The following is a 57671-nucleotide window of genomic DNA, read 5'->3' as shown; positions in this document are numbered from 1 at the left end:
ATCATCAATAAAAGTTTGAACCAGTTGTCTACTTTTCGAATGGATGTAACGATGAATTTTTTGTTCCTCGATATCAAGCAGCATATGTTCCGTATCGGTCAAAACAAATGATTCATTATTTTCAGTCAACCTTTTTAACATTTCCTCCTCAAACAGTTCACGACTCATAATATAGAACAAATCATTTAATCGTTTGGCTGTTAAATTATTATTTTCATCCCACTCCCAAGTGTCATATTGACGTACTAATTCGATAAATTCTTCAAGTGCTTTATTTCGTTCCATCATTTTGTGTTCAATTAGGTAATCATAAAATAAAGAAGTTGCACAAGTCTTTTTTCCCGTCTCATACTCAGGAATTACGCTCCCCCATTTGTATTGATTAAAATGCAAAGCAGTCACATGATGATCGATCATTTGAACTGGTTTTCCCTTTTGGAACCGCTCCTCGAGTTTTTTCTCTACCTGCTCATTTACAGCCAAATCAGTAATGTAGATTTCCACATTATTATTCTCAGGGTTTTTAATAACTGCTTCCACTCTTTGATTTAAATTTCGATAAGAACAGTAAAATATATTGGCCTTGTCTGCAAATGCCAGTTTCGCAATAAGTCCACAACCAAGACCATCAAGATCAATATCCGTAAAAATAATCATCCTATCTACCACCATCCATTTTTCGCTTCATAACGTATCGTTTGGTTTCAGCAAATTTTTTATGCAGGTTAACCTAGTTATGATTTAACATTAATCTTTATTTTATCATATAGAAAATAATACCACCTACCATTATGACCTGGTGATAGTAATCACAGACATATTAAAAATGACATGGTATGATGCATGGGAAGTTTCTATTACAAACAATGAAACGGGGTTATAATTTGAACTTTCCACAACTTAAAATAGGCCATATGAGACCTCAGGTTCCAATCATGCAAGGTGGAATGGGTGTCGGTATTTCTCTAAGCAAATTGGCTTCAGCTGTCGCAAATGCAGGCGGGATTGGGATTATATCTGGAACAGGGATTTCAACTGACGAAATGAGAACACATATAAGAAAAGCTAAAAGTCTGATCAAAGATGCAGGATACATTGGTGTAAATGTTCTATTCGCGATGAATGACTTTGCAGAAAAAATGAAAGCAGCTCTAGAAGAAAAAGTTGACTTTATTATTTCTGGAGCTGGAATCTCACGAGATATGTACGCATGGGGAAGAGAAGCAGGAATTCCTGTTATCTCTATAGTCTCGTCTGCTAAATTAGCCAGGATTTCCGAACGACTGGGAGCAGTAGCAGTTGTCGTTGAAGGCTTTGAAGCAGGGGGACATCTTGGAACAGACCGCCCAATGTTTGATATCCTCCCAGAAATCGTTGAAGCGGTTTCCATCCCCGTTATTGCGGCAGGAGGAATCATGACTGGCGGCGATATTGCAAAAGCTCTTGCAATGGGTGCGTCTGGTGTACAAATGGGTACACGCTTTGTAGCCAGCGAGGAATGTGATGCCCCATTAACTTTTAAACAAAAATATGTTGATGCAGGTAAAGAAGATTTGGTTTTGGTAAAAACAACCGTTGGTCTTCACGGAAGAGCCATTAATAATAATTTTGCAAAATTAATTAGTGGTACAGATAAGCTAAAAATCGCTAAATGCATTGATTGCTTAAAGAATTGTTCTTACCGCTTTTGCACCATGGATTCTCTTTTGGTATCCATGAATGGTGATGCGGAAAATGGCCTTGTTTTTGCAGGGGCTAGAGTTGGAGAAATCAAAGATATTCTTCCCGTTCAAACAATCATTGATAATCTTACATTAGAATACAATCAGGCTATCTAGCATATTTAAAAGAGCCAACCGTACAGTTGGCTCTTTCCTGTTCCTGTTATGGTAAATTTCTGAATTTGTTCTGAATCGGTGTACGTGGTTTTGGCTCTGGGATTACATCAGGATAGCCTACTCCCAGAACGCCAATAATATCATAGCCATCCGGAACACCAAGAATCCCCCTGTTTTTGGGCGTAATGCCAATCGATGACCAAAAGGTCCCAACCCCTTCTGTCCATGCAGCTAAATTAAAATTTTGGATAAAGCACGCAGTTGCCAGCGCATTCTCCACTGTTTCTACGGATGTCGCCCCGTGCTTGGATAAAATCATCAGTACTATTGGTGCGTTTCCAAAATTAGTTTTATGGTTTAGCTTTTCTCTTGTTTCTGCTCCAATAAAGTAAATCTCCCATGGTTCTGTCATGCGGTGATTGGGTGCCATGGCAGCAGCCTCTAGCCATGCGTGAAGTGAATTTTTGTCAATTTCATCAGGTTTGAATTTTTTTATGTTGCGCCGAGTTTTAATTAAATCAATAATATTCAATCAATAACTCCCCTTTTATATTCATATCGAAACCCATCGTAATATCTTATGTCTCTCCCAATATTTTGTACGTAAAAGTTTTAATTCCCCAGTTTATAATATCCACGTTTTAAGCCGTAATAGCAGAACCATAGTGATTGGACAAAGAAGAAAATCCCCCAAATAGGAGCTGGAATAAAACCTGTGATCCGCGCAAGATTGGCTGCATCCCCTGCTGATTGGGGCTGATATATACTAATGAATAATATTTCATAAGCACTTTGTACTGAATCAACCAATAAAATTGAAGCAATTAAAAGTAATAAGTTATCTCTAAAGTTTTGACTCCCTTTAATGAGTAATAAAAGAAAGACAACGGCAAATGAGCATAGCCAAAACAACCCGTAAGGATTCCTTACCCAAAAAATAAGATTCAAACCGATAAAACCTAGCAATATATCAATCAACACAATCTGCTTTTTCTTTCCAATTAGTAAAAATGAGACAAATGCCATAAAGGAGGCAAAGGTATACCCACCAAGGCTGGTAAGGAAGCTTCCCAAATAAGAAGACTGATTACTATATGTAGCCCCTTCGGAATTCATAAATAAAGATATTCTTTCTACATTACCCCCAAAAAGAGCAATCAAAGCATGACCTGATTCATGTATAAGTGTATTAATGACTTTGACATAGTTTCCTAGCAATGGCACATGGATCAACAGAAAAGCAAACACGAGGAAAAGGAAAAACTTCGCACTGAATTTGTCTCGAACAAAGCTCAAAATAGATTCTCCTCTTTTTTAAAAATTTAATTACTAACACCATTTTAACATTTTATGTTATTACTATTGCAAATTTCAGCTCTTTCTTAAAAATCGGCTTGATTAGACAAACCAACAACTTTTATGTTACCATTAAGTTGTTGCATTGACGCAAGACAACTTAATTATTGGGGGGAATGGAATTGATAGAATTTAAAAACATTGTTAAGAAGTATCGGACAAAAACAATTATTAATCCTTTTTCATTAGATATTGAGGCTGGACAGTTAGTTGTTTTTATCGGACCGAGTGGCTGTGGGAAAACCACTTTACTGAAAATGATTAATAAATTGATTCAGCCAACTTCTGGAAAAATTTATGTAAATGGGACGGATATCTCAACCATAAATCCAATTGAGCTCCGCAGAAACATTGGCTATGTCATTCAAAATACTGGTTTATTTCCACATATGTCCATTAAAGAAAATTTAGAATTGATTCCAAAGCTAAAGGGTGAAGATCCCGCTTCGATTACCCAAAAAACAGGTGAATTGCTAGAGTTGGTCGGCTTAGATCCTAAGGAGTTCTTACATCGTTTTCCGAAGGAATTGAGCGGGGGACAACAGCAAAGAATTGGCGTGGCAAGAGCCTTCTCAACCAACTCCGATATCATTTTAATGGATGAACCATTTAGCGCCTTAGATCCAGTCACAAGAAGCTCCCTTCAAGATGAACTCTTCCAAATGCAAAAGGAATTAAACAAGACGATTATTTTCGTCACCCACGATATGGACGAAGCTATTAAAATAGCAGATAAGATTTGCATTCTAAAAGACGGTGATATTCTCCAATATGATACGCCTGAAAACATTCTTAAAAATCCTGCTAATGACTTTGTTGAAGAATTTATTGGAAAAAGAAGAGTTTGGAATAATCCTGAATTATTAATGGCCGAGGATATTATGATACCTAATCCAGTAAAAATTACCGCAAGGCGGACCGTACTTCAGGCCATTGAGATTATGAAGGACCATAAGGTAGACAGCCTAATAGTTACTGACAAACATAATGTCCTTAAGGGTTTAGTGACATTAAAAAGCATCCAGTTGTTAAATCGAACGACGTCGATTGAAATGATTATGGAACAAAATGTTCTTTCCGTTTCACAGGGTGCCAATTTAATTTCTGTGTTAGCTACAATGAATGAACATAAAATCGGTTATGTACCTGTTGTGAATAGTCATAACCAATTAATTGGTCTCATTACAAGAAGTAGTATTCTATCTGCATTAAGCAGCCAACTAATTGATTTGGAGGTGGCCTTTTAATGAGTGGATTTTGGAACTATTTAACCACAAACTATGAGCAGATTTTAAGTTTACTTGGGCAGCATCTTTACTTAAGTGTGATTTCTGTATTAGTAGCGATTATAATTGGGATTCCGCTCGGTATATTAATTTCAAGAGAACCAAAGCTCTCAAAACCTATTATTGGAACTACGAATGTGATTCAAGCTGTACCGAGTTTGGCATTACTTGGATTTCTCATCCCATTCGTTGGAATCGGCAGTACCCCAGCGATTATCATGGTCGTTCTATATTCGCTGCTTCCCATCGTTAAAAACACTTACACTGGTTTAACGAATATTGATGGAGACATTCTGGAAGCCGCCAGAGGTATCGGTCTGACCAAGAGTCAAACGATGAGAAAGGTTCAGTTACCACTAGCCTTCCCGATGATTATGGCGGGTATCAGAATTTCAGCGGTTACCGCTGTTGGATTAATGACCATTGCAGCCTTCATCGGTGCAGGCGGACTTGGGTATCTCGTATTTTCTGGTGTGCAAACAGTTGACAATTATATGATTTTGGCCGGAGCTATTCCAGCCTGTATTCTTGCACTTCTCATTGATTATATTGTCGGAAAACTCGAATCCTCACTTTCTTATACAAGCAAGCAAAGATCAGCAAAAAAGACTGGTAAAACCACTAAAAAAATAATGATTAGTATGGCCTGTATTTTGTTAATCATTGCCGGGACTATTACTGCTTATTCAAAGGCAAACGCAAAGGATAAAATTGTAATTGGTTCAAAAAATTTCAGCGAACAAATGATATTAGGTAATATGCTCGCTGATTTAATAGAAAATAAGACTGATATTCAAGTAGAAAGAAAACTAAATCTTGGTGGTAGTCAGGTTGCCTTCAGTGCCCTTAAAAATGGGGACATTGACATGTATGTTGAATATACGGGGACAGGATTAATTAATATCTTAAAGAAGAAGCCACAGAGTGATCCGGACATCGTCTACGATATTGTCCAGAAGGAATTCAAGCAAAAATATGGTTTTGAATTGTTAAAACCGCTTGGATTTAATAACACCTATGCCTTAGCAATTCGTCAAGACACCGCAAAAGAATATGGTTTAAAGACGATCTCTGATTTAGCAAAGATAAGCTCGGAATTAACCATGGGTCCGACGATCGAATTTCCAAATCGCGAGGACGGATTACGCGGACTTTCCAAAAAGTATAATTTGAAATTTAAAGACGTAAAAGCCATTGACGGCGGGTTACGCTATACTGCATTAAACAACCATAAAAGTGATGTCATCGATGCCTTTTCGACGGACGGGTTACTTGAAGAGTTTAAATTGAAGGTATTAGAGGATGATAAAAACTTCTTCCCTCCCTATTATGCCGTACCGATGATAAAAGAAGAAACATTAAAAGAACATCCAGAACTAAAAAAGATTATTAATTCCTTATCTGGTAAGCTAACTGATGAAAAAATGCGCGAACTCAACTATAAGGTCGACAGCCTCAAACAGTCACCTGCCAAAGTCGCAAAAGAATTTTTGGAAACAGAAGGATTATTAGAATAATAGTGGAAAAGGAAAAAGCCGGACCTCAACATCCGGCTTTTTCTCATATATTCCAACCCGTTTTTACTCTTCCATAAAGTGAATCACCCGGTCATGAGTTTCTTCAGCACCTATGATAAGCAGGACATCCCCTTCAAGAATTACCGCATAAGGTCCCGGTGAGATAATTAATTCACCTTTCCGTTTCATGCCGATCACGGTTCCCCCGGTATTTTGCCAAAACTTCAATTCCGAAATAGTTTGTCCTATATGAATACAGCCTGGAAAAACTTCTACCTCGATTGGCGCCAATGGGTTCGTGTGACGAAGCTTTCCAGAGTAGTCCATGATTTTTCTAAGCGTGTCAAACAGCTGCTCATCGAGCTTGTCTCTTTCAGAAATCAGTGAGTTCATTTGCTTTTCAAGATCTTTAATACTTGCGATGTTGGAAAACCGTTGAATATATTTATAGGCATTTTCTCGAGAAGATATGACGATTCCACTACCTTTAGTGGATTGGACAATCTCGACATCCTCTAGAATCTTAATGGCTCTCCTAACAGTTTCAGGGGAAACCTTGTATTCACTTGCTAACGTCGATCTGCCATGAATCTTTTCTCCTACCTTAAATTTCCCATCGTAGATTCTATTTGCTAGATCTATCGCTATTCGCTCGTAAGTTGGTATTTGTGCCTTTTGCATAGCTTCCTCCGCCATCTATTCTTTACCTGAGTCTGTACATAATTATAGTAATTGCTACTTATCAAATATACTCTTTTCCATGTGTATATGCGAGAACAAATATTTCATTTCCACTCAGTTTAACTTTCCATGATTTCATTTGTATTTATTGGACATAATTGTAAGGAATCTTGTTTAATGGGGTGAAGTATTTGAAACGGAAAGTAATTATCCTTTTAAGTGTTGTTTTTATTCTATTAATGTCTGCCTTATTTGTTTATTACCTTATTAAAGAGGATTCCTCGAGATGGCAAGTAGCACTTGGCGGCATTCTTGTGAGTGGATTGCCCCTCCTACTAATATTTAAGAAAAAGAATCCATTTAACCTCCCAATTATAATAGGTTATTATATGTTAATTTTCTGTACATTATTTTTAGGATCGATCGCGAGTTTTTACCTTCATTATAAATGGTGGGACTCTACCATTCATATTTTAAAGGGTATGTATGTAGCTTTTGTTGGTATAACTTTATTTAAATTATTCATCCCGAACGATGTGCGGAATGATGCTTCAAGATGGATTTTATTTCTTTTTGTTCTTTCACTCTCAGTCCTAGCAAGTGCACTTTGGGAGATCTATGAGTTTGTGGGTGATCAAACGTTTACTCACACCATGCAAAGAGGCGGAAATAAAGATACAATGTATGACTTACTCTGTGGGTTTGCGGGGGGACTCCTAGTCTCCTTTTACGCCTTTGTGCGAAAGCCTAAAGTATGAGAGGAGGAAATTTATGAATCGAAAGCTTGTCATCATTTTCAGTTTAATCTATGTCATTTTTATGGCAGCATTAGCCGTCTACTACTTTTCAAACGATGTAACCTTTAAAGGAACAGTTGCCATTGGAGGAATTGTTTGTGGAGCAGTCCCTTTATTATTGGCCTTATTTACTAAGCTCCAATTCAATTTGCCCATTGTCATTTCTTATTTAATTTTCTTAGTCGGTTCACAATATCTCGGTTCCATATTAGGCTGGTATGGACTCGGTTGGTGGGACACCTTTATGCACGTGGTCAGTGGAGCCATTCTCGCTTTTTCTGGAATTGCTTTATATGAACGATTGATCCATAGAAATGCGGGGGATAAAATATCGCCATGGTTTGTGTTTTTATTTACGTTATCCTTTGCAGCACTCGGTGGAGTACTATGGGAAATTTATGAATTTAGCTCTGACCAAATTTTTGATATGACCTTACAAGGCGGCGGAAATAAAGATACGATGACGGATTTAATTGCTGATACAATTGGCGGACTTGTTATTGCAATGTGGGCTGGGATTCGAACAAGGATTAAGTTAAAAAAGGGGCGATAGAAAAAGGTACGTCGTTTTTGACGTACCTTTTTACTACGCTTAAAATTAAACCGTTACTGCGACAAAAAATTCCTCATAAAGAGCTTGAACCGCTCTTTTTTCATCTACTACTTTAACCCCAAACATCATGCTCACCTCAGATGAACCTTGGTTAATCATTTCGATATTAATACTAGCTTTCGCCAATGCTTTGGAGGCTCTTGCCATTGTTCCTACATTATGGCGCATGCCCTCTCCCACAACCATAATGAGAGCTAGGCTATGTTCAAATTTCACTTGATCGGCATGTAATTCAGTTTCAATCCGTTCTTTAATCGCCTTTTCCGTTTCTGCATCCATTTGATTTTCACGGAGGATAACAGAAACATCATCAATTCCAGAAGGCGTATGTTCATAGGATAGTCCGAAGTCCTCTAAGATACTTAAAAGCTTGCGGCCAAAACCTATCTCTCTATTCATTAAGTATTTGCTTACATATATACTACAAAAACCTTGATCACTTGCAATTCCAATAACAGGCCCATTCGTATTGTCTCGCTCATAAACAATCCTCGTTCCTGGTGCACTTGGATTGTTTGTATTTTTGATTTGAACAGGTATTCCCGCTCTGAATGCTGGAACAAGTGCTTCATCATGTAATACGGTAAATCCTGCATATGAAAGCTCTCGCATTTCCCGGTAGGTTAATTCCTTTATTTCCTTCGGCTCCTTTACAATAGAAGGGTTCACGGAATAAACAGCATCTACATCCGTAAAGTTCTCATATAAGTCTGCTTTCAGTGCATTTGCAAGGATTGAACCAGTAATATCGGACCCACTTCGCGAAAAGGTAAAAACCTCTCCTTGTTTGCTATATCCAAAGAATCCAGGGAAAATTAATATCCCAGAACGATCGTGCAGCGAATATAACTGACTATAGGCTTCTGGTAATGCTTGAGCATTGCCAGGCTCATCACTGACAAGGAGACCGGCTTCTTTAGGGTCAACATAATAGGCCTCAACCCCCTGCTCCTGGAAATAAGCTGCTACCAATTTGGCGTGATTATCCTCACCGCTCGCTTTTAATAAATCCAGAAAACGATCCGGTTTTGTTTTGTCGCTACTCAACCTCTTTGTTAAATCGTCATGAATTTCGTTAATAATTTCTAAAGGTAGGGATAATTCTTCGGCGATAGTGGAATATCTATCGATGACTGCATCAAATTTTTCCCTTGGATTTTTATTTTGTAAACATAACTCTCCACATTCAATTAATAAATCAGTTACCTTGTTATCTTCCGAAAACCTTTTTCCTGGCGCAGATACTACAACTACCTTCCGCTCGGAATCTGAAACAACTATCTTAAATACCTTCTCAATTTGTTTTCCGGATGCTAACGAGGACCCGCCAAACTTTACGACCTTCATCCCTACATCTCCCTAATATCTAAAAATATAATTTTAATTTTAACGATATTCAGAAAATAATCAAGTTATTTCTTTTATACAAAGACATTTGTACACCAGCAGTGGACAGTGAGATAAAAAAAAACAGTAGATTTCCTCTCGAAATCCACTGTTTTAGATGTTCGTTTACAAATGTTTTGTTTTTTCTACCCAATCGATAAAGTTATTCATCACAGTATCTAGGAATCCAAGTGTAGGTTCATGTGTTAATTTCCCGTCTTCATCCACCTTTTCATGGACAGCATTGATAAATACTTCATTTCCTGGAATCGTTAATGCTCCCATAGCAGCTAATATTTGTCTAAGATTAACCTGTGCTCTTACTGTTCCAAGAACACCTGGTGTGGCGCCAACAATCATTACTGGTTTTTTCATCATTACTTTATCCACTCGCGAAAACCAATCAAGTGCATTTTTCAAAAATGCAGGAATGGCATGATTATATTCTGGAGTGGCAATTAATACACCATCACTTGCTGCCACTATTTTTTTGATTTGAATCACAACTTCTGCTGGTGTTAACTCATCATCCTGGTTGTACATTGGAAGGTCTTCGATCGGTAATATCTCAATTTCAACTTTTTCGAGATAACGTTCCTTCAGTAATTCTACCAGCTTTTTATTAATAGATTGCTTTCTATTACTGCCAACGATTGCTACGATTTTCATAAAAATAAACTCCTTATCCTTGAATTTCAAGCTGCAATATAACTATAATCATTGTTTCTTAAAATAACCAAGGATATGCTCTTATAGATACTAACGAATAAGTTCAATAAAATGGGAAAGAATCTTAGCGGTTAATCCCCAAATTACTTTTCCTTGATACCGGTAGAAATATTCCTCGACCCCTCGAGTCCGCCAATTATAATTCTCCCCGCCGACAATTAGGTCAAAGGGAAAATTCTCTTCAGGTTCCGGCCTAAATTCAATATGATATATCTCTGGCTCATTATTTATAAAAAAAGATAGTGGTACAGTAAAAATCTCCCCGACTTCTGATGGATTTGGAACGATCCTATTCGGATGTTTAATGTATCCAACAAAAGGATAGATAATCATTCCAAATGGTGAAATCATATAATCTAGTGGGTTAATGTCTGCAATTTGCTCTTTGGTAATTCCTAATTCCTCAACCGTTTCTCGGATAGCTGCATCTTTTTCATCGATATCCTGTGCGTCAATTCCCCCCCCTGGAAAACATATTTCTCCAGGCTGCCTCCTTAGTTCTAGGGAACGAACCTCTAACAACACGTGAATCCCATCCTCTTTTTCAATGAGTGGTACCATGACAGCATATTTTGAAAATTTCTCACTTCCAAGAATTTTAGGAGTATGACTTTTTAATTTAGTTACTATTGATTCCAGTTCCATGATTTCACCTCTATTCATTTACAATTTTTTCTTATTACTACCATACCACTTTTTACCTTAGATTGAAAAAACAATCCAACTTGTAATACGTTGGATTGTTCTGAAAAATCATTAATCCTTCTTTTCATACCAAGAATACATATAGTTGGCATCTTCTATTTTTTGTGCGGTTTTTACGATTTTTAGAGGATGAAAGGTGTCGATCATAACGGCCAGTTCAAGAGTTTCCTTTTTTCCAATACTCGCTTCCGTTTTCCCAGGATGAGGTCCATGTGGGATCCCGCCTGGATGAAGCGTGATGGAACCCTCCTGTACTCCTTTACGACTCATAAAATTTCCTTCCACATAATAAAGGAGTTCGTCACTGTTAACGTTACTATGATAATAGGGAGCAGGAATCGATTCTGGATGATAATCATACAGCCTCGGGACGAATGAGCAAACGACAAAATTATTACCTTCAAAGGTTTGATGGACGGGTGGCGGCTGATGGACTCTTCCTGTGATTGGTTCAAAATCTGCGATGTTAAAGGCCCATGGATATAAATACCCATCCCAGCCAACTACATCAAGTGGATGATGTCCAATGATATGTGAGGATAACTTCCCTCTTGATTTCGTTAAAACCTCAAATTCACCCTTTTCATCAAATGTCGTCAATTCTTCCGGTCCACGAAGGTCTCTTTCACAAAATGGGCTATGCTCTAAAAGTTGACCATATTCATTTCGGTACCTTCTAGGAGTTGTTATTTGGCTGAAGGATTCAACAAACAACATTTTCGTTTCTTCATTTTCGTTCGGGATCACACGGTAAATGGTACCAATCGGAATAATAAGATAATCACCCGGACTGTAAGAAAGGTTCCCGAACATTGTTTCTAGTTTCCCTGAGCCATAGTGGACATAAAGCATTTCATCGCCATCACCATTCCGATAATAGCTTTGCATCGCCATCGTCACATTGGCTGTTCCAATTAATAAATCCTGATTTCCCAAAATATATTCCCTTGCCTTTAGGGCGTCCCCTTTGGTTACTACTTTACTTGTAAAAAAGTGGCGGTGTTTTAGCGGCTGCTGGTCTTCATATTCGGGTAAGTAGTTGCCGACCATTTCTGCCTTCACCACTTCTGTCGGCATATATTGATGATACAAAATAGATTGGGTTCCAGAGAATCCACGAGTCCCCATTACCTGCTCTCTGTAAAGACTCCCATCTTCCTTTTTAAACATCGTATGCCGTTTGTGCGGAATCTTACCCATTTGACGGTAATACATCTTCTCACCTCTCTTCAGCGATTATCTCATTCTGTAACACTCCAAGATAATCAATCTCTAGTTCGACTTGATCATCAGGCATAAGCCAGCGATGGACCTTCTCTCCAAGCTCAAGAATACATCCAGATCCAACTGTACCTGAACCAATCATCTCTCCAGGGTATAAAGTCACGCCAGCAGAAGCCCTCTCAATCATCTCAGCAAATGAATAATATAAGTCTTTCATATTCCCCTTGGAAAGAAGAACCCCATTGACACGGGCTTTCATCGAAAGATTGAAGCCCTTTCCTAATTTAAATGGTTCTAACTCGTCTTTTGTGACAATCCACGGTCCAATCGATGTCGAGAAATCCTTCCCCTTTGCAGGCCCCAGTCCAATCTTCATTTCCCTTCTTTGTAGGTCTCTTGCGCTCCAATCATTTAAAATACAATAGCCAAAAATATACTCATCTGCCTCATCTGCGGAAATATTTCTGCCTTTTTTGCCAATAATGCATGCGATCTCCAGCTCATAATCAAGCCAGTTACAATTTACAGGCTTGATTATTTCCTCTCCTGGTCCCTTAATTGCAAGATGATTGGAAAAGTAAAAGACAGGGATTTCGTACCATTCTGGAATCATCTCGAGGCCCCTATTCTCCCTCGCTGTTTTCACATGCTGCTCAAATGCATAAAAATCACGAAAACTCCTCGGAATAGGTAGTGGTGCCTTTAAACAAAGTTGACTCAATGGATAAACTCCTTTTTGTCCCTTTGTAAATGGGGTTAAACTAGCCACTGTTTCCAGATTGGCGTCACTATTTTCAAGAAAAGCTAATAGATTACTTGGCAGCACCCCGCCTGATGCCTCATACATATCAATGGCATGGTCTTGGTCAAGTAACCAGCCTGCTCGGATTGTCCCATCCATTTTTTCAAAAGTAACGAATTTCACGACACTCACCTTTTCTCCATTTTTCGATCCATTTCAAACATTTTAGCTAACGGGTCAGTATAGATGTTCCCAGCCATCCGTCCAATTGGGTTCAGCTTGGCCGTATCAATTCTCCCTATATCAAATAGTTCATCGGTCACATGGACATGAACTACTTTTCCTATTACAAGGCTCCCTGCACCGGGCTTATTACCAAAATGTAATACCTGCTCTAATTCACATTCTAAATGAACGAGTGATTCCTTGATACGCGGTACACTCACCTTTAAACTTGGTTCCTTCGTTAAACCCACTTCTGCTATTTCGTCGATATCCGGGTTGAATTCGATCGCACAGTCATTCATTTGCTCAGCCATGCTATTACTTACAATATTAATAACAAATTGACCTGTGCTTTCAATATTTACAAGTGTATCTTTCTTAGCCCCATCCGTTCCTCTTCTCATCGGTGAAAAACAGATAAGCATGGGGTCCGCACAAATCGCAGTAAAAAAACTAAATGGTGCTGCATTAGCTACCCCATTTCCATCTATGGTCGAAACAAAAGCAATTGGACGGGGAAGGATCGAACCAACTAATAGTTTATATGCCTCTCTCCATTCCAGTGTTTTCGGCGAGATCTCCATAACATATTCACCCCTTACAGGTTAACTTTTAAAAAAAGGGAGTAATATCTCTCCCTTTTCCTACTCCGCTCTATACTTTTGTCCTTTAAACCCTTGCTCTTTATATTAGAGATTTCCTCGTCTTTCCTGCTCCCGTTCAATTGACTCAAATAAAGCTTTAAAGTTTCCTTCACCAAAACCACGTGCCCCTTTTCGTTGAATAATTTCAACAAATAATGTCGGACGGTCTACGATTGGTTTTGTAAAAATTTGCAGTAAATACCCCTCATCATCACGGTCTACTAAAATATTTAGTTCGCGAAGCTTTTCAATTTCTTCATCAATTTTACCGATGCGTTCACCTAAGGATTCATAATATGCTGGTGGAGTATTCAGGAATTCTACCCCATTCTCCTTTAAAATAGCGACAGTTGATACAATATCTTCCGTTAATATCGCCAAATGCTGGACACCCGGACCATTGTAGAATTCTAGATATTCCTGTATTTGTGATTTGCGTTTTCCGACTGCCGGTTCATTGATTGGGAATTTAATCCGCCCTCCGTTATGCATAACCTTTGACATTAGAGCTGAGTATTCCGTCGTGATGTCCTTGTCAGAGAAATGTTTCATTTCCTTAAAGCCCATTACCTTAGCGTAATATTCGACCCACTCCTCCATCCTCTCCACGTTTCCCACTACATGATCGATCCCAATTAACCCGGCATCTTTAATCGGAAGTGGCGCCGAGTATACGACATACCCGGGTAAAAATTCCCCTTGATAATTTTTCCGTTCAATTAACGTATGGATGGTATCCCCATATGTTCCAAGAACGGCTTTTTTAATCACACCTGTTTCATCCTTGATTTCAGATGGGGCAGCAATCACAATGGCTCCTCTTTTCACTGCCTCTTCAAAAGCTTTCTCAACATTATCGACTAACAGGGCTATGTCCTTCACACCGTCACCGTGTTTTTTTACAAATTGGGAAACTCCACTGTCTTCGGTATAGGAGCCTGTAAGGACGAGGCGAATATTCCGTTGCTTTAAACAATAGGAAGCGGTTTCACGATTACCAGTTTCAAGACCAGCGTAAGCTACTGGTTGAAATCCAAAGGCAGTGCAAAAAAAGTGACATGCTTGCTTGGCATTCCCTGTGTAAATTTCAATATAATCAACATCTCGAACGGGGAAAAAATCATCAACTAATTGGTCTGCTCTTACTCTATTTTCTTTCATTTAGAAACCCCCATTAGTTTAAAAGTAATAATATTCTGAATTAATTCTAAATGAAAGAATCTTGTCCTTTCAAGGATGGGAAGTAAAGCAATAACGCTTTTTTGTACTAAAGTAATTTAGATATCTTCGAATTATTTCCCAAAATACAAAAAGAAACTTACCCAAAACAGGCAGTTTCTCCTTTAATGATATTGGAAATACTTTTTATAAAAGCAAATCTAAAATAGACACTCAAAAAAAAATTTTTCCTATTAGGAAAGAATGGCACGATCACTTGACATTTGTACCCCACGTATCCTTTTAAACTCCATCAGTAAACCTTCAATTGTTAATTGTTTCTTATTTTCCTCATTGACCTCTAAAATAATTTGGCCCTTATCCATCATGATTAATCGATTGCCTAAGTCAATGGCTTGCTGCATGTTATGAGTAACCATTAATGTGGTCAGTTTATATTTGTCTACAATTTCTCTCGTTAAGTTCGTAATTAATTCCGCTCTTGATGGATCAAGTGCTGCCGTATGTTCATCAAGAAGGAGGATGGAAGGCTCTGTGAAGGTTGCCATTAACAGGGATAGTGCTTGACGTTCTCCCCCGGATAACAAGCCTACCTTTGCACTTAGGCGGTTCTCGAGGCCCAGATGCAGTGATTCCAATACCTCACGAAAATAATCACGTCGCTTTTTTGTAACTCCTTGCCGAAGTGTTCTCATTTTATTCCGAGAATAAGCCATGGCAAGATTTTCTTCAATCGTCATACTTGGAGCCGTACCGGCCATTGGATCCTGAAAAACACGACCGATCATTTTTGACCGTTTAAACTCTGACATATTAGTGACATTTTTTCCGCCAATATGTACTTCCCCTACATCCGGGATTAACACACCTGAAATGATATTCATTAAGGTTGATTTCCCCGCCCCGTTACTGCCAATTACCGTTACGAAATCACCAGGCTGAAGGGTTAGGTTCACATGATCAATGGCGATTTTTTCATCAGGTGTCCCTTCATTAAATATCTTATGAATCTGATTTAATTGTAACATGATTGTCCCCCTTCGCATGGCCAGAAGTCTGCATGATGTTTGATCTTTCAGATCTTCTGCGGGATTTCCGCTTTCTCTCTTTAGAACTTTCAATAATCTTTGGAGTAGTAAGAGCAAGAATAACAATGAGAGCAGTAATCAGCTTCATATCACCAGGGTCCAAGAAATCTACCCGTAATGCTAAAGTAACAACAATTCGATAAATAATCGATCCGCCAATAACAGCGAGAGTGGTCCTAGCAATCGTTTTTGTACCAAATAAGGCTTCACCAATAATAACGGAGGCTAGACCAATCACAATCATCCCAATCCCCATACCCACATCTGCAAATCCACCTTGCTGGGCAATCAGAGCACCTGAGAAAGCTACAAGAGCATTTGAAAGACCTAAGCCAAGGACAACAAGGAGGTTGGTATTAGCAGAAAGGCTGCGAATCATCCGTTTATTATCTCCCGTAGCCCTGACGGCAAGCCCAATTTCGGTTTTCAAAAACAGATCGGTAAAGAATTTAATCACAAATGTTACGATAATCATAAAAATAAGAATTCCCCATGTTTCCGGCAAGCTGTCGCCGAGACCCACCATGGAGAGAATGTTATTTAAAAATGAATCAATTCCTGTCTTTTCAAAAAATCCACTAATTTTCGTAAAAGCTGTATCTGTATTTAATAATGGGATATTTGAGCGTCCCATGATTCGAAGATTTATTGAATAAAGTGCAATCATCATTAAAATTCCGGAAAGCAAGTTATTAATCTTTCCAAATGTATGGAGAAGACCTGTCATACATCCAGCTGCAAAACCGGCGAATAACGCCATGATTGTTGCTAAAAATGGATCGGTTCCATTCGCAATCATTACAGCTGAAATTGCTGCCCCCGTCACAAAACTCCCATCCACCGTTAAATCTGGAAAATCCAGAATACGAAAGGAAAGATAGACGCCTAGTGCCATAATCGCATAGATAATACCTGCTTCAAATGATCCAAATATGGCTGTAAACATTGAGATCATCCTTTCTTTAAATCATTAAGCCTGCTTCTAAGATGCAATAACCTATTTCAAGCTAATGTTTGGTTCATGGATGGAGCCTTCAAACGAAGGCTCCATTCATGAAAAATATAATTTTATTTACCTTCGAAAAACTCGCCTAAACTTTTCCAAGCTTCATTTACTGTTAAGCCTTGAGCTTCGGCAGCCTTCGTATTAATGACAAGCTTTAAGCTGTTTGGAAGTTCTACTGGAATTTCAGATACCTTCTTCTTCCCGCTTAAAATATCAGCAGCCATTAAACCAGATTGATAGCCAAGATCGAAATAGCTGAACCCGCTGGCAGCAACGGCTCCTTTTTTCATGGAATCAAGTTCACCAACGAAAAGTGGAATTTTTTTGCTGTTTGCAACGGCAATAACCGTATCAAGAGCAGTAACTACGGTATTGTCAGTTGGAACATAAATCGCATCAACACGGCCAACTAATGATTCAGCTGCCTGCTTCACTTCTGCTGTAGTTGAAACAGATACTTCAACAAGTTTAGCACCCTTCTCTTCAGCAATTTTCTTAACTTCTTTCACCTGAACCACTGAATTTTGTTCACCAGAGTTATAGATCACACCAATATTTTTTGCTTTCACTTCGTCCGTAATAAAGCTAATTGTTTTTTTCGTTGCTTCTGGATGGTTATCGGTTGTACCAGTAATGTTTTTCCCTGGTTTATCAAAAGCCTCTACCAAACCTGCTCCCACAGGATCTGTCACCGATGTAAAGATAATCGGAATATCCTTGGTTGCATTCAATGCTGCCGTTGCACTTGGAGTGGCATTAGCAAAAATTAAATCCACTTTATCACCGACAAAATTATTGGCAATTGTTTGAGTGTTGTTCATATCTGCCTGAGCATTTTGTTCATCATAGCTTACCTTAATCCCTTTATCCTTTAAGGCTTTTTTAAAGCCTTCTGTCGCAGCGTCTAGAGATGGGTGTGGGGCAAACTGGGTAATTCCAACTTTGAACTCCTTATCCGCTCCTTCTTTTTCAGAACCCCCTGCTTTTTCTTTACTACCGCAGCCTGCAAGCAACATCATTCCCGCTAAGGCAATCGACAATACTTTAACTTTTTTCTTCATCTAGCTAAATCCCCCTTAAATAATAAAATACTAATTTTCATAAAATTTAATATATTAAAAATTATTCTAGTATTTTTTTGCACGAAAAGCAATAGAAATGCGTAAAATATTTTTTCGCTTTAAAGCAGCATAATTTAATAGGAAATCTTGACATTATTAAAAACCTTCACTTTCTTTTTAAACAACAAAAAATGCCTTCTTTTAAATGGAAGGCATTCTAGAAAACTATCTGGATAATATTATTTTTACCAATCACGGGTATTTTCAAGTAAGAGGTCAATTTCAACCTTTTTCATTTTATTGTTGCTTTTCTCAGATGTTAGATTTGACGTTACTTCTAGTAATTTGTCGATATCAATGATCACGGTTCCCATTTCTAACCTCCTGAATGTTAGTCTGTATTCTTTAATATAATATTCGACTAATCCATTAGAATAATGGGGGTACAATTTCAATCAATCTTCATAAAACGAAAAAGGACTAGAACTTATTTGTAAATTACTAGTGAAAGTATGATATATTTCACTAATAATTTTTCATAAAATTTTTGTTTTTAAGCTAGCTTCCTATTTTACTTAAAACTGGTTTTTTCATTTCTGTTTGTTTATTACCTTCACTGAAAAAATACTTCATCATTGGGGGTGTCACGATGGTAGTAACTAGTACTACTACCACTAAAACAGCAAATAATTCCTGACTGATTAATTTTGTCTCCATACCAATCGAGGCAATAATTAAGGCAACCTCTCCACGTGAAACCATAGCAGCTCCAATTCCAAGTGAACTCTTCCAGGAAAAATGAGCTAGTTTTGCTCCCATTGCAGCACCGATTAACTTGGTTAAAATGGCTAGGATGCTAAAACCGATAATTAGCCCGAAATTTTTCGATATTCCGTCAAAGCTTACTGCCACCCCTATCGAGGTAAAAAATATAGGTACAAAAATGGAATAGCTGATTGTTTCCACTTTCTCAAATATTTTAAGTTTATATTCTGTTTGACTAATAGCAACCCCAGCGATGTACGCCCCTATAATCGCCGCAACACCTGTTATTTCGGCTACATAGGCAAACAGGAAGCAAATGATTAATGCACCCGTGACGAGCGGCTCTGTGACCTTTAATCGGGCAAATTTCTTTAAAACCCATGGAACCACCTTCCAAGCTACTAAAATAGCACTCATGAAAAAGAGGACCTTTTTAATAATCATCATGCTTAAATTCACTTCTCCACCGGCCATACTCATTAAAAAGGCCAGGGCGATAATCACAAGAACATCATCAATGACGGCAGCCCCTAAAATCGCGGTCCCTTCTTTAGATTTCATTTTATTTAACTCTTTAAGTGCTTGAACGGAAATACTTACACTTGTTGCTGAAAGTAATAATCCTAAAAATAAGGCTTCAAATGTTGTCATTTTCATCAAAATTCCTGCTAAGTAACCTGAAACTAAAGGAACAATGATTCCACTGATTCCAACGAAGGTTGATGCCTTCCACGCGCGTTTAAATTCATTTAAATCAGTCTCCATACCTGCTATAAACATTAACAAGATGACACCAATTTGGCTTAGGTCTGCCAATGTTTTCGTATCTGAAACGAGGCCTAACACAGCTGGACCTAAAATAACCCCTATTAACAACTTCCCTAGAACCGAGGGCTGACCTAATTTAACGCAAATATCCCCAGCAATCTTAGATGCAAATAAAATAATCGCTAATTCAAAAATTAATTCCATCCAATCACCTTTCCTTCCTAAAAAATTAAAGGGTCTGCTTTATAAAAATCAGACCCTTTTTGGGAGAAAACAAAAAAAGCCTGTCAACCACGGGACATAGATATCCCTTGGTGACAGGCTCCTCCAAAAACAATAAATGATTTATTTAATTATTACTATAATAACAAACTTTATGTTTTTATTCAATGAGAATTAATTGCAGGCGGTCTTTCCCCTTTAGTCCCACTTTTTCATTTTATCAATTACTTTTTCCTTGAAACTGGTGATAAAGGTCGATTCACCTTTATTTACTTTTTGCTTATTCCATTCATTAAAGCTTGCTACGGTAATCAAGATAAGACCAGCAATTAATAAATAGAACCACCATGGCATATTCCCCCAGTATGGTCTAGTTTGCAGGAAGACATTTAATAATAATACACCTGCCCCAACAAAGAAATAGGATTTAATTTGCAGGAGCATACCTGCCATCATCGCTAACAATGAAAGTGTTCCTAAAATGATTGCATCATAAATCGTGTTGCTTGCTAAACCATCTTGGATTAATAATAGGGATACGATTATTAGGACTCCCCATTGAACAGCCTTCGTTATATCAGAATAACTTCCCTTTAAACAACGTCGAATGAAAATGATTAGAATTATAAACGGAAGGACAATCACTTCACGTTCCCATAATGACGGAATATGAAGCATAGCCATTATGGAATAGTATGGTTGTAACAAATAGGCTCCACCAATTATTGTCAAAAGGACAGAGAACCTGGCAGGCACCCTTTTCCTTTGCAGCAAAAAGGAAGCTGAAATAAGCAATCCTGGCAGTGCCTGACACCAGATGTATTGATTCTCGAAACTGTACATAAGAGCGAAAAACATGAATGAAACTAGCGTAAATCCATCGAATTTTGTTTGCTGAATGTTCGATCCATATTCAACTAGCTTTTTATAAACGAATTGGCCAATAATCAACAGAACAATCCCTAAGCTACCAGACAGAATCATTTTATCGAGTTCATCTAATTCACCAAGATAAGAGTATTCAATCGTTGCAATAAATGCTAAAAATGATGGGATGACCCCTAGAAGATCCCATTTGATTTTATGCATATAAAACAGTGTCCCAACAATATAGGCAAGCGTGACAAGATACGGCAGCAAATCAAACGGATAGGTAATTAATGTAAACACAATTCCGATTGTTGAAAATGGGACGAAATAATAAGCTGTCCGTTTCTTAAATTCATCCTTAGCGAAAAATGCAAATAGAAGAATGAAACCGCTAGTGATAGGGAATTCATAGTTTCCAAAATATCGATTGATTAATTGATCTAACCCAGTTGAAACAATAAAGTAGAGGGACGTAAAGCTCCCATAAAGAAAAACTTTTATCTTCCATTCTACCTTAGTAAACTTTGTACTAAAAGCATATACAAACACTGCCAAGATAAAGCTATAAATCGAGTCTGACTGATAGGCAAACCATGTGAAGAATAGCGCTAGTGGATAAATGCTGTGTCCAACCCAAGCAAAGGCAATGGAAAGATTCAAGTCATTTTTCTGACTGAGATAAGCGATTAGAAGCATGACCACTGCACTTGTTGAAGCAATTAGTGAATTAATGGTATTACTTAATGAAAATTTAAGCGTAATAGCTTGGATAATCGAAAAATACGTAAGCAGTACTGAGATACTTACAATAAAAGGGACCCACTTCGTACCAACTTTTTTATATAAATAAAAATACATACCGATTCCAACCAACAAAACAAGCGGCTGAACCCATAAATGATTAATCGGACTTAGCAAAGCATGGAAAATGGCAAATGTATAGAGTACCTGTGAGGTATATATTGATATAACACCTAATTCCTTTTCCCCAACTTTTTTCCATACAAAACTAAATAATAAAACCATGATTGCCCCAGCCGCAAAATTTATTGCATAACCATATTCATTAAGATAAACAGAAAAATTTGTATTAATTTCTTCTCCAAAAGCTACGATGGAAAGACCAAGTAAACCAGGAATACTCCATAAAGCGGCCTCCTGAAGATAAATCCGTGTTTCCTTCTTATATAGTAGAAAGGCAGCAACCACCAATAGTAATAACATAATGCCTAGTTCCCACCATAATAACCAAGAAATTGCAGACAAAATTGCAAGCACCATTATCGATAAGCCTACATCTCTGGAGGCAGTCTGAATGATCTTTACGTACTTTGAAAGTAGCGCAATGCCTAACCCAAAATATAGGATAAAACCTGCTAAAGACAACTGAAGAGAAAAATTGACCATATCGAAAGGCTGGCTTACTAATGCAATCGTTTCATAAATGCCAGAAGCTGCAAAAACTGAGCTTAAATACGGAAATAATCGTCTAGAACTTTGAGAGGATAAATAAATAAAGTTAACTGCAATGATAAAATAAGCAAGCATAAGCACAATCGATGGATTGCCTGCACGAAGGAGAATTCCTTCCAGGCTAATGTAAATAAACGCTAAACCTGAGATTACTGCACTTGTATATTGGAAGGCTTTATTTAATGTGAATTTATCATCCATAGCCTTTGGAACGAATACAATCCCAAATCCAATTAATGCATAAACAATCGCCCCAAAACTATCGAGGAAGCTATGCTCAATTAACTGATAGGCACCATAAACGATCATGACACTAAAAATGAAATGATATTCTTTTCGACCGCTCACATACATCATTGATAAATAAATAATCGCTGTTAACAGCAGGTTGAAGCTGTGTAAGACCTCATTATCGTATAAAAAAAGCATAAATAAGGTACAAAGTACAAGATTTACTTGGACGTACGGAATAAATTCATTCGTAAATAATTTGAATGATTCCTTGTGTTTTAACTGATGATATACAAAAATAAAGATAGCATTAAAAACCATTAAACCTAGATAAAAGAAATCAATTTTTAGATGGAAGCTGGCTAAGAGAAAGGCAGTTCCTATGCTTATTGAGACATAGGTAAACCAAACAAATAATCTAGAAACTAAGTTCTTTGCAAATAAATAGTAAACAATAATTGGCAGCAAACTCCCGAGCGTTCCGAGTATATAACGTCCCTCCCCGGATATTGATAAATATGGTCCTAATAACCCAAACCATCCAAGCGATAGGATAAAAATTGGTAAAAACAAACTTCCAAGAACAATGAAGGCAAAGGCCGTCTTTTCAATTTTTAATATTTTCTTCGTTAAAAAAGCAATACCGTAAAATAATAAGGCAACAATTGCTATTGATCCACTTTTCATGAAACTTGTCATTGATTCCCAATTACTCGTCGCAACAAACAATCCACCTATTAATAAAAAGATTACCCCAATGTTTAATAACCAGGTAATATTCCTTTCACGGATTTCTTCTGGTGTTAACGTTTTTTTCACTTTTTGCGGTTTTGGCGGTGCAGCTTTTTGAATTGGCGTATTTTTTTCAGTGGATGGGGGTTTTGCCTCCATTTCTAATAAATCCATATGATATTGATAATGTGCCCTTGCTACGGTGTCGACAATTGCCTCAGAAAGGTACCCTTCTTCACGTAAAGTGAATAACTCTTTTCTAAAAATTTTCCTCTGCTCTTCTCTTATATTCGAATCCATGAAATCTCCCCACATTCATACCAAAATGGCAATCATACAAAATTTTCCTCTATAGTGTAATTTTACACCATTACTCAATATTTTCAATATATTCTCAAAAAAACATGAAATCTGCAACACTTTTTTTAAAGATTTTACGTTTGGGTAAAATATCTGTATGATGTAAGAGGATTTACTTAAATAGACGGAGGAAACTATGCTTACATATAATGAAAAATTAGCGATTATCGAATCATTTTCAGAGTTGGAACGAAAGAATGTTTCACTTGGACGAGTCAATTTTCAGTTCGAAGGCAGTATCTCTGATAAGAAAAACATTGTTTATCACTTACACCCAAATGGGAATGGATTTGTTTATGCTGGACAGCTGGACCATTATGATACGGATGAAAAAGGAATGGTCAATATCCGTGATTTCTCCGAAGACCAACTCCGTAAATTGTTAAAACAATCGATTCAATCCTTATCATCAGTCGAAAAAACGCCTGCTGAAGAAGCCATTATTGGAGATTCAAAAGAGGAACGTTGGGTAGATAGTGAAAATAATGTCCTGATTCTAGTTGAAGAAAATGAATCCTGGAATATCTATTATGGGTTAAACCTTGATGCTACCTTTGATACCTATGAGGAAGCTGAGGCGTTTTTGCAAGAAGAAGGCTTTACTAGGAAGTAATTTGATTGAACAAAGGCGGTGCATTTGCACCGCCTTATCTTTATTCACCTTTATTGTCGATCCATTCGTCTAGGCGGATAATGCTTTGTTTTGCACGTTCATATTCAATGGTTCGGTAATGGTGCATGCCGCCTTCTTCCTCATCCTTTTCGTCGGCCCATTTAACAATTTGTTGTAATGGTGTCCGAACGATATCGTTTGATGGTAGAAAGGAGTCAGTATGAAATAAAATGGCGAGTGCAATCGTCTTAGCTTTGATTGGATTTTCACCAAGACGGATTAAGAGCTTGTGAGCCCGCTCAGCCCCTTTAATTGGGTGAATGTCATTTTGCTTGTATAAGTCATAATCCCATTTTCCATTTTTATACCATGTATAATGGCCCATGTCATGGAGGAGCCCTGCTTTTGCAGCAATGTCAACATCCAGTTGATGCTCCTTCCCTAATTGAAAGGCATGGTAGGCTACAGCAATCGCATGGGCAAGACCAGAACGGTTCAAATATTTTTGGGCAATATGATGTTCAAATATATTCAATAAGGTAACGTCTCTCATGCGATCTCTCCTAACTTTTTCAAAATAATATATTTCATTTATTATATGATAACAAATGGTACATGGCTATTTTTTTATATAAAAAAAACAGAAGGCATTCGAAGGCCCGCCGCTTCTTTTAAACAAATGATTAGCGTTTTGACTTTCTGTACCCTTCATCCTGCGCTTCTTTTTCTGAACAAAACCAAACGATGTTGTCGGTGGTGGAGTCGTAAAAACTACCGCCGGGTACATGATAGATATGAGAATTTGCATTCCCTTTGATCTTCCCTTTACAATCTAAGTTTGATTCCTGATCATCACTTGGGTTATTTTGATAGTTGTTCCCTGAAGATGCTTTTGAATTTGTACCTTTTTCTTCCGTTTCTTTGACATTTTCAGTATTATACCCATCCTCTTGAGCATAATTTTCAATCGACCAGATTCCTACACCTTTTTCTTGTGCTTTCTTTTGAATCGCATAAAATTCATCAACATATTGGGTGTTCGGAGCATAAATATAGGCCACACGAGCAAGGCCTTTTTCCAACAGCATTTCATTAAACATTTTTCCATTAACATAAATATAGGCAAGTAGGCGCCCATATTTATCACGTCCGTCTCCAATTCCAAGTTCAATTTCAACTTTAGTACCAACGGAGAGAATTTCCTTTGTATACTCGGAGGCTTCTTGTCCAAATGGCTGTACTCCTAAGCGGGGATGATGTGTCTCAGGTGTATCCACACAGAGCATTCTTACCTTTTCTATCTTCCCATTAAGGTTAACATTAATAGTATCACCATCGACATTCTTGACGATAGTTGCGGGAAGTAATTTCTTATTACCGGTTTTCGATTGAGGTACTTCTGTTTGAGAGAGTGAAGGTGTCTTTGGATCGCTCGTTTCATTCGTATGAACTTCATTGTTTTTGACAACAGAGGAAGTTTTAGAGTCACTTTTCTGCTTAGATGGTTCGCTATTAGAACACCCTGAGAGAATGATAGGAATAATTACGATAAACGATATTATTAATTGGAGAATTCTGTTGTTCATAGATAGTGCCCCTTTAAATTATTAATTTTATCTATTGTAACAAAAGAAAAAGAGAGAAGTTAATGCTCCTCTCTCTTTGACCTTGTTACTTTTCTTCTGTTACTTTGTCAACTTTTGGGCCTAGATATTCATAATCGTTAGGATTGATCGGTGTATATCCTTTTGGCTTATAGAACCGCAGCAGGTCTTTGTAAACTATTTCATCGGACATATTTAGCTCTGTATTAACTTTGCTATCTACATCCTTACATGTAGTACTATCTTCTAATAACTCACCTGTTAAAGAGGAGTAACATTTTTCATTTATTTGGATAGCCTCAGATGTTACAAAGTCACCGTTTCTGAATAATGCCCAATTACGGTGTTGTTTAGAAAGTAAATCTGAACCAAATTCCATATAATCTTTCGTATCAATACCTAATAAATGGAGAACGGTTGGACGGACATCGACTTCCCCGCCAACTTGGTGTTGAATTCCACCCTTTACACCAGGTACGTGAATAAATAATGGTACACGCTGTAATTTTGCATTGATTGCAGGTGTAATTTCGTCCACACCCATAACCTTCGCCATTGCATCATTATGGTTCTCAGATATTCCGTAATGGTCACCATACATTACAATTATTGTATTGTCATACATACCATTAGCTTTTAAATCATTAAAGAATTGCTCAAATGCCTGATCCATATAGTTTGCAGATTGGAAATATTGATTTACAACCGTATCACCGTAATCCCCAGCAGGAAAATCAGTATCTTCCGGATCCATTTCAAATGGGAAATGATTAGATAGTGAAATAAACTTTGTATAGAACGGCTGCTTTAAGCTTTCAAGTAATGGAATAGATTCTTTAAAGAAAGGTTTATCTTTCATTCCATAGTTTTTTGTATTTTCATCTGACATGCTGTAGTATTCTGCATCAAAGAATTGATCGTATCCAAATGCTTTATAGATAACATTTCGATTCCAGAACGTCTTATAGTTCCCGTGTAACACTGCAGAACTATATCCCTGTCCTTTTAGAATAGAAGGCATAGCTTGATAAGTGTTCTGGGCTTTGTTAACAAAAACAGCACCTTGTGCCATTGGATATAATGAATTTTCCATTAGAAATTCGGCATCCGATGTTTTCCCTTGTCCTGTTTGATGATAGAAATTATCAAAATAGAAGGTATTATTGTCATGTGCTAATGAGTTCAAAAATGGTGTTACTTCTTGTCCGTTAGGCATTTTATAATCAATCATAAAGCTTTGAAAGGATTCCATCGAAATATAAACTACGTTCATACCTTTTGCTTTACCAAAATATTTTGGATTTGGTGCAGCATAGTTTGCTTTACGATAGTTCTCAACATCTGTAATATCACTGCTATCCGCTAAAGCCCGCTGACTCGATGATTTTATATTTTGGATCACATCATAAATGGTAAAGTTATACGCTCCAAGGTATTTTACTAAATAATTTCGGTCAAATGAACGTGACAGTAACTGCGGACGATCCTTTTCTGCTAAACCTAAATTAAATAGAAAAGTAGTAATTGAAAATAATAGAACAATCTTAAAGGTCTTTCTGTTCGTCACCGTAACTTTTTTGAATACGGTTAATGCTAACGCGATTAAAATAAACATATCTGTAAAATAAAAAATGTCAAACGGAGACATTAATGAAAGTGCACTGTCGCCAAGTTGACCAGCGTTTGTTTTGGTTTGCATTAGAACCGGAACCGTAATGAAATCATTAAAAAATCGATAATAGGCAATATTTGCATACAATAAGAATGATAATAGAAAATTTGTTAATATCATAATCAATTTTGAATGCTTTTTAAAAAGCAGGGCAAATCCAAAGAAGAAAAGTGCTGAACTTAATGGATTTATTAAAAGCAAAAACTTCTGTAGGCTATTTTCAATACCTAAGTTAAATTCAATTTGATATGCAGCATAGGTTTTGATCCAAAATAATAAAACAGCTGCTATAAAGAATGTAATATGACTATTGGTTAATGTTTTTGGTAGTCTAATTTTATTCATCTTTAAATTCTCCTCTCACTTACCAATTAAGCTTCGGTAAACGAACCTCAATCACTATATCACATTTCTTTAAAAAATAAAAACATAAGTCTTGCTATTTTTATCTATACTTTTCTACAACATTCTACACTTTTCCCCGCCATCTCGGGCAAGCAAAATCATTACCTTCAACAACTTGGTCATTTCTTAAAAATTGAGATATACCTTTTATTTTTATGTCCGTTCTCTTTGGGACATGACTGTTTTCAATCTTCAATAATATAAGACAAAATAAGTTTTATTTAGTTTCAAATTTTTTTCTTGTTAAATTTTCTATTCTTCCATAAATTATATCTTAGTCGGAACAATCCTTGAGGCATCATTTCTACATATCATAAACCCGAACGTATGAAGGAGCAATATGAATTTAGACTTATCTTTAACATACGGTAAGGAGAAAGATTACTTGAATGAACTACTTAAACATTGGATAGCATATACACAGAGGAATGTAGAAAAAATTTAAAAGGAGAATACGATGCCCAGAATTAGGCCTGAATTTACAAAAAGCCCATATTTTGTTGATGAACCAGGAAATTGGCATTTAAAGCCTGGCGCTCCAAAAGATCTCCAAGTCGAGCTTGAAAATTATCTTAATAGCTTGGGTGATGATGACGAGCCAGGAACTATCAATGGTATACATATCAACTACCCTTAAGAATTTTTAATGCCAATTATATAATAGAAGAAAGCAGTTGCAAATGTATTTTATTGGAATGAAATGAAGATCATTAAATGACTATTTTATAGGAGTGAATATAATGAATATTAACCGTGTAAAACAAATTTTGTCATCATCTGCTGATATAGAAGTAAAATATAATGGTACATCGGTTTGGATTGACCAATTAAATGAAGATGGACATACAGCAACAGTACATTTACGAGGCCCTTTGGAAGAACGTTCAGTTGTTGAAATTGGAGAACTTATCGAGGAATAATTTTTTCAGACGATCTTTTCATTGAAAAGATCGTCTTTTTTTACAACTTAAAAGGCAGGATTGAATTCCTGCCTTACACCATATCTTCATTCTCTTTTTCTATATCACTTGGTTCTGGCTGTTCTCCTTGGACAATACCCCCAAGTACTTCTCTGTTGTTCAGACTTGCATCTTTTCCTGCACCTGGTGCGATATTCGACATTGGAAGTTGTTCTAATTCTTTACCTCTAGGCATTATTCCTCACTCCTTTATGTTAAGGTTTCCAATATGGCGGAAAAATAACATAAAAAAATAAGTTCTAAATTTTGTTAGTGATTTAAAATACTATCCCTGGCGAGTAATTGTATCGTCATGTCATCCATTGGTGGATTATGAAGGCCTGCTCTTACATCTCGATAATACCGCTGTAACGGATTTTTCAATGAAAGACTTTTTGCACCTACGATTCTCATTGCTAAATCAACAACTTCGATTGCGTTATTGGTAACTGTTAATTTTGCTGCACCTAAAGCAGCCCCCATTTTTTCCCTAGCTTGATCGTTTGAATGATCCCACTGTTTTGCAACCCCATATAAGAAATACTCGGACTGCATTAATTTCAACTCAATCTCTCCAAGTTTTTGCTGAACATTTGGTAAATCGATAATTGGTCCGACAATACTATTCGGAGAATATTCCTTAGCAAATTGAATAGCATAACTTTGGGCTGCTTTTGCTATGCCGAGATAACATGCTGGAATATGAAGTAGCCATCCATTCGCTCTTTTTCCGTTCGAACTAAACTTTTCCACAAGATATTCATCACCTACCAAACAATTATCCAAAATTAAGTCATGACTCCCTGTTCCTCTTAACGAGATACTGTCCCAAGTTTCCTCAATAACCAATCCTTTTGTGGATCGTGGAAGTAGAAAATTGGCCACATCATTGGTTTCTTTGATTGTTGCACTAACTATAAAGTAATCTAGGACGGGGGACATGGTAGTAAATGTTTTTCTCCCTTTAATAACCCAGCCATTCTGACTTTTTTCTGCTGTGGTTTCCGGTCTGCCGCCTCGTGTAGGACTTCCAATCTTCGGTTCACTTTGAGCACTATTTATTAATGCTCCATTTTTCACTTGTTTACAAAGATACTTAAAGATCGACTCATCCCAAGAGCTTTTTTCATTTAGATTCATAATAATTCCCATATGCCATCCAATCGAAAGTGCTGTTGCCCCGTCACCTTCCGCAATCGTTTCTTGGAGTCGAATTAGTTCATAAAGCGAGATATCCTCTCCACCATGCCTTGAAGGAACAGTTAATGCCGTGTAACCTGTATTTTTCAGATCCTGAATATTTGCATACGGGAAACTACCTTCTATATCTACCTGAGGTGCTCGTAATAGGAATTGTTTTGAAAGTATTCTCATTAACTCTATTCGTTCATCCAATGTATCTTTTTCTTGAAAGTTCATCTCTCATCTCTCCTATCCCATTAACAAAAAATCGTTCAAACCCCTAGTCTCATTAACCAGGGGTTTGTTTCTTATTCTAAATTAGCGAATTTTTCCAAATCTCGGTTTTCACCGATTACTACTAGTACATCACCGTAATTAATTTTTTCATCAGGAGATGGTGAAATGTTAATTTCATCTTCATGCCGAATCGCGATGACGCTCAAATTAAACTTTGCCCTTAAATCTAGTTCCCTTAAGGTTTTCTCCATCATCCTATCGGGGATTTTTACTTCCTCTACACTATAATCCTTCGATATCTCAATAAAATTTAAGACATTAGGTGATAACAGCTGATGGGCGACTCGAATTCCCATATCTCGTTCAGGAAAGACGACCCAGTCTGCCCCAACCTTTTTTAATACTTGACCATGTAGTTTATTTAATGCTTTGGCAATCACCTTTTTTACACCTAGTTCCTTCAATAATAAAACAGATAGGATACTTGCTTGAATATCGTCTCCGATTGCTACAATAACTGTATCAAAATTACGGATCCCAATCGATTTTAATGCCTCAGCTTCTGTTGAATCGGCAATCACGGAATGAGTAACGAATGGATGGGATTCTTCAACTCGTTCCTCATTCACATCGACTCCAAGCACTTCCTGCCCAGATTCATATAACTTATTGGCAATACTTAGTCCAAACCTACCTAATCCAATCACTGCATATTGATTAGCCACTGTCTCCTTGTACCTCCTTGGTGTAAAAAACTACCCAATCGTGATTTTTCCCTTCGGATACCGGAATGCATCAGGTTTTCTGCGTATTGTCACCGCATAAGCAATAGTTAATGGTCCTACCCTGCCAGCAAACATAGTAAAAATTATCAATGCCTTGCCAAGTGATGATAATTCTGGTGTCAATCCCATTGATAGCCCGACTGTTGCAAAGGCAGAAGTAACCTCAAATACTATTGTTAAAAAATCTTGTCCGTGTTCAGAAATGGTTAGAATGAGTGTCATTAGCATGACGAGAAATAATCCACTAAATGTGACGGTTAATGCTTTATAAATCGTTTCATATTCAATCCGCTGACGGTAAAAAATAACATCCTCTTTCCCGCGAATTTGTGACCAAACAGCTCCAATGAGCGTTGTAAAAGTGGTGGTTTTGATCCCCCCGCCTGTCGACCCAGGCGATGCACCAACAAACATGAGTAACACAATTAATAATAATGATGATTGAGTTAGATCACCAATATTTAATGTGTTAGCCCCTGCTGTTCTTGCCGTAACAGATTGGAATAATGACCCAAGGATTTTCCCTGAAAACGACAATGGTTTTAGCGTTAATCCATTAGAATATTCAAGCAGTAATATACCAACTGTACCTACTACTATTAAAACGCTGCTCGTCATTAAGACAAGCTTTGTATGTAATGATAGCCGTTTTGAAACACGATATTCAAAAAGTTCGTTCATAACGATAAAGCCGATCCCACCTAAGATAATTAATGCACTAACGGTCAACGTAACGGTTGGATCGTCAACATAACTGGTTAAACTATGAAACTCCCCCATTAAGTCAAATCCTGCATTGTTAAAGTTGGAAATTGAATGGAAAATTCCATAATAAATCGCTTTTCCTATCGGCATGTCAAAGGAAAAACGGATAGATAAAAGCACAGCACCAAGGAACTCAATCACCGCTGTAAAAATTAAAATTCGTCTTACTAGCCGTACAATCCCCTCCATTGATAAATTATTTAAAGATTCTTGAAGTAGAAGCCTTTCTTTTAAAGATATTTTCTTCCCTAATAGGAAGGCAAAAAACGTTGCAAACGTCATAAATCCAAGTCCACCGACTTGAATCATACATAAAATAACCACTTGACCGAATATCGAAAATGTGGTCCCGGTATCTACGACAACTAAACCTGTTACGCATGTTGCAGAGGTTGCAGTGAACAGGGCGTTTAAAAATGACAAACCTTGCCCATTTGAAGTCGAAACCGGCATCGTAAGTAGAAATGTTCCTAGTAATATGATCAAACCAAAACCTAGAACAAGAATCTTTGGAGGATCTAGATATATTTTTTTGCGCAGAATAGTTCTCTCCCTTACTACTTTAATGTTATTTTTAACAAACAATTAATAATCATGTGTTATCTATGATCTTAATTTTTTTCTCCTTGTTCATGCCTCTATTTTTAAATATTGTAAATCTATAATACAGGAAAAATATACAATTACGAACAAAACATGTAAATTAAAGATGTGAATTGGTACACCTTAGAAAAATTTTTACCATGAGTGTGTCAAATGTGTGTCATAACTCACTGTTGATTGACTATATGTTGTTCTATAATACAAGAAGTAAAATTTTCCATGTTCATAAACACTCTTTATATAACGACTTTTTGAGGAAATAATAAAATAGCATGGGAATTGAAGGGGGATTGTTATGAAACAAGGGTCAAAACAACTATTTATACAAACTGGAAGTCTGTTAGCAGGTTTTATGGTTTGGGTACTGATATCATCACTAATGCCGTTTATTAAAGTAGATATCCAACTTACTTCATCTCAAATTGCATGGACTACGGCGGTCCCTATTATCCTCGGTTCACTTCTTCGAGTTCCGATTGGCTACTGGACCAATCGCTATGGAGCTCGAATTTTATTTACAATCAGCTTTATTATACTGCTCATTCCAATTGCGTTGTTAAGCTATGCTAATTCCTTATTAACATTAATCTTAGGAGGATTTTTACTAGGGATTGGCGGTGCTGTCTTTTCCATCGGTGTTACCTCTCTTCCCAAGTATTATGAAAAAACAAAGCATGGGTTTATTAACGGAATTTACGGGGCAGGAAATATTGGTACGGCAATTACTTCCTTTTCCGCACCCGTGCTTGCTACCGCCTATGGATGGAGAAACACCATTAAAATCTTCCTGATAGTTGTATTAATCTTTGCAATTTTAAACTTTATTTTTGGGGACAAAAAGGAACGAAAAGTTAACATTTCCTTACTCGATCAAACCAAAGGGGTATATAAAAATCCAAAACTTTGGTTTCTAAGTTTATTTTATTTTATCACGTTTGGTTCCTTCGTTGCTTTCACCATTTATTTACCATCGTTTTTAGTTAATCACTTTGAATTAGATAAAGTCGATGCAGGACTCCGGACAGCAGGTTTTATTGCTTTGGCAACCTTTTTTAGACCCATAGGTGGATGGTTGGGCGATAAAGTTAATCCTTTTCTTATTTTAATGGCTGTTTTCTTTAGCCTAACTTTTGCAGGATTTCTTTTGTCATTTACTCCATCACTGCCGATTTATTCCTTTGGTTGCTTATTAGTTGCTTTCTTTGCGGGAATTGGAAATGGCGCTATCTTTAAACTAGTCCCTTTATATTTTTCCAATCAAGCGGGTATTGTGAATGGAATTGTTTCTGCCATGGGAGGACTGGGTGGTTTTTTCCCGCCAATCATTCTCACGATTCTCTTTGATTGGACTGGTCATTATGCGATTGGGTTTATGTCCCTATCTGAATTTTCTTTAGCAAGTCTGGTTATCGTAGTATGGCTATATTATCAAGATAAGTTGGATATTTCTGCAAAGATTGTAAACCATGCCTTAGATGGTATTTGTGTAACCGATGTTACTGGCATTATTCAAAGCGTTAATCCCGCATTCACAAAAATCACTGGCTATAGTCAAGCAGAGGTAATCGGTAAAACCCCAAGTGTTCTTCAATCCGGTGAACATGACAACGAGTTTTACAAAAAAATGTGGTTTAGTTTAAAAACAGACGGGGTTTGGGAAGGTTATATTTGGAACAAACGCAAAAACAATGTAATTTATAGAGAATGGCTAACTATTACAGCCATTAAAGATGACGTAGGTGAAACAAAAAACTTTGTAGGTATGTTCTATGAAGATAACGAAAAATCCTAAAAAGGCAGTATAAAAGAGATCTTCCCCGTGGAGGTCTCTTTTTTTGTAACCTTGGGCAATTTATTACAACTTTTTGTCAACTTCCTTGAGTTCACAGTTCGTTCACTGTTTTTGTGACGTACGTCACAATATTCATGTTACTATCTGTTTTATAGTAATTACACAAACAACTAAAACTTTATAAAAATTAAAATTTGAACACAAATTAGGGGGAAATATAATGGCCAGAATTAATTATTGGAATCCAGAGGACGAAAAATTTTGGAACGCTGAAGGAAAAAAACATGCCCGACGAAATCTATGGATATCTGTACCATCATTGATGATCGCTTTTATCGTATGGCAGATATGGTCAGTCGTTGCCGTTAGACTTAACGACATCGGTTTCCATTTCACCGAAGAACAATTATTTACACTTGCAGCAGTTCCTGGTCTTGTCGGTGCGACACTTCGCTTTGTTTACACATTTGCAGTCGGCTCTATTGGTGGAAAAAACTGGACAGTGATTTCAACAGCAATCTTAGCAATTCCAGCGATTGGTATTGGCTTTGCAGTCCAAAATCCGGAAACACCATTTTCTATCATGTTATTGCTTGCAGCCCTTTGCGGACTAGGCGGAGGTAATTTCTCATCTTCGTCAGCAAATATTAGCTTTTTCTTTCCAAAAAAGGAAAAAGGGACAGCACTTGGTATTAATGGTGGTTTAGGAAACATGGGTGTATCTCTGTCGTTCAATTCGTTACACCATTAATTGTTACCTCAGGAACTTTTGCATTAGTTGGCGGCAAACAAGTTTTAGCAAATGGTCAGGAAGTTTGGTTACAGAACGCGGCATTTATTTGGGTGATTCCTATTGTCATCTTGACAGTTTTAGCAATGTTTAAGATGGATAATGTACCAGGTGCAAAACAATCAGTTTCGGAACAATTTGTGATTGTAAAACGGAAACATACTTGGATTATGGCAGCCCTATATGTAGCAACCTTTGGTTCATTCATTGGTTATTCAGCGGCATTTCCGCTTTTATTAAGATCACAATTCCCTGAGCATATATCACTTGCCTTTCTTGGTGCATTAGTGGCCGCAGCTTCAAGACCTGTTGGTGGTTGGATGGGAGACAAACTTGGGGGTGCAAAGGTAACTTCCTATGTTTTAGTCATCATGGGAATTGGCGCTGCAGGGGTTATTTATTTCCTAAACGGAAAACAATTTGCTGGATTTTTATTATCCTTCTTAATTCTGTTCGTTGCATCTGGTATTGGTTCAGGCTCGACTTTCCAAATGATTCCGAACCTTTTTATTCCTAAAGAAGCAGCACCTGTAATTGGGTTTTCAGCGGCATTTGCAGCCTATGGTTCATTCTTTATTCCTAAACTTTTCGGGTGGTCAGTTAAGGCGACGGGCACTCCTGTTACAGCTTTTTACTTCTTTATTGCTTTTTATGTAGTAGCATTTGGACTCAACTGGTATTTCTATCAAAGAAAAGCTACAGCAACTAAATCAATAACACAACAAGTCGGATAAATCCGGCTTGTTTTATTTTATTAAACTGTTATACTTGGCTGTTGATTTCCGCNNCCCGCAGGAGTCTTCGCGCCTTCCGCTCCAATCAACATGTGCCAAAATTAACAATGAGCTGTAACTTAGCCAATTAAAAAAACGCAGTCATTAAACTGCGTCGATTTAAAAATTCTCTATATCCTCGATATCGCAACCGCACAAGCCTTATATTCGGCTGTTCCTGAAATAGGATCAAACTCATTTAAGGTTAAGACATTGGTCGGTGTTTCACTCCAGTGGAAGCTCATAAAAACGAGCCCTGGGACTACTTGTTCTGTAATCTTCGCCTTTACCTGTAGTTCTCCTCTTCTCGAGCGAACCTGTACCACTTCACCATCTGTTATACCTAAAGCTGCAGCATCGTTTGGATGAATATCAACAGTTTCTTCTGTTTGTTTTAATTTAACTCCAGCAGCATAATGACGCGTCTGAGAATGTGTATTGTAAGATTCATAACGTCTTCCTGTTGTTAGTGTAAATGGATATTCAGCATCAGGGAGTTCCAATGGTGCAGTATAATCTACCGGTACAAATGCTGACTTTGTTGATGTCGACTCCATTTGGTGGAACCTCTCGTGCAAGATAAGTGTTCCTGGATGGTTTTCATCTGGGCAAGGATAATGAATACCATACTCTTTTTCAAGTCTTTCATACGATATGCCCCCGTACATCTCCCAAGCTAGTTTTCTAACTTCATCCCAGATTTCTTCACTGTTGTTATAGTGAATAGGATAGCCCATAATCGTAGAAAGGTCACATAGGATTTCCCAGTCTTCTTTCACATTAGGGTGTGGTTCTACCGCTTTGCGAACCCTTTGAACTCTCCGGTCGGTGTTGGTATATGTTCCATCCACCTCACCCCATGAACGTGCTGGTAATACAACATTAGCCATTTTTGCTGTTTCCGTTAAGAAAATATCTTGAACAATTAATAAATCAAGCTTTTCAAACAATGTTTGTGTATGATTCATATGAACATCAGCAAGGAGCGGGTTTTCACCAATGACATAAAGTGCCTTTAATTCACCCGTCTCGATCCGATCAAAAGTTCTCGTTTGTGTGTCACCAACTCTTGGGTTTAGTTCAACATTCCATTCCTTTTCAAACCGCGCCCGCGAATCACGATTTGCTATGCTCATTCCACCTGTTAATTGGTTTGGCAAACAGCCCATATCACCCGCACCTTGAACATTATTCTGACCTCGAAGCGGCATGACACCAGAGCCTGTTTTACCGATATTCCCAGTTAATAATGCAAGATTTGCTATATCAAATACATTATTTACACCACAGTGATGCTCCGTAATCCCGAGCGTGTACGCAATCATTGAACCGTTTGAAGTGGCGTACTCTCTTGCAGTTGCAGCAATGTCATCCGCATTTAAACCGGTAATCGATGCAGCGTATTCCAGCGTAAAAGGCTCGACTTGCTTTTCTAACTTCTCGAAATCAAGCGTAACCTGTTGAACAAACTCCGGACTGTATAAACCTTCTTTTAAGATGACTCTAATAAAAGCATTGATAAGAGCAATATCTGAGCCCACATTTAATTGCAAATGGCGATGGGAAGATTTTACCATATCTATTTTCCTTGGATCTATGACAATTATTTTCAAACCAGCTTTTGCAGCTTTTTTCATACGATTTGCAATAATGGGGTGTGCCTCTGTTGTATTTGAACCCATCAAAAGTAACACTTCAGCTCGATCAATATCATCTAGTGTATTAGTCGGTGAACCGCTTCCAAAAACAGTTGCCAGACCGGCAACGCTAGAGGCGTGTCAGGTGCGGTTACAGCCATCAATATTGTTACTATTAATGACCGCCCTCATAAATTTTTGAGTAACAAAATTGGATTCGTTTGTATTTCTCGCGCAAGCGAACATGGATATCGAGTCTGGACCCCACGTAGTTTTTATGTTGGATAATTGACTAGCAATAAATTGATATGCTTCATCCCAAGTGGTTTCGACTAGCTTTCCTGCTTTACGGATTAGTGGAGATGTTAATCTATTTTTTGCATGTACGTATTCATAGGCAAATGCGCCTTTTACACATGTCTGCCCTTTGTTCACTGGTGCTTCCTTGTCACCGCGGATTTTCATGATTTTGTTGTCTTGTACTTCAAGGACTAAGCCACATCCAGTACCACAGTAACCGCAGATCGTTTTAACAAAATTTGCTTCTCCCACCATTTTCACTCCCCTATAAAAACATTAATACCTCTATTACCATATTAATCTATTTAAAAAAATTGTGGATTTCTTTTTCAAAAAATATTTGTCTTTTTCTTGAATGAAAATTTTGGGAATAAAAAAAACGAGAGATTAGATCCCCCGCTTTCAGGCAATTTTTGCCGGTAATAAGATATTAAAGGTTGTTCCTTTATTAGGTTCACTTTCCACAAACACCTTACCATTATGGCTTTCAATTATTTTGAAACTAACCATTAAGCCTAAGCCGTTACCATTCTTCTTGGTTGTGTAAAAAGGTTCTCCTAATTTCTTTAATTTTTCTTTGGATATTCCTACTCCTGTGTCTTGAATAGAAATTTGGACATTATTATCATGTATGATTGTTTTAACATGTAATTCGCCACCATTAGGCATAGCTTCAATTCCGTTTTTAATGAAATTCAGAAATACCTGCTTTAAGCGATTCTCATCACATTCAATTTGAATATTTTCATGGTGACAATCAAAGGTCAAACGAACATTTTTCTTCCTCGCTTCGAATTCAAGCAAGGAGACGACATTCTTTATAACAGGAACAACATTTTTTTCTTCCAACTCCACTGCCTTTGGTTTTGCCAATACCATAAAGTCCTCAACAATCGTATTAACCCGTTCAATTTCATCAAGAATGATACTTAAAAACTCCATTCGCTCCGGATCTTTTTCGTCTAACTGCAAGAATTCCGCGTACCCTTTCATTGAGGTTAGTGGATTACGGATTTCATGAGCAACACCTGCAGCCAATTGTCCAACAGCAGCGAGCTTATCCTGACGATGGAGGACCTCTTCTGTTTTCTTCCGCTCTGTTATATCATTGCGAATCGCAAGGTATTGGTATGGCTTTCCTTGACCATTAATAAATGGAACAATGGTTGTGTCCACCCAATAATAAGTTCCATCTTTAGCTTTATTTCTAATTTCACCCTTCCAGACATTTCCAGAACCAATAGTTTTCCAAAGATTTTTGAAAAAGTCCTTTGAGTGGTAACCAGAATTTAGAATATTGTGGTCTTTCCCCAGGATTTCTTCTCGATTATATTTAGATATCTCACAGAACTTGTCATTTACACTTGTGATCATCCCTTTTGCATCGGTAAATGCGACAATTGAGGATTGATCAAGCGCAAATTTTATATCAATATTCTCTTTAATTGTTTCCTTAAGATGTTCTTCCGCCTTTTTGCGATCAGAAATATCTGAACGTATTGCAATATATTGGACAGGTTTACCTTTTTTATTCAAAAAAGGAACAATTGTAGTATCCACCCAATAAAACGTCCCATCCTTTGCTTTATTTCGAATTTCCCCGCGCCATATTTGTCCAGCTTGTATCGTACGCCATAGGTCTTTGAAAAACTCTTTAGAATGATAGCCAGAATTTAATATTCTATGGTTCTGACCGATAATCTCATCCTTTTTATATTTAGAAATTTCTTCAAATTTATCATTTACAAAAATTATTGTTCCTACTGGGTTTGTAATCGCAACAATGGTTGAAGCATCAAGTGCAGCTTTGATGTCTTTTAAGTTTGTATCCGTCGTCATTAATTGTTTACTAATTAATGTACTAGATAAGATAAGTCCACCGATTATTAATACTGATACGAAAAGTACCAAATAAATAATAAATGGACTATCAGCGCTCGATCCCCCAAGAACTTTTGTTGTCGGAAATGAGGCTCTCCTTAAAAGAAAATGACCTTCGATAATTGCTAATGACATAATGATTGCACTAATTGGTTTTAACCAAACCTGATTACTTTGGGTATAGCTTTTTGAAGAAAAAAGAATCCATAAAGAAAATAAAAAGGAACCACAGATTAAAAGTCCTGAAAAAACAAGCAAAAGGACATTATATTTACTATTTACATTCATTGCATATAATCCGATTACCTGTATTGCAATAACTGCAAAGGTTAGAAATACACTGCCCACGATTAAATGATAATATTTAATTTGTTTTCCATAAAATGAAAGGAAAGCCATTCCTGTAAAAGCAAACCCAATAGCCATTGAAAGAATAGTAAGTGGAATATGATAACTTGCGAACCGATTTGTATCTGCTGAAATGAGTCCGATAAAGTTCATGATCCAAATCCCGATTCCCATAGATAATGTTCCACCCAAAAACAGGAGCCTCTTATTTTTTTCAGACGACTTAATTAAAGTAAACATATCTAATGCTGTATATGATGCCATGATGGTTAAACCAATGGCAATAATAATGAAATAAGGTTGAAAAGTCCCGATTATTGCATTCATTTACCAGCATCTCCCCACTTTCTATAATGCTTTTCTACTATGATTGTAATGTAAATCGTAATGTGATGGAAGCACCAAATATCGAAGATTGTCAATTTCCCTTTATTTTAACCGATAAATAATCGTCCAATTAAAACAAGAAAAACGGAATAAATTAATTCTTGTGATAAAAGACTTATTTTTTTAAAAAGGGCAGATTTTTTTTAAAAAAAGTCTACACATTTTTATTTATTTCGGCTATACTGTACTATAACAAGAGTGATTCAAATAAACTGTATTAATAAAGGGGGATTTTTATTATGTTAATGAGTCCAGTTGAGTTTTTTCGTACATTGCAAAAAAAGGAATGTTCAGAGTGTGGTCAGCACATGGAGGAACAAGCAGAAAGTTATTTTATGGAATGTGACCGCTGTTTAGCTAAAAAAGAGGAATAGTTCAAAAAAACTCTCCATTTTTGGAGAGTTTTTTTGATATTAATCATTAATGATATCTACTGTATTCAATATATTTCCGTTTTGGAGAGAATTAGGAAGGCATAATCCCTTTTAGGGAAGCAAACCCTTAAGATAAGGAGTTGAATTGAATGTTTAAAAAGGATAATTCTCGAACAGAACAAACTAGAGACTCTCTAAAAGAAACTTTTGCTGGTCGCACGAAAACTGTTTCAGGTGATTCAGTTGATGAACTTAGAAATCTTGAAGAAGCCAACACGTTAATTAGCGGAGATGAGATTCAACAGCAAAATGAAAATCTATAGAAAGGCGGTTAAATTATATGGGAATGATTGATATAGCTAATGCTAAACCGGGTGATGAAGTTTATATTATTTATCGGAATCCTACTTTTCTAACTGCCGCAAATATTAAAGCCGCCGAAATTGTCCAACATCCATATAACCCTGATAACTTAGCGTTATATCTTAATGAGAAATTTCTTGACCTTGAAGAGGATGATGCACTTTTTAGCAGCTCTGATGCAGCAAAAAAGGCATATGATACACATTTTTTTGATTTTGGTGAATAAGAAAAGACTGTCATTTATCTATGACAGTCTTTACAAATATATAAATTCTTAAATTTGCGGAAGTTCTCTCATTTCCTGTAGCATTTCATTGCCACACATTGGGCAGAGTAAGTCATCTGCAACAAAATCTTTCCTCATCCAACCTATACACGCTTCATCTATACAAGAATAGATTTCAGTATCAACCAAGATTGTTTCAATTTCTTCTTCTTTTGCTCTTTTACCGTAAAAAATGGGAACCGCCTCCTTTTTTATTAGTATGTACAAAAAAGTGGCTTTTCATTTCCATAAAATCCATAGGAGGGGAAAAATAATGTTTACAAATAAAAACCATTACACAATAGTTGGAACGGATATCGAAGAAGTTAAGAGGTTAAATAGCCAATCTGGCTTAAGTTATAATGAAGTCAAGAAGCTACTTGCAGAAATGTACCTTGATAATAAAAAAGAAAAGTAGAGATTTTTTCTATTTGGATTTTGAAAAAACTAAAGCCTTCCTATTAAATGGAAGGCTTTAGTTTTTCTATATGAAATAAGGAATTAGATATGGTACGATAAACGAAATTAATAAGGCGGCAATTCCCATTGCTGCTCCAGCAACAGCTCCCTGGATTTCTCCCTCCTTGACTGCTTCAGCGGTGCCAATTCCATGTGCTATCGTCCCGATTGATAAGCCTCGAGCAAAAGGATGATGAATTTTAAACATAGTCAGAAGCTTTGGACCAAACATAGCTCCAATCATTCCAGTAAGAATAACAAAAGCAACGATGAGTGATACATTAGCTTTAATTATTTTCCCAATTTCTGTTGCAACTGGGACCGTAACTGACTTTATCGTTAACGAAAGAAGTAGCATTTTAGAGAAATAGAAGCATTTAGCAATAACTAGGGCAGTGGTAATCGTTGTAAATGACCCAATTAAAAGTCCAACACAAGCAGCAACCCTATACTTTGCAATCAAATTCCGATTTTTATAGATTGGCACTGCTAAGGCTACTGTTGCTGGACCGAGCAGGTAAGTCATAATTTTTTTAGCAGGAATATATTCACGATAAGTAATATGTGATCCTACTAGCAGGATAATAATGATGAATGTACTTAAGAATACTGGGCTCGTTAAAGGGGAGGAATACTTTTGGCCAAACCCACGAGATAGTTTATAGACAGCAATTGTTAGGAAAATACTATAAACTGTGATCATGATAATTCACTTTCACCTTTTCTTTTTTCATAATCACTGATTGGGTGGCTTTACCTGCCGATAAAAGTCCAATAAAAGTACTTGTTACAAGGACAAATAAGATAATGACGCCCTTATGTATGAAGATTGGCCCCAATGTCATTAATCCTACGGCAATAGGAATGAAAAAAAAGCTTAAATGTTTTAATAACCATGTGGACGCTACGTCTATTTGTTCGACTTTTATTACACCTGTCCAGAGTAAAACTAAAAGGAGTAGTATACCTATAACATTTCCTGGTATTTGCAAATGAAGAATTCGTGCAATTTGATTTCCAATCTGATAAATCACAATTAATATCAATATTTGACTAGAAAATGTCAGCACTTTTTTCACTAAATCCCCCTCCTTTTCTCTGGAATAAAAAAGTACAATCGGCAATATTCTAAATTTTTAAAAAATATAATCAATAATACTACAGTATAAAGGAATCACTTTAAATTTGCACTAACTTTTGTTCACAAAATATCCATATCTTTTTTCGAATAACTTCTTTATCTTAATGGTAGGAGGGATACATATGAAAAAGATCTATTTAATATGCAGTCTTACTGTGTTTATTGGGATTGCAGCAGGAATTTCTTTCTTTCTCATTCGCGATGCAAATGCGAAAATACCTGCAGAAGTTACCTTGATAGACCAAAACGGTGATTCATATAATTTTGGTAAGGATCATACCAAATTAAAACTTGTTGAATTCATTTACACTCATTGTCCTGATATTTGTCCAACAACCACCGAAAAAATGATTGACTTGAAAAGAGATTTTGAAAAGATTGGCGTTTTTGGTAAGGATATTGAATTTTTAACAATTACCATCGATCCATATCGAGATACTCCCGAGATATTAACTAGTTATATGCAGGGGTTTGAGATAGAGAATAACAAACAATGGTTATTCTTAACAGGAGACAAGCAAAACATAAAAAGGGACCGCCAAGAAATGAAAAAGGTTGCGGATGCGATGCAATTTCAATTTAAAGATCCTGGCAATGGTCAATTCATCCATTCAACCTTTACCTTCCTGGTTGATGAAAACAATAAATTTATCGACAAGTTTCCAATGGGAAAAGACTTTAATAAAAAAGAAGTTTATGACACAGTGATGGATAAATTAGACTAAACAAAAAAGCGATTAGTCCTCTTGGGATTAATCGCCTTTTATTACTTTTTTCTTTAATTCACGGATGAAGGGTATTTTTTTATTTGCTGTAAAGACAAAAGGTAATTAGACTTTGGTTTTGTTAAACTCGCTTTTATACCGGCCTTTTTTAACTTGTTAACGAGTTCAGTCAGTTGATTCTTCGCCATATTTCTCACACCTTCTTTTACTTGCTTCATATCCCAATTCTACATCAAAAATATGAATAAAGTGTGAAATCGGAGAAATTTTTTTAGAAAATTTTTCTTTTAAAAAGAACTTCATCTGAAAGAATTCGCTCTTCTACTATTTTAATGGTATAATCAGTAGATATTTTGTTCTTGGAGGATGTTTTAAATATGATTACTGTAAGTAACGTAGGTTTAAGATATGGAGACCGGAAATTATTCGAAGATGTAAACATTAAATTTAATCCTGGTAACTGCTACGGACTAATTGGTGCAAATGGTGCCGGAAAATCAACCTTTTTAAAAATTCTATCTGGTGAAATTGAAGCACAAACAGGAACTGTTCAGCTCGGACCTAACGAACGGATGGCTGTGTTAAAACAGAACCATTTTGAATATGAAGAGTACGAAGTATTAAAGACAGTTATTATGGGACATACCAGACTTTATCAAGTGATGCAGGAAAAAGATGCAATCTATATGAAGGAAAACTTCACAGATGAAGATGGTATGAAAGCCGCCGAGCTTGAGGGTGAATTTGCTGAATTGAATGGTTGGGAAGCGGAACCAGAAGCTGCTATTCTTCTAAAAGGCCTAGGCATAGGTGAAGATCTTCATTATAAGAAAATGTCAGAGATCACGGGGTCAGAAAAAGTAAAAGTGCTGCTTGCACAAGCTTTATTCGGCAGACCAGACGTTTTACTTCTCGATGAGCCTACAAACCACTTAGATATCAAAGCAATTCAATGGCTCGAGGATTTCTTAATTAACTTTGAAAATACTGTCATTGTTGTATCCCATGACCGTCACTTCCTAAATAAGGTTTGTACACATATTGCCGATTTAGATTTCGGGAAAATTCAAGTCTATGTTGGTAACTATGATTTTTGGTATGAATCAAGCCAGTTAGCTTCAAGATTAACTTCGGATGCTAATAAAAAGAAGGAAGAAAAAATCAAGGAATTACAAGCCTTTATTGCACGCTTTAGTGCCAATGCCTCGAAATCAAAACAGGCTACTTCTCGCAAGAAGCTACTTGATAAGATTACGCTTGATGACATTAGACCTTCATCTCGCCGGTATCCTTTTGTTGGATTTACACCAGATCGTGAAATCGGGAATGATTTGTTACGAGTCGAAGGTTTAACAAAAACTATTGATGGTGTAAAAGTTCTTGATAACATTAGCTTTATCGTCAATAAGGGTGATAAAATCGCTCTTGTCGGAACAAATGAGGCAGCTAAGACAGTGCTGTTTAAAATTCTAATGGGTGAAATGGAAGCTGATAGTGGTACCTTTAAATGGGGTATTACCACTTCACAGGCTTATTTCCCTAAGGATAACTCCGAGTATTTTGAGAACAGTGAATTAAACCTTGTCGATTGGCTTCGTCAGTTCTCACCTAAAGATGACAGCGAAAGCTTTTTAAGAGGATTTTTAGGTAGAATGCTTTTCTCTGGTGAAGAAGTCCTGAAAAAAGCAAGTGTTCTTTCCGGGGGAGAAAAAGTTCGCTGTATGCTTTCTAAAATGATGTTAAATGGTGCGAATGTCCTCCTTCTTGATGAACCAACTAACCATCTAGACTTAGAATCGATTACGGCTCTTAATAATGGTCTAATTAACTTTAAGGGCTCGTTGCTTTTTGCGTCCCATGACCATCAATTTATCCAAACAATCGCCAATCGAATTTTCGAACTAACGCCAAAAGGCTTAGTAGATAAGCAAATGAGCTATGATGAATACCTTGAAAATGATGATATTCAGAAGCAAGTTGCACAGATGTACCAATAAATAATTAGACGGCACCCACGGTCTGTAATGTGGGTGCCTGTTTTTTTAGCTTTTTTTCTGTTTTCTTCTTGATGATGGTTCAGTCCGTGAACCTGTTTCGGTTGTAGTTGTTCCCTGACCTTCTACTTGCGGGGAAGCCAACCCGATTGTCGATGGATCCTTTTTACGTTTTCCCATTTTTGTACACCTCCCCTATTAGTTTTTGGATGATTATAGCTACTTATTCCGAATAATTACGGTAAAGTTAGGCAAGATAATTTAGAGGAGGAGGTGTTTTGTATGGCAAAAATTGGTGTGGAACAATCTCTTGCACAAGTTCAACAGGCTTTACGTGAAAAAGGACATGATGTGATCGAATTAAAGCAAGAGTCGGATGCTCAGAATTGCGATTGCTGTGTGGTTACAGGACTAGATTCAAACGTAATGGGAATGCAGGATACCTATACAAAGGGCTCAGTTATTGACGCAAGCGGCCTGTCTGCTGACGAAGTATGTCAACAAGTCGAAAGTAGACTACAATAATCATCAGGTTATTTTTCAAAGACTAAAGGATTCACTTTAGTCTTTTTTTATTTCTCATCTTTAATGATTAATTCTATTTGATATAATGATTTATGAGTGAGCTTTGAAAGGACGTATTGTATGAAAAAAAAATGTTTAATCTGGTTTTTTATAATCACTATGGTGTTTCTTCCCGCATGTTCAACTAGTCTTTCTGAAAAGGATACTGATCAGACTAAGAAAAGTGAAATTACCATTTCGGCCGCTGTAAGCCTTGGCGATGCATTAAATGAAATTAAGTCTCAGTTTGAAAAAACAAATAAACAAATTACCCTATTGTACAATCTTGGGGGATCGGGTGCATTAAAGCAACAAATCATCCAAGGGGCTCCTGCAGATATATTTATCTCTGCTTCTAAAGATCAATTTGATGATTTATCAAAAAAGGGCTTAATTGCTGAACAGAAACAAAAAGATTTATTAAGTAATCAAATCGTATTAATTACAAATAAAATGAATCCAGCACCTTTAAATAGTTTTCAAGATTTGAAAAAAAGTGGAATAAATAAAATTGCTATCGGAACTCCAGAAACTGTACCAGCTGGAATGTATGCAAAACAAACTTTGCAGAATCTCGATATTTGGGACGGATTACAATCAAAAATAATTCAAACAAAAGATGTTCGGCAGGTTCTTACCTATGTAGAGACGAAAAGTGTCGATGCTGGAATAGTCTATCTGACAGATTTAAAGGTATCTGAAAAAGTAAAGGTTGTGGCAGTCGCTGCGGAACAATCTCATGATCGAATCATTTATTCTGCAGGTATAATCAAGTCATCTGAAAAGAAGAAAGAGGTCTCTCTATTTTATGATTATTTACAAACTCCTACGGCACGAGCGATATTTAAAAAATATGGTTTTAAAGTATTGGATTGATCTTTTTGATGCAAAGTGAATTCTGGTCCCCCATTATTTTATCGCTAAAGGTTGCGTCTATTTCTGTTACCTTAGTGTTTGTGTTTGGAATCTTATTTGCTAGATTACTATCAAAAGGACTCTTTAGGGGAAAAATGCTCATTGAAATTTTTCTTTTGCTTCCTATTGTATTGCCTCCTACAGTGATTGGATTTTTACTGATATTCTTTTTTGGTGGGAATAGTCCAGTTGGATCAATAATAAATAAACTATTTGATAGTTCCATTATGTTTACACCTTTTGCGGCAGTGATTGCCTCAACCATTGTTGCTTTTCCCTTAATGTACCAAACGGTAAAGATTGGTTTTCAATCTGTTGATAAGGGAATAGAAGAAGCAGCAAGAGTTGATGGTGCAAACGAACTGAATGTATTTTTACTTGTAACCCTGCCATTATCTACAAGATCAATTATTACGGGCCTTATCCTTAGTTTTGCAAGAGCACTAGGTGAATTCGGAGCAACCTTCATGTTCGCCGGCAATATTCCCGGAAAAACACAAACTGCTCCCACCGCAATTTATATTGCAATGGAATCTGGGAACATGAAATTAGCCTGGCTCCTTGTCATATCGATGATTATTATCTCATCCTTAATGTTACTTGCTACCAATGTAACACAAAAATAGCCATGAAAAGGTTTCATCCCTTCCATGGCTTTTATGATAAGATTAGTATTTTTTTATGAATTTCTTCCTTACACCTATAAAAATTCCCGCAAATGCGATGATAATGATCCCATATATCGCATTAAAATGGGAAACCTGTTGTTTCTTAACACTAATTTTATCGCTTTTTATTCTAACTTTCTCCGGAATTGGCTCTTTATATTTTAATGGTACTAACTGGACAACTTGTCCGTTATTATTTTTTATCGATAGTTTTCCCTCACTATTTACCTCTTTAGTAGCTCCATTAATAGCCTCTGTTACTAAGGTATCCATTTCAGGACAAAATTCTTTATTATCCTTTTTAAAAATCTCACCTTGCTTTAATATTGAATGCTGAAAGTTCTTAAAACCATAATCAAACAAACGGGCTGTATCATCATATTTCTCTCTTTGTTGTTCAGAATTTAAAACGACTGCTGTCAACCCTAATTTGGCATTTCTAGCTGTAGTAGCCAGAGTTTGTTTTGCCTCACTTGTATACCCTGTTTTGCCACCAGTTATTCCTGGATAAGCTAACTCTCCTTTAAGCATGCGGTGGTGGGTTAGGATATTCGTTTTCCAAGATTGCCCCTCCCATTTGAGGACTTTTGTTCCAAAGATGTCGGCAAAAATGGGATTCTTAATTGCATAATTAGTTATTATTGCTAAATCCATTGCTGTCGTATAGTGGTTTTTATCAAACAAACCGTTGGGATTGATAAAATGGGTGTTCTTGACGCCAATCGTTGATTTTAAATACGCATTCAAATGAACAGCAAACTGTTCGACACTTCCATCTAAATGTTCCGCAATTGCTACAGCTGCATCATTTCCGGAATTAATTAGCATGCCTTGGATCAATTTCTTTAAAGGGATCTTTTCCCCTTCATCTAAATATACCCTTGTTCCATCTTGTCTAACTGCATTACCACTAACAGTTACGATACTGTCCAAGTTTCCCTTTTCAATTGCATAGATTGCAGTTGCTATTTTCGTTAGACTTGCAGGGTACATTCTTTGATTGGCATTTTTCGCAAAGAGAATAGCACCTGTATCTGAATCTAACAGAACAGCCCCCTTACTTTTCAGTTCTATCGGACCATTTATTGCCGCAAAGGTGTTTAAATGGTTAGAACAAATAAGTAGGATAAAAATAATTAACGATATAAACTTTTTCAATAGATAACACCCAACTTTTACATTATTTCCTAATTAATATTACCAGATAGTTTTGCAAAATAATAGTTTCAAAATAGAAATTATAAATTAAAGTTCAATTATAGGAAAAAGAAAATCCGGCAGGTATCTCCCGCCGGTAATAGTTCTAATTTCTTTTTTTTGATATCAATAAAGTTATTTGAGCCATTATTAATGGTAATGACGATTTTCTACGATAAGCCAAGTATTTAGGCTCCCAAATGTTTGTATATTTCTGCTTGAATTTTCTCAGACCTTGGAAATGATAAATAAAGTGTCCGTGCAGGAAAATTTGCGCAGCAATTTTCTCGCCTAGAAAAGAAAACCTTGATAATCCTACATTCGCAAGTGGGGCCATCCCCATATTAAAGCGGCCGTACCCTTGTTCCTTTGCCCAATCAAATAAACAGAGGAAGAGATAATCAACAGTACCTGATGATACTTCGGGTCTAAATCTCATTAAATCAACAGATATCGTCTGATAGTCATCGTAAACATACATAATGCTCATAAAGCCAAGTGTTTGCATATTTTCATCTTTTAAAATGGCAATCGGCGCCTTATTTAAATATTTTTCATCAAAAAACCCCAAAGAAAAACCCTTCTCAGTTCGCCCTAGAAGCCACTCATTAGATATTTCTCTAAGTTCTTCCACCAGCCCTGGTGAAAATGGAGGGCCAACTACTTCAAAAGAATAGTTTGCTCGAGCAAATTTATTTCTTAATGTCCGTAAGCCCTTCATTTTGTTTCCTGAAAGGGAAAAATTCTTCAAATCAACAAAAGCCTCTTCACCCAATTTAAAAAAAGCAAAGCCATGGCCGTGGAGATACGGAAGCATATCGTCACTTACCTGATAAAAAACAGGAGTAAAACCATGTAAATCGGCTATTTCCTGAAATTCCTCAATTGCATTAGATAATTCGTTTTTTTCCCCAATCGGGTCGCCGAGAATAACTAACTTGTCTGCATATTGTTGATAGGATAATAAAACATTCTTTTTACTGTTCCAAAAGATTAATTTGTCATGTAAAAAAATTAAATGGGAAAGTACCTTTCCTTGATACTTGGTTAAATGAGCAATAATTTCTTTATCTCGACCATTGGACCTCTCCAATGACCACTTTTTAGGCAAGCTTATTAAATAGCCAAACATAAGTATTAATAAAGCAATGACAAGTCCTATAACAGCACTTGTAAATAAATCCCGATAATCGACAATTACATAAGGCAAAAGCTTGGAAGGGATTTCTATTTTTGAGATCGGCAGGTTTGCATACCCTATTAAGAGATACATTGCAGTAATCATTAGAATAATCGTAATATCAAAGATCGTTTTTCCCCATGTCAGTACATAACTCTCACGATAAAATTGACCTTTTGACATCCTCAGTAAAAGGGCGACGATAATTAAAAATATCGCTTCCTCATAATCAATCCCTTTAAAAATAGAGAATAGTGCCGCTAGAATTAGAGCGAACATTGTCAACTCATACGCTCTCTTCACACTATATTCAATTCCTCGAGATAATCCTAGTAACAAAAACCCTGCAGCCACAGATAATTGGTGTGATACGTTAATGATTGGAAACGATAAAAGCTCCTGGGCTACCTTTAGTCTGGACATAATTCCAGGGATACTTGCAGATAAAAGCAAGATTAAACCTGATAAAAAAACAAGCATCGTTAACAAGACATGACTAAATCCTTGGACAACAGCTTTAGGGAGATCATTCCAGGTTTGGTTCCATTTTTCCCAATAAAGCTTAACAAAGAATACAAGGCTTAAAAGGAATGGTAAAAAATAATACCCAATCCGATAAAATAAAAGCAAAACAAGCACTTTTTCTTCGGGAATAAATAACTCTTGCATCCCCCAAATAAACACTAAATCAAAGGACCCTAGCCCTCCTGGAATCATACTAATGATGCCTGCACAAGCAGCTACAATATAAACAGGAAATAGACTGTCTGCAGTAATTGAAATCCCTAAAATCCTGCATAAGATCAAAATTGCAAAAAATACCGCGAGCCATTCGATAATTGAAACCAAGATAAGCTTCAAAGTAATATTTGTACTTAATAGTGACTGACTGCCCTTATTTGACTTAATCATATGGATGATTATAAACAGCGGTAAGTATAAACCGACCCCTAGAACTGCAAAATAGAGCCATCTTGTATCAACAAACAGTGGAAAATTTCGATGTTTTATTATAACGATCCATGATAAAACTGATACCCCTGTTAAATAAAATAAGGATACAGAAGCAATAACCCCCAAAAGCCTTCGCTTGTCCTGTTCGAGCTTATGAAAGAAGTACGTCCTTAACATTCCCCCTATTAATCCACCGAAACCGATTAAATTTGAAAAGGAATTTGCAATGAATGATTGTTCCAAAAGATCCCGAATTGGGACTTTCAATTTTAATATCCTGACTAATATCACATCATATAGCAACATTGGTAAAACAGCGACAAAGGTGATTGCTATTATTAATAGAAGAAGCCCGATATTAAGCTGATTTAGTTCATCCTTCAGTAACTGCATATTTAAGTTTTGGGTAAATTTTTTTATTTCAATAATTGCAAAGATTAACAGTAACAACGGGAAAATAAATTTAGCGATTTTTAAAATCTTTTCTTTTCGAATCCCCAACAAGCTAACCACCTAATTTTTCAGCTAATTCAACCTAGTCTCCGCAAGTGTTCTTTTAATTCCTGATTTTACTATAAACTTTTCTATAGGAAAAACAAAGAAATATTTCCTCACATTGCTGGGTATTAATACTCATTGTAGACATTTTATTAAATGTTCAACCATCGATAGAGGACCAAGAGTAAAGAGATTTATTTATCAAAAAGAGTACAAAAATAATAAAAAATAGACAAGTTTACTCACCTAATAGGCATATGAATAAGGTAGGACAAATATACGAGGGGGTACCAAATGAAATTTGTAGTATTTAAAAAGGAAACACTACTATTTTTTGCAGCTATTGGTGTTGTACTTGTTTCGCTATCGGCATGGTTCATGTTAAAAGCTGGAGATACAACTGTCTTTAATCAGCAAGGAAAAGCAAATATCCGTGAAATTCATATGGTCACTGCGGAATTCAGTACAAAAATGAAAAACGGAAAAGAAATGGAGGCTTACCGCTGGGATCCTGGTACAGTTTTCTTAGAAAAAGACGAAAAAGTAAGGTTATTTATTAATGGGATTAACGGTGAAGAGCATCCTTTTTATATAGAAGGAACAAAAATAAAAGGGATAGTGAAAAAAGGAGAAGAAACCATTGTTCCGCTCCAGTTTGAAAAAGAGGGAACCTATCGATTGATTTGTGAGGTTCATTCAGACCGGTCACAAAATGGCCCAATGATTGCCTATATTGTGGTAGATTAACGCAGGAGATCTTTCTCCTGCTTTTTTTATATTCCAATTGTAGTTCTGTTTTAATAATTAATACCATTGACACCTTGTTATTATTGGATTTTTTTATATAACAGTTTGTCTGTTGTCCTTAATAATTATAGTACAGTTTTTATTTTTTAATCTAAATGTCAGAAAGAATCTGCCTAGAATAATGAAAAATATCCCTTTAAATCAGACTTCACAAAACCTTAACAATTAGTTACTAATATGCGTACCTTTTTTCACAATATATCTGTTATACTCTATTCATATTGTAAATACAAAAACTGTTATATAGATTTTATAAAAAATATGAGGTGAAATATGATGGAACAATGGAATGGATTTACCAAAGGTGCATGGTCAAAAGAAGTTAACGTTCGCGATTTTATCCTAAAAAACTTTACTCCTTTTGAAGGAGATGACTCTTTCTTAGCAGGTCCAACTGAAGCAACCACTAAACTTTGGGATCAAGTAATGGAATTAACAAAGCAAGAGCGTGAAAATGGCGGAGTATTGGATATGGACACAGAAACCGTTTCTACTATTACTTCTCATGGTCCTGGATATCTTAATGAAGATCTTGAAAAAATAGTTGGTGTACAAACTGATAAACCTTTTAATCGTTCTATGCAGCCATTTGGCGGCATTCGCATGGCGAAAGCAGCTTGTGAGGCTTATGGTTACGAATTAAATCCTGAAATTGAAAAAATCTTTACTGAGTTCCGTAAAACTCACAACCAAGGTGTCTTCGATGTCTATACCGATGAAATGATGCTTGCACGTAAAGCAGCAATTATTACTGGACTTCCTGATGCATATGGCCGCGGTCGTATTATCGGTGATTACCGTAGGGTTGCCCTTTATGGTGTTGATTTCTTAATCCAAGAAAAGCACAAGGATCAAAAGAACACAAGCAAAGTAATGACTGAAGATAACATGCGTCTTCGCGAGGAACTCGCTGAACAAATTCGTGCATTAAAAGAACTGAAGGAAATGGCAAACAGCTATGGATTTGATATCAGCCAGCCTGCTAAAAATGCTGCTGAAGCATTCCAGTTTGTGTATTTTGGTTACTTAGCAGCAATCAAGGAACAAAATGGTGCTGCGATGAGCCTTGGTCGTGTATCAACGTTCTTAGATATTTACGTAGAAAGAGACATACAAAACGGTACATTAACTGAAGAAGCTGTACAAGAAATTGTTGACCATTTTATTATGAAACTTCGTCTCGTTAAATTTGCACGGACACCAGATTATAATGAATTATTCAGCGGTGACCCTACATGGGTAACTGAGTCAATTGGCGGTATGGCAAATGATGGTCGTTCTCTTGTAACGAAGAACGCCTTCCGTTTCCTTCATACCTTAGATAATTTAGGTGCCGCACCAGAACCAAACTTAACGGTTTTATGGTCACCGCAGTTACCTGAGAACTTTAAAAAGTATTGTGCAAAAATGTCAATCAAAACTAGCTCCATTCAATATGAAAACGATGATATTATGCGTCCAGAATATGGCGATGACTATGGAATTGCCTGCTGTGTATCCGCTATGGAAATTGGTAAGCAAATGCAATTCTTCGGTGCTCGTGCAAACCTAGCAAAAGCACTTCTTTACTCCATTAACGGCGGCGTTGATGAAAAATTAAAAATCCAAGTTGGACCACAATATCAGCCAATTACTTCTGAAGTATTAAATTATGAAGAAGTCATGCAAAAATTTGATCTTATGATGGAATGGCTTGCTGGTCTTTATATTAACACGTTAAATGTAATTCACTATATGCATGATAAGTACAGCTATGAAAGAATTGAAATGGCGTTGCATGACACCAAAATCCTTCGTACGATGGCAACTGGTATTGCTGGTCTTTCCGTTGTTGCAGATTCACTTAGTGCCATTAAATATGGTGAAGTTAAGGTAATCCGTGATGAAAATGGTCTTGCGGTTGATTTTGAAACGAATGGAGACTTCCCTAAATACGGAAACAACGATGACCGTGTTGATGCGATTGCTGTTGAAGTTCTTAAAACCTTTATGAAAAAGCTTCGCAAGCACCAGACTTACCGTGACTCAGTTCATACACTTTCAATCTTGACGATTACATCAAATGTGGTATATGGTAAGAAAACTGGTAACACACCTGATGGCCGTCGTATGGGAGAACCATTTGCACCAGGTGCTAACCCAATGCATGGACGTGACACAAAAGGAACATTAGCTTCCCTTTCTTCTGTTGCAAAACTTCCTTACAACTATGCAATGGATGGAATTTCAAATACCTTCTCAATCGTGCCTAAAGCTTTAGGTAAAGAAGAAGAAAGCCAAGTGCGCAACCTAGTATCCATCCTAGATGGATATGCTATCAAATCAGGTCATCACTTAAATGTTAACGTCTTTAATAGAGAAACATTAATTGATGCAATGGAACACCCAGAGCTTTATCCACAATTAACAATCCGTGTATCTGGTTATGCAGTAAACTTTATTAAATTAACAAAAGAACAGCAATTAGACGTTATTAATCGTACTTTCCACGAATCATTATAAAGCGGATGCGCCGCTGGACGCTGGATTCAGAGAACTAGATCAATACCAGGAGCCCTTTTTATCGGGCTCCTATTAAATTAAAGGGGGATCATCACCTTGAACGGAAATATTCATTCAATCGAAACATTAGGGACAGTCGACGGACCAGGGATCCGATATGTAATTTTTACACAAGGCTGTCTATTAAGGTGCCAGTTTTGCCATAATGCTGATACTTGGGAAATCGGCAGCGGCAAAGAAATGGCTGTTTCCGATATCATGGATGATCTAATGTCTTACCTCCCCTTCATTCAATCGTCAGGTGGCGGTATTACAGTAAGCGGTGGAGAACCACTGTTGCAAATTCCTTTCTTAATAGAATTGTTTAAGGAATGCAAAAAGAAAGGGATTCATACTACCATCGATTCTTCTGGTGGCTGTTTCTCCCATTCTAAGCTTTTTATTGAACAGCTTGAAGAACTCTTACAGTATACTGACTTAATCCTTCTCGATTTGAAGCATATTAACCGAAAAAAACATATCCAGTTAACTGGCATGGCCAATGATCATATTCTTGAATTTGCAACATTTTTATCAGACCATCAAGTTCCGGTTTGGGTACGCCATGTGCTTGTCCCTACGGTTACGGATGATCCTGAAGATCTGGAAAAACTCGGTGAATTTATCGGAACGCTTAAAAATGTCCAAAAGATTGAAATCCTGCCGTATCACAAGCTCGGTGTATATAAGTGGGAAGCTCTTGGACTTGAATATCAACTAAACTCTGTCGAACCACCTACTGAGGAAAAAGTCGAGTTCGCTTATAAATTGATTACAGTACACTGGAAGGCACCGATTGAACACTGATTCACTTCTGAATCAGTGTTTTTTTTAAGAACTTATTAGTCCAATTAGTAATGTCTTCAAAATATGGTATAATCGCAATTATAAAATTGATTCTTTACCCTATCTACTATATACTCATATCATTGACAATTAAGTGAGGTGATAATTTTTGTTTCAATTGCTTATAGATATTTCAGATATCAATGCCCTAAACGCTCTTTACGTCAGTATTTATTTAGGAATTACTTTAAAATTCTTATGGGCTTGGAGTGTGGAATATTCTTTTCTTGGCTCCTTATCTAATCAAGCAAGAACAGAAATTATTCACCCATTGGCTTTTTACCGAAAGAAAAGTTGTTTAAATGGAAGCTATATTCTGAAAAGAATTGTTATATATTTTCGTAGAAAAGAATATTCTCAGGATGATACTGAAGAGCCTATTTCCTTCCTCTATACTTAACAATTTATTTACAACATTCTAGGAGGAAATATGAAAACAAAACGATCTTCACTACTATTATTCTCACTGCTTGGCTTAATAACATTATTGCTATCGGCTTGTTCATCTCAAACACAAAAAGGAACTAACAATACTGGATTTTTTCAACATTATGTTGTCAATCCTTTTTCTGTATCTATCCATTCCGTTGCTGAATTCTTTAACGGAAACTATGGTTTGGCCATAATTATTGTTACAATAGTTATCAGACTAGCGTTAATGCCGTTAATGCTCAGACAGTATAAAAATCAAATGGGTATGAAGGAAAAGATGGATGTATTAAAACCCGAAATGGACGTTATTCAAGCAAAGATGAAAACTGAAAAGGATCCTAAGAAAAAGCAAGAACTACAAGCGGAAATGATGGGCCTTTATAAAAAGCATGGGGTAAATCCATTAAATATGGGCTGTTTGCCATTGCTCATTCAAATGCCTATTCTAACTGGCTTCTATTATGCGATTCGCGGTTCTGAAGAAATTAAAACCCATGAGTTTTTATGGTTTAGTCTCGGAAATCCAGACATTATTATCACGATCATTGCCGGGGTTATTTACTACTTCCAGTTTAAAGTTTCCCAGTCCAATATGCCGACAGCACAGCAAGATCAAATGAAATACATGGGATTACTGTCTCCATTAATGATTGTCATGTTTTCTTTTAATGCACCAGCAGCCCTGCCTCTTTATTGGGTAGTTGGCGGTACATTCCTAATTGTACAAACTATGATTAGCAAAAGTCTTTATCAGATAAATAAAACACCCAAAGTCCAGGTCAAACAAAAATAATCAGATTGTAAAAAAGAAGCATCCTTTGATGCTTCTTTTTTTAGATCCAGCTTCCTACCAATAGCCCACAAAAAGCAAGAATGATTCCTATCGTGAAACTGCTTAGCAAATAGCTGTAATAAAACTTTTTCTTTTTTTCCTTTTTAAGTTTTACCGATTCAAGCATTAATGTCGAAAAAGTCGTAAATGACCCCATAAATCCAATACCTATTAAGGAATATAATGAACCTTTTACATCCAGCCCGAGGAGTAACCCCAATAAAAAAGCACCAATTAAATTGACTGTTAGGGTAGCTGAGGGAAAGCCTGTTTTATTTTGGTTTCTGCTAATCGCAAAGCGGCTAATCGCTCCAAAAAAACCACCAATTGAAACAAATATAATCTCAATCATATAACTTTCCTCGATTTTTTTGCTTGTTCACTTAGTAACATTCCTGTCTTAACCAAAAATAGACCTCCAAATAAACTAACATTTAAATAAAGTAAGCCAAATATGTATTTTCCTGTTTCGAGTAAATGAACCGTTTCAAAGCAAAAAGTTGAAAAGGTAGTATACGAACCAATGACACCAGTGGTAAGTGCGGTAAACAAATAGGGATGAAGCTTATTGGAACTAACAAAATGATTTGTCATAAAACCCAATAGAAAGGAACCTGTTAAATTTATTAAAAGGGTTCCTATTGGAAATTCTTTCCCCCATATCACTACAGCAAAAACTGATAAT

General features: G+C 36.6%; 57 protein-coding genes and 1 pseudogene (2 of these 58 cut by a window edge). 24 read left to right on the top strand and 34 right to left on the bottom strand.

Translation table 11 applies throughout. The features are described 5' to 3' along the window. Positions 1 to 657, bottom strand: partial view of a DHH family phosphoesterase gene (locus J7E67_RS21435; RefSeq protein WP_214732793.1) — the 5' portion only. 588 nt of this gene lie to the left of the window's left edge; only the first 657 of its 1245 coding nucleotides appear in the window; it begins with the start codon at positions 655 to 657; its stop codon lies off the left edge, out of view. 209 nt (positions 658 to 866) lie between these two features. On the opposite strand from J7E67_RS21435, the gene J7E67_RS21430 reads away from it, so the two are divergent. Continuing rightward, the gene (locus J7E67_RS21430) at positions 867 to 1838 is read left to right on the top strand and encodes an NAD(P)H-dependent flavin oxidoreductase (RefSeq protein ID WP_214712175.1); all 972 of its coding nucleotides are present in this window, start codon (positions 867 to 869) and stop codon (positions 1836 to 1838) included. A gap of 46 nt (positions 1839 to 1884) precedes the next feature. On the opposite strand, the gene J7E67_RS21425 is transcribed toward J7E67_RS21430, so the two are convergent. Both J7E67_RS21425 and J7E67_RS21420 read right to left on the bottom strand, forming a co-directional pair. Next, positions 1885 to 2370 (bottom strand): nitroreductase family protein, encoded by a 486-nt coding sequence (locus J7E67_RS21425; protein WP_214712174.1) that lies wholly within the window; start codon positions 2368 to 2370, stop codon positions 1885 to 1887. An 80-nt stretch (positions 2371 to 2450) separates the two neighbouring features. Further along, the gene (locus J7E67_RS21420; protein WP_214732792.1) at positions 2451 to 3134 is read right to left on the bottom strand and encodes a M50 family metallopeptidase; all 684 of its coding nucleotides are present in this window, start codon (positions 3132 to 3134) and stop codon (positions 2451 to 2453) included. Positions 3135 to 3316: 182 nt separating this feature from the next. Between J7E67_RS21420 and J7E67_RS21415 the strand changes: the two genes are divergently transcribed. After that, positions 3317 to 4441: an ABC transporter ATP-binding protein gene (locus tag J7E67_RS21415; RefSeq protein ID WP_214732791.1), complete on the top strand. Its 1125-nt coding sequence runs from the start codon at positions 3317 to 3319 to the stop codon at positions 4439 to 4441. After that, positions 4441 to 5997 carry an ABC transporter permease/substrate-binding protein gene (locus tag J7E67_RS21410; RefSeq protein WP_214732790.1) on the top strand — a complete coding sequence of 519 codons (1557 nt, stop codon included), beginning with the start codon at positions 4441 to 4443 and terminating at the stop codon, positions 5995 to 5997. Before J7E67_RS21415 ends, J7E67_RS21410 begins: the two co-directional genes overlap by 1 nt. A gap of 63 nt (positions 5998 to 6060) precedes the next feature. Here J7E67_RS21410 and J7E67_RS21405 read toward each other — a convergent pair whose 3' ends face one another. Beyond that, positions 6061 to 6678 (bottom strand): GntR family transcriptional regulator, encoded by a 618-nt coding sequence (locus J7E67_RS21405; RefSeq protein ID WP_214712165.1) that lies wholly within the window; start codon positions 6676 to 6678, stop codon positions 6061 to 6063. 191 nt (positions 6679 to 6869) lie between these two features. Between J7E67_RS21405 and J7E67_RS21400 the strand changes: the two genes are divergently transcribed. Both J7E67_RS21400 and J7E67_RS21395 read left to right on the top strand, forming a co-directional pair. Then, positions 6870 to 7436: a DUF2238 domain-containing protein gene (locus J7E67_RS21400; protein ID WP_214732789.1), complete on the top strand. Its 567-nt coding sequence runs from the start codon at positions 6870 to 6872 to the stop codon at positions 7434 to 7436. A gap of 13 nt (positions 7437 to 7449) precedes the next feature. After that, on the top strand, positions 7450 to 8028 hold the full coding sequence (locus J7E67_RS21395; RefSeq protein WP_214712162.1) for a DUF2238 domain-containing protein: 579 nt from the start codon (positions 7450 to 7452) through the stop codon (positions 8026 to 8028). Between the two features lie 45 nt (positions 8029 to 8073). Here the strand turns inward: J7E67_RS21395 and J7E67_RS21390 are convergent, their stop codons facing one another. The 13 genes from J7E67_RS21390 to J7E67_RS21335 all read right to left on the bottom strand — a co-directional run bounded on the left by J7E67_RS21390 (position 8074) and on the right by J7E67_RS21335 (position 23438). Then, a complete protein-coding gene (locus J7E67_RS21390) occupies positions 8074 to 9435 on the bottom strand; it encodes an aspartate kinase (RefSeq protein WP_214712161.1) in 1362 nt (453 codons plus the stop codon). Positions 9436 to 9600: 165 nt separating this feature from the next. Continuing rightward, positions 9601 to 10143: an NADPH-dependent FMN reductase gene (locus tag J7E67_RS21385; protein WP_214712160.1), complete on the bottom strand. Its 543-nt coding sequence runs from the start codon at positions 10141 to 10143 to the stop codon at positions 9601 to 9603. A gap of 90 nt (positions 10144 to 10233) precedes the next feature. Next, the gene (locus J7E67_RS21380) at positions 10234 to 10848 is read right to left on the bottom strand and encodes an NUDIX hydrolase (RefSeq protein WP_214712159.1); all 615 of its coding nucleotides are present in this window, start codon (positions 10846 to 10848) and stop codon (positions 10234 to 10236) included. A gap of 111 nt (positions 10849 to 10959) precedes the next feature. Continuing rightward, the gene (locus J7E67_RS21375) at positions 10960 to 12123 is read right to left on the bottom strand and encodes a homogentisate 1,2-dioxygenase (protein ID WP_214712158.1); all 1164 of its coding nucleotides are present in this window, start codon (positions 12121 to 12123) and stop codon (positions 10960 to 10962) included. A 4-nt stretch (positions 12124 to 12127) separates the two neighbouring features. Further along, the gene (locus J7E67_RS21370) at positions 12128 to 13057 is read right to left on the bottom strand and encodes a fumarylacetoacetate hydrolase family protein (protein ID WP_308161465.1); all 930 of its coding nucleotides are present in this window, start codon (positions 13055 to 13057) and stop codon (positions 12128 to 12130) included. A gap of 5 nt (positions 13058 to 13062) precedes the next feature. Further along, the gene (locus J7E67_RS21365) at positions 13063 to 13683 is read right to left on the bottom strand and encodes a flavin reductase family protein (protein ID WP_214732788.1); all 621 of its coding nucleotides are present in this window, start codon (positions 13681 to 13683) and stop codon (positions 13063 to 13065) included. 105 nt (positions 13684 to 13788) lie between these two features. Beyond that, positions 13789 to 14904 (bottom strand): 4-hydroxyphenylpyruvate dioxygenase, encoded by a 1116-nt coding sequence (hppD, locus tag J7E67_RS21360; protein WP_214732787.1) that lies wholly within the window; start codon positions 14902 to 14904, stop codon positions 13789 to 13791. A 251-nt stretch (positions 14905 to 15155) separates the two neighbouring features. After that, on the bottom strand, positions 15156 to 15950 hold the full coding sequence (locus J7E67_RS21355; protein ID WP_214712154.1) for an ABC transporter ATP-binding protein: 795 nt from the start codon (positions 15948 to 15950) through the stop codon (positions 15156 to 15158). Next, positions 15925 to 16956, bottom strand: a complete 1032-nt coding sequence (locus J7E67_RS21350) for an ABC transporter permease (protein WP_214712153.1) — start codon at positions 16954 to 16956, stop codon at positions 15925 to 15927. The genes J7E67_RS21355 and J7E67_RS21350 overlap by 26 nt, the downstream gene beginning before the upstream one ends. A gap of 122 nt (positions 16957 to 17078) precedes the next feature. Continuing rightward, positions 17079 to 18077 (bottom strand): ABC transporter substrate-binding protein, encoded by a 999-nt coding sequence (locus tag J7E67_RS21345; protein WP_214712152.1) that lies wholly within the window; start codon positions 18075 to 18077, stop codon positions 17079 to 17081. A 245-nt stretch (positions 18078 to 18322) separates the two neighbouring features. Continuing rightward, a complete protein-coding gene (locus J7E67_RS31890; RefSeq protein WP_285290459.1) occupies positions 18323 to 18451 on the bottom strand; it encodes a hypothetical protein in 129 nt (42 codons plus the stop codon). A 184-nt stretch (positions 18452 to 18635) separates the two neighbouring features. Next, on the bottom strand, positions 18636 to 19814 hold the full coding sequence (locus J7E67_RS21340) for a cation:proton antiporter (protein ID WP_214732786.1): 1179 nt from the start codon (positions 19812 to 19814) through the stop codon (positions 18636 to 18638). 216 nt (positions 19815 to 20030) lie between these two features. Beyond that, positions 20031 to 23438, bottom strand: coding sequence for a hypothetical protein (locus J7E67_RS21335; RefSeq protein WP_214732785.1), 3408 nt, complete (start codon positions 23436 to 23438; stop codon positions 20031 to 20033). A gap of 196 nt (positions 23439 to 23634) precedes the next feature. Between J7E67_RS21335 and J7E67_RS21330 the strand changes: the two genes are divergently transcribed. After that, positions 23635 to 24111 (top strand): hypothetical protein, encoded by a 477-nt coding sequence (locus tag J7E67_RS21330; protein ID WP_214712148.1) that lies wholly within the window; start codon positions 23635 to 23637, stop codon positions 24109 to 24111. Positions 24112 to 24151: 40 nt separating this feature from the next. Here the strand turns inward: J7E67_RS21330 and J7E67_RS21325 are convergent, their stop codons facing one another. From J7E67_RS21325 to ltaS, 3 genes are all read right to left on the bottom strand, one after another. Then, positions 24152 to 24664 carry an HD domain-containing protein gene (locus tag J7E67_RS21325; protein WP_214732784.1) on the bottom strand — a complete coding sequence of 171 codons (513 nt, stop codon included), beginning with the start codon at positions 24662 to 24664 and terminating at the stop codon, positions 24152 to 24154. A 130-nt stretch (positions 24665 to 24794) separates the two neighbouring features. Further along, complete coding sequence (locus J7E67_RS21320) at positions 24795 to 25697, bottom strand: thermonuclease family protein (protein WP_214712146.1); 903 nt, start codon at positions 25695 to 25697, stop codon at positions 24795 to 24797. Positions 25698 to 25782: 85 nt separating this feature from the next. Further along, positions 25783 to 27732, bottom strand: a complete 1950-nt coding sequence (gene ltaS / locus J7E67_RS21315) for a lipoteichoic acid synthase (protein ID WP_214712144.1) — start codon at positions 27730 to 27732, stop codon at positions 25783 to 25785. Between the two features lie 517 nt (positions 27733 to 28249). Between ltaS and J7E67_RS21310 the strand changes: the two genes are divergently transcribed. Further along, positions 28250 to 28429 carry a hypothetical protein gene (locus J7E67_RS21310; RefSeq protein ID WP_088088598.1) on the top strand — a complete coding sequence of 60 codons (180 nt, stop codon included), beginning with the start codon at positions 28250 to 28252 and terminating at the stop codon, positions 28427 to 28429. Between the two features lie 103 nt (positions 28430 to 28532). Then, positions 28533 to 28712 carry an H-type small acid-soluble spore protein gene (locus J7E67_RS21305; protein WP_214712142.1) on the top strand — a complete coding sequence of 60 codons (180 nt, stop codon included), beginning with the start codon at positions 28533 to 28535 and terminating at the stop codon, positions 28710 to 28712. Between the two features lie 73 nt (positions 28713 to 28785). On the opposite strand, the gene J7E67_RS21300 is transcribed toward J7E67_RS21305, so the two are convergent. The 4 genes from J7E67_RS21300 to J7E67_RS21285 all read right to left on the bottom strand — a co-directional run bounded on the left by J7E67_RS21300 (position 28786) and on the right by J7E67_RS21285 (position 32263). Further along, positions 28786 to 28947: a hypothetical protein gene (locus J7E67_RS21300; protein WP_214712141.1), complete on the bottom strand. Its 162-nt coding sequence runs from the start codon at positions 28945 to 28947 to the stop codon at positions 28786 to 28788. Positions 28948 to 29021: 74 nt separating this feature from the next. Then, positions 29022 to 30170: an acyl-CoA dehydrogenase family protein gene (locus J7E67_RS21295; protein WP_214732783.1), complete on the bottom strand. Its 1149-nt coding sequence runs from the start codon at positions 30168 to 30170 to the stop codon at positions 29022 to 29024. Between the two features lie 71 nt (positions 30171 to 30241). Continuing rightward, positions 30242 to 30895 (bottom strand): potassium channel family protein, encoded by a 654-nt coding sequence (locus tag J7E67_RS21290; protein WP_214712139.1) that lies wholly within the window; start codon positions 30893 to 30895, stop codon positions 30242 to 30244. 30 nt (positions 30896 to 30925) lie between these two features. Further along, the gene (locus J7E67_RS21285; RefSeq protein WP_214712230.1) at positions 30926 to 32263 is read right to left on the bottom strand and encodes a TrkH family potassium uptake protein; all 1338 of its coding nucleotides are present in this window, start codon (positions 32261 to 32263) and stop codon (positions 30926 to 30928) included. A gap of 355 nt (positions 32264 to 32618) precedes the next feature. Between J7E67_RS21285 and J7E67_RS21280 the strand changes: the two genes are divergently transcribed. Continuing rightward, complete coding sequence (locus tag J7E67_RS21280) at positions 32619 to 34115, top strand: nitrate/nitrite transporter (RefSeq protein WP_214712138.1); 1497 nt, start codon at positions 32619 to 32621, stop codon at positions 34113 to 34115. Between the two features lie 220 nt (positions 34116 to 34335). Continuing rightward, a pseudogene (locus J7E67_RS21275) lies at positions 34336 to 35639 on the top strand (MFS transporter). Between the two features lie 170 nt (positions 35640 to 35809). On the opposite strand, the gene fdhF reads toward J7E67_RS21275, so the two are convergent. Together fdhF and J7E67_RS21260 are read right to left on the bottom strand one after the other, a co-directional pair. After that, positions 35810 to 37870 (bottom strand): formate dehydrogenase subunit alpha, encoded by a 2061-nt coding sequence (gene fdhF / locus J7E67_RS31455; protein WP_251029029.1) that lies wholly within the window; start codon positions 37868 to 37870, stop codon positions 35810 to 35812. A 147-nt stretch (positions 37871 to 38017) separates the two neighbouring features. Then, positions 38018 to 40171 (bottom strand): PAS domain-containing protein, encoded by a 2154-nt coding sequence (locus tag J7E67_RS21260; protein ID WP_214712135.1) that lies wholly within the window; start codon positions 40169 to 40171, stop codon positions 38018 to 38020. Positions 40172 to 40470: 299 nt separating this feature from the next. On the opposite strand from J7E67_RS21260, the gene yhfH reads away from it, so the two are divergent. The 3 genes from yhfH to J7E67_RS21245 all read left to right on the top strand — a co-directional run bounded on the left by yhfH (position 40471) and on the right by J7E67_RS21245 (position 41194). Further along, the gene (yhfH, locus tag J7E67_RS21255) at positions 40471 to 40605 is read left to right on the top strand and encodes a protein YhfH (RefSeq protein WP_088088609.1); all 135 of its coding nucleotides are present in this window, start codon (positions 40471 to 40473) and stop codon (positions 40603 to 40605) included. Between the two features lie 149 nt (positions 40606 to 40754). After that, positions 40755 to 40928, top strand: coding sequence for a hypothetical protein (locus J7E67_RS21250; RefSeq protein WP_214712133.1), 174 nt, complete (start codon positions 40755 to 40757; stop codon positions 40926 to 40928). Between the two features lie 17 nt (positions 40929 to 40945). After that, on the top strand, positions 40946 to 41194 hold the full coding sequence (locus tag J7E67_RS21245; RefSeq protein WP_214712132.1) for a transcriptional regulator SplA domain-containing protein: 249 nt from the start codon (positions 40946 to 40948) through the stop codon (positions 41192 to 41194). A gap of 48 nt (positions 41195 to 41242) precedes the next feature. On the opposite strand, the gene J7E67_RS21240 is transcribed toward J7E67_RS21245, so the two are convergent. Continuing rightward, the gene (locus tag J7E67_RS21240) at positions 41243 to 41461 is read right to left on the bottom strand and encodes a cold-inducible protein YdjO-related protein (protein ID WP_207629681.1); all 219 of its coding nucleotides are present in this window, start codon (positions 41459 to 41461) and stop codon (positions 41243 to 41245) included. Between the two features lie 46 nt (positions 41462 to 41507). Between J7E67_RS21240 and J7E67_RS21235 the strand changes: the two genes are divergently transcribed. Further along, complete coding sequence (locus tag J7E67_RS21235; protein WP_214712622.1) at positions 41508 to 41651, top strand: hypothetical protein; 144 nt, start codon at positions 41508 to 41510, stop codon at positions 41649 to 41651. A gap of 66 nt (positions 41652 to 41717) precedes the next feature. Here J7E67_RS21235 and J7E67_RS21230 read toward each other — a convergent pair whose 3' ends face one another. Together J7E67_RS21230 and J7E67_RS21225 are read right to left on the bottom strand one after the other, a co-directional pair. Next, positions 41718 to 42395: an LrgB family protein gene (locus J7E67_RS21230; RefSeq protein ID WP_214712620.1), complete on the bottom strand. Its 678-nt coding sequence runs from the start codon at positions 42393 to 42395 to the stop codon at positions 41718 to 41720. Continuing rightward, positions 42379 to 42771, bottom strand: coding sequence for a CidA/LrgA family protein (locus J7E67_RS21225; RefSeq protein WP_214712619.1), 393 nt, complete (start codon positions 42769 to 42771; stop codon positions 42379 to 42381). Before J7E67_RS21225 ends, J7E67_RS21230 begins: the two co-directional genes overlap by 17 nt. 184 nt (positions 42772 to 42955) lie before the next feature. Between J7E67_RS21225 and J7E67_RS21220 the strand changes: the two genes are divergently transcribed. Both J7E67_RS21220 and J7E67_RS21215 read left to right on the top strand, forming a co-directional pair. Beyond that, complete coding sequence (locus J7E67_RS21220) at positions 42956 to 43558, top strand: SCO family protein (protein ID WP_214712618.1); 603 nt, start codon at positions 42956 to 42958, stop codon at positions 43556 to 43558. A 377-nt stretch (positions 43559 to 43935) separates the two neighbouring features. Continuing rightward, positions 43936 to 45555 (top strand): ABC-F family ATP-binding cassette domain-containing protein, encoded by a 1620-nt coding sequence (locus J7E67_RS21215; RefSeq protein ID WP_214712617.1) that lies wholly within the window; start codon positions 43936 to 43938, stop codon positions 45553 to 45555. Positions 45556 to 45600: 45 nt separating this feature from the next. Here J7E67_RS21215 and J7E67_RS21210 read toward each other — a convergent pair whose 3' ends face one another. Continuing rightward, positions 45601 to 45732, bottom strand: coding sequence for a YuzL family protein (locus tag J7E67_RS21210; protein WP_168244763.1), 132 nt, complete (start codon positions 45730 to 45732; stop codon positions 45601 to 45603). 102 nt (positions 45733 to 45834) lie between these two features. Here J7E67_RS21210 and J7E67_RS21205 point away from each other — a divergent pair, with 102 nt between their 5' ends. The 3 genes from J7E67_RS21205 to modB all read left to right on the top strand — a co-directional run bounded on the left by J7E67_RS21205 (position 45835) and on the right by modB (position 47657). After that, entirely contained in the window at positions 45835 to 46077 is a 243-nt protein-coding gene (locus J7E67_RS21205; RefSeq protein WP_214712610.1) for a YkuS family protein, read from the top strand. Between the two features lie 120 nt (positions 46078 to 46197). Next, the gene (gene modA / locus J7E67_RS21200) at positions 46198 to 46992 is read left to right on the top strand and encodes a molybdate ABC transporter substrate-binding protein (RefSeq protein ID WP_214712608.1); all 795 of its coding nucleotides are present in this window, start codon (positions 46198 to 46200) and stop codon (positions 46990 to 46992) included. Between the two features lie 8 nt (positions 46993 to 47000). After that, positions 47001 to 47657, top strand: coding sequence for a molybdate ABC transporter permease subunit (gene modB, locus J7E67_RS21195; RefSeq protein WP_214712644.1), 657 nt, complete (start codon positions 47001 to 47003; stop codon positions 47655 to 47657). Positions 47658 to 47699: 42 nt separating this feature from the next. Here modB and J7E67_RS21190 read toward each other — a convergent pair whose 3' ends face one another. Together J7E67_RS21190 and mprF are read right to left on the bottom strand one after the other, a co-directional pair. Beyond that, positions 47700 to 48857 (bottom strand): D-alanyl-D-alanine carboxypeptidase family protein, encoded by a 1158-nt coding sequence (locus J7E67_RS21190; protein ID WP_214712606.1) that lies wholly within the window; start codon positions 48855 to 48857, stop codon positions 47700 to 47702. 145 nt (positions 48858 to 49002) lie between these two features. Next, positions 49003 to 51531 carry a bifunctional lysylphosphatidylglycerol flippase/synthetase MprF gene (gene mprF, locus J7E67_RS21185; RefSeq protein ID WP_251026905.1) on the bottom strand — a complete coding sequence of 843 codons (2529 nt, stop codon included), beginning with the start codon at positions 51529 to 51531 and terminating at the stop codon, positions 49003 to 49005. Between the two features lie 291 nt (positions 51532 to 51822). On the opposite strand from mprF, the gene J7E67_RS21180 reads away from it, so the two are divergent. From J7E67_RS21180 to yidC, 5 genes are all read left to right on the top strand, one after another. Next, on the top strand, positions 51823 to 52275 hold the full coding sequence (locus J7E67_RS21180) for a cupredoxin domain-containing protein (RefSeq protein ID WP_214712603.1): 453 nt from the start codon (positions 51823 to 51825) through the stop codon (positions 52273 to 52275). A 336-nt stretch (positions 52276 to 52611) separates the two neighbouring features. Next, positions 52612 to 54837 carry a formate C-acetyltransferase gene (pflB, locus tag J7E67_RS21175; RefSeq protein WP_214712641.1) on the top strand — a complete coding sequence of 742 codons (2226 nt, stop codon included), beginning with the start codon at positions 52612 to 52614 and terminating at the stop codon, positions 54835 to 54837. A 96-nt stretch (positions 54838 to 54933) separates the two neighbouring features. Then, on the top strand, positions 54934 to 55683 hold the full coding sequence (gene pflA / locus J7E67_RS21170; protein WP_214712601.1) for a pyruvate formate-lyase-activating protein: 750 nt from the start codon (positions 54934 to 54936) through the stop codon (positions 55681 to 55683). 148 nt (positions 55684 to 55831) lie between these two features. Beyond that, positions 55832 to 56122 (top strand): hypothetical protein, encoded by a 291-nt coding sequence (locus J7E67_RS21165; protein ID WP_088088624.1) that lies wholly within the window; start codon positions 55832 to 55834, stop codon positions 56120 to 56122. 30 nt (positions 56123 to 56152) lie between these two features. Next, positions 56153 to 56947, top strand: coding sequence for a membrane protein insertase YidC (gene yidC, locus J7E67_RS21160; protein WP_214712600.1), 795 nt, complete (start codon positions 56153 to 56155; stop codon positions 56945 to 56947). A 40-nt stretch (positions 56948 to 56987) separates the two neighbouring features. Here yidC and J7E67_RS21155 read toward each other — a convergent pair whose 3' ends face one another. Together J7E67_RS21155 and crcB are read right to left on the bottom strand one after the other, a co-directional pair. After that, a complete protein-coding gene (locus J7E67_RS21155; protein WP_214732782.1) occupies positions 56988 to 57338 on the bottom strand; it encodes a CrcB family protein in 351 nt (116 codons plus the stop codon). Next, a protein-coding gene (crcB, locus tag J7E67_RS21150; protein WP_214712598.1) for a fluoride efflux transporter CrcB crosses the window boundary here: on the bottom strand, positions 57335 to 57671 show its 3' portion. The gene runs 56 nt beyond the window's last position; 337 of the gene's 393 nt are visible here — the last part of the coding sequence; the start codon falls outside the window, past its right edge; the stop codon is at positions 57335 to 57337. The genes J7E67_RS21155 and crcB overlap by 4 nt, the downstream gene beginning before the upstream one ends.

It is taken from the genome of Bacillus sp. ISL-46 (assembly GCF_018613205.1).
This window is presented reverse-complemented; position numbering and strand designations above follow the sequence as displayed.

Coding starts and splice junctions, on each gene's coding strand:
- J7E67_RS21430 (WP_214712175.1), top strand. CDS start 867: ATGAAACGGGGTTATAATTTGAACTTTCCACAACTTAAAATAGGCCAT.
- J7E67_RS21410 (WP_214732790.1), top strand. CDS start 4,441: ATGAGTGGATTTTGGAACTATTTAACCACAAACTATGAGCAGATTTTA.
- J7E67_RS21405 (WP_214712165.1), bottom strand. CDS start 6,678: ATGCAAAAGGCACAAATACCAACTTACGAGCGAATAGCGATAGATCTA.
- J7E67_RS21395 (WP_214712162.1), top strand. CDS start 7,450: ATGAATCGAAAGCTTGTCATCATTTTCAGTTTAATCTATGTCATTTTT.
- J7E67_RS21390 (WP_214712161.1), bottom strand. CDS start 9,435: ATGAAGGTCGTAAAGTTTGGCGGGTCCTCGTTAGCATCCGGAAAACAA.
- J7E67_RS21385 (WP_214712160.1), bottom strand. CDS start 10,143: ATGAAAATCGTAGCAATCGTTGGCAGTAATAGAAAGCAATCTATTAAT.
- J7E67_RS21380 (WP_214712159.1), bottom strand. CDS start 10,848: ATGGAACTGGAATCAATAGTAACTAAATTAAAAAGTCATACTCCTAAA.
- J7E67_RS21375 (WP_214712158.1), bottom strand. CDS start 12,123: ATGTATTACCGTCAAATGGGTAAGATTCCGCACAAACGGCATACGATG.
- J7E67_RS21365 (WP_214732788.1), bottom strand. CDS start 13,683: ATGGAGATCTCGCCGAAAACACTGGAATGGAGAGAGGCATATAAACTA.
- hppD (WP_214732787.1), bottom strand. CDS start 14,904: ATGAAAGAAAATAGAGTAAGAGCAGACCAATTAGTTGATGATTTTTTC.
- J7E67_RS21355 (WP_214712154.1), bottom strand. CDS start 15,950: ATGTTACAATTAAATCAGATTCATAAGATATTTAATGAAGGGACACCT.
- J7E67_RS21350 (WP_214712153.1), bottom strand. CDS start 16,956: ATGTTTACAGCCATATTTGGATCATTTGAAGCAGGTATTATCTATGCG.
- J7E67_RS21345 (WP_214712152.1), bottom strand. CDS start 18,077: ATGAAGAAAAAAGTTAAAGTATTGTCGATTGCCTTAGCGGGAATGATG.
- J7E67_RS31890 (WP_285290459.1), bottom strand. CDS start 18,451: ATGGGAACCGTGATCATTGATATCGACAAATTACTAGAAGTAACGTCA.
- J7E67_RS21340 (WP_214732786.1), bottom strand. CDS start 19,814: ATGGAATTAATTTTTGAATTAGCGATTATTTTATTTGCATCTAAGATT.
- J7E67_RS21335 (WP_214732785.1), bottom strand. CDS start 23,438: ATGGATTCGAATATAAGAGAAGAGCAGAGGAAAATTTTTAGAAAAGAG.
- J7E67_RS21330 (WP_214712148.1), top strand. CDS start 23,635: ATGCTTACATATAATGAAAAATTAGCGATTATCGAATCATTTTCAGAG.
- J7E67_RS21325 (WP_214732784.1), bottom strand. CDS start 24,664: ATGAGAGACGTTACCTTATTGAATATATTTGAACATCATATTGCCCAA.
- J7E67_RS21320 (WP_214712146.1), bottom strand. CDS start 25,697: ATGAACAACAGAATTCTCCAATTAATAATATCGTTTATCGTAATTATT.
- ltaS (WP_214712144.1), bottom strand. CDS start 27,732: ATGAATAAAATTAGACTACCAAAAACATTAACCAATAGTCATATTACA.
- J7E67_RS21310 (WP_088088598.1), top strand. CDS start 28,250: ATGCCCAGAATTAGGCCTGAATTTACAAAAAGCCCATATTTTGTTGAT.
- J7E67_RS21305 (WP_214712142.1), top strand. CDS start 28,533: ATGAATATTAACCGTGTAAAACAAATTTTGTCATCATCTGCTGATATA.
- J7E67_RS21300 (WP_214712141.1), bottom strand. CDS start 28,947: ATGCCTAGAGGTAAAGAATTAGAACAACTTCCAATGTCGAATATCGCA.
- J7E67_RS21295 (WP_214732783.1), bottom strand. CDS start 30,170: ATGAACTTTCAAGAAAAAGATACATTGGATGAACGAATAGAGTTAATG.
- J7E67_RS21280 (WP_214712138.1), top strand. CDS start 32,619: ATGAAACAAGGGTCAAAACAACTATTTATACAAACTGGAAGTCTGTTA.
- J7E67_RS21260 (WP_214712135.1), bottom strand. CDS start 40,171: ATGAATGCAATAATCGGGACTTTTCAACCTTATTTCATTATTATTGCC.
- yhfH (WP_088088609.1), top strand. CDS start 40,471: ATGTTAATGAGTCCAGTTGAGTTTTTTCGTACATTGCAAAAAAAGGAA.
- J7E67_RS21250 (WP_214712133.1), top strand. CDS start 40,755: ATGTTTAAAAAGGATAATTCTCGAACAGAACAAACTAGAGACTCTCTA.
- J7E67_RS21245 (WP_214712132.1), top strand. CDS start 40,946: ATGGGAATGATTGATATAGCTAATGCTAAACCGGGTGATGAAGTTTAT.
- J7E67_RS21235 (WP_214712622.1), top strand. CDS start 41,508: ATGTTTACAAATAAAAACCATTACACAATAGTTGGAACGGATATCGAA.
- J7E67_RS21230 (WP_214712620.1), bottom strand. CDS start 42,395: ATGATCACAGTTTATAGTATTTTCCTAACAATTGCTGTCTATAAACTA.
- J7E67_RS21220 (WP_214712618.1), top strand. CDS start 42,956: ATGAAAAAGATCTATTTAATATGCAGTCTTACTGTGTTTATTGGGATT.
- J7E67_RS21215 (WP_214712617.1), top strand. CDS start 43,936: ATGATTACTGTAAGTAACGTAGGTTTAAGATATGGAGACCGGAAATTA.
- J7E67_RS21210 (WP_168244763.1), bottom strand. CDS start 45,732: ATGGGAAAACGTAAAAAGGATCCATCGACAATCGGGTTGGCTTCCCCG.
- J7E67_RS21205 (WP_214712610.1), top strand. CDS start 45,835: ATGGCAAAAATTGGTGTGGAACAATCTCTTGCACAAGTTCAACAGGCT.
- modA (WP_214712608.1), top strand. CDS start 46,198: ATGAAAAAAAAATGTTTAATCTGGTTTTTTATAATCACTATGGTGTTT.
- modB (WP_214712644.1), top strand. CDS start 47,001: ATGCAAAGTGAATTCTGGTCCCCCATTATTTTATCGCTAAAGGTTGCG.
- J7E67_RS21180 (WP_214712603.1), top strand. CDS start 51,823: ATGAAATTTGTAGTATTTAAAAAGGAAACACTACTATTTTTTGCAGCT.
- pflB (WP_214712641.1), top strand. CDS start 52,612: ATGGAACAATGGAATGGATTTACCAAAGGTGCATGGTCAAAAGAAGTT.
- yidC (WP_214712600.1), top strand. CDS start 56,153: ATGAAAACAAAACGATCTTCACTACTATTATTCTCACTGCTTGGCTTA.
- J7E67_RS21155 (WP_214732782.1), bottom strand. CDS start 57,338: ATGATTGAGATTATATTTGTTTCAATTGGTGGTTTTTTTGGAGCGATT.